Source organism: Pseudoalteromonas sp. SWYJZ19 (genome assembly GCF_015864375.1).
Taxonomy (GTDB): domain Bacteria; phylum Pseudomonadota; class Gammaproteobacteria; order Enterobacterales; family Alteromonadaceae; genus Pseudoalteromonas; species Pseudoalteromonas arctica.
Genome location: NZ_JADYXI010000010.1, coordinates 57,672 through 115,342 on the forward strand (window position 1 = coordinate 57,672; position 57,671 = coordinate 115,342).

General features: G+C 45.2%; 55 protein-coding genes (1 of these 55 only partly in view). 23 read left to right on the forward strand and 32 right to left on the reverse strand.

The annotated features are described in order from the left end of the window. Positions 1-27: 27 nt before the first annotated feature. The gene (locus I6F45_RS11465) at positions 28-1,638 is read left to right on the forward strand and encodes an oleate hydratase (RefSeq protein WP_197160525.1); all 1,611 of its coding nucleotides are present in this window, start codon (positions 28-30) and stop codon (positions 1,636-1,638) included. A 181-nt stretch (positions 1,639-1,819) separates the two neighbouring features. Here the strand turns inward: I6F45_RS11465 and I6F45_RS11470 are convergent, their stop codons facing one another. Continuing rightward, a complete protein-coding gene (locus tag I6F45_RS11470) occupies positions 1,820-2,161 on the reverse strand; it encodes a zinc ribbon domain-containing protein YjdM (RefSeq protein WP_197160527.1) in 342 nt (113 codons plus the stop codon). A gap of 306 nt (positions 2,162-2,467) precedes the next feature. Here I6F45_RS11470 and I6F45_RS11475 point away from each other — a divergent pair, with 306 nt between their 5' ends. Genes I6F45_RS11475 through I6F45_RS11485 form a run of 3 tightly spaced genes read left to right on the forward strand, consistent with a single transcriptional unit; the run spans position 2,468 to position 5,499 of the window. Beyond that, positions 2,468-3,862: a RimK family protein gene (locus I6F45_RS11475; RefSeq protein ID WP_197160529.1), complete on the forward strand. Its 1,395-nt coding sequence runs from the start codon at positions 2,468-2,470 to the stop codon at positions 3,860-3,862. Between the two features lie 4 nt (positions 3,863-3,866). Next, complete coding sequence (locus I6F45_RS11480; protein WP_197160531.1) at positions 3,867-4,979, forward strand: GNAT family N-acetyltransferase/peptidase C39 family protein; 1,113 nt, start codon at positions 3,867-3,869, stop codon at positions 4,977-4,979. 7 nt (positions 4,980-4,986) lie between these two features. Further along, on the forward strand, positions 4,987-5,499 hold the full coding sequence (locus I6F45_RS11485) for an MgtC/SapB family protein (protein ID WP_002960746.1): 513 nt from the start codon (positions 4,987-4,989) through the stop codon (positions 5,497-5,499). 14 nt (positions 5,500-5,513) lie between these two features. Here the strand turns inward: I6F45_RS11485 and I6F45_RS11490 are convergent, their stop codons facing one another. After that, positions 5,514-6,740, reverse strand: coding sequence for a sensor domain-containing phosphodiesterase (locus I6F45_RS11490; protein ID WP_197160533.1), 1,227 nt, complete (start codon positions 6,738-6,740; stop codon positions 5,514-5,516). A gap of 88 nt (positions 6,741-6,828) precedes the next feature. Beyond that, the gene (locus tag I6F45_RS11495; protein ID WP_197160535.1) at positions 6,829-7,839 is read right to left on the reverse strand and encodes a GlxA family transcriptional regulator; all 1,011 of its coding nucleotides are present in this window, start codon (positions 7,837-7,839) and stop codon (positions 6,829-6,831) included. Positions 7,840-7,965: 126 nt separating this feature from the next. Between I6F45_RS11495 and I6F45_RS11500 the strand changes: the two genes are divergently transcribed. The 5 genes from I6F45_RS11500 (at position 7,966) to I6F45_RS11520 (ending at position 13,983) form a co-directional block, all read left to right on the forward strand. Beyond that, entirely contained in the window at positions 7,966-9,873 is a 1,908-nt protein-coding gene (locus tag I6F45_RS11500; protein ID WP_197160537.1) for a beta-ketoacyl synthase, read from the forward strand. A 302-nt stretch (positions 9,874-10,175) separates the two neighbouring features. Then, on the forward strand, positions 10,176-10,610 hold the full coding sequence (locus tag I6F45_RS11505; protein WP_197160539.1) for a thermonuclease family protein: 435 nt from the start codon (positions 10,176-10,178) through the stop codon (positions 10,608-10,610). A gap of 233 nt (positions 10,611-10,843) precedes the next feature. Then, positions 10,844-12,556 carry an AIPR family protein gene (locus I6F45_RS11510; protein ID WP_197160541.1) on the forward strand — a complete coding sequence of 571 codons (1,713 nt, stop codon included), beginning with the start codon at positions 10,844-10,846 and terminating at the stop codon, positions 12,554-12,556. A 192-nt stretch (positions 12,557-12,748) separates the two neighbouring features. Further along, complete coding sequence (locus I6F45_RS11515; protein ID WP_197160543.1) at positions 12,749-13,549, forward strand: hypothetical protein; 801 nt, start codon at positions 12,749-12,751, stop codon at positions 13,547-13,549. A 68-nt stretch (positions 13,550-13,617) separates the two neighbouring features. Beyond that, positions 13,618-13,983 (forward strand): LexA family protein, encoded by a 366-nt coding sequence (locus I6F45_RS11520; protein WP_197160545.1) that lies wholly within the window; start codon positions 13,618-13,620, stop codon positions 13,981-13,983. Between the two features lies 1 nt (position 13,984). Here I6F45_RS11520 and I6F45_RS11525 read toward each other — a convergent pair whose 3' ends face one another. From I6F45_RS11525 to I6F45_RS11665, 29 genes are all read right to left on the reverse strand, one after another. Next, on the reverse strand, positions 13,985-14,752 hold the full coding sequence (locus tag I6F45_RS11525) for a hypothetical protein (protein ID WP_197160547.1): 768 nt from the start codon (positions 14,750-14,752) through the stop codon (positions 13,985-13,987). Next, positions 14,752-15,330 (reverse strand): hypothetical protein, encoded by a 579-nt coding sequence (locus I6F45_RS11530; RefSeq protein ID WP_197160548.1) that lies wholly within the window; start codon positions 15,328-15,330, stop codon positions 14,752-14,754. The genes I6F45_RS11525 and I6F45_RS11530 overlap by 1 nt, the downstream gene beginning before the upstream one ends. A 176-nt stretch (positions 15,331-15,506) precedes the next feature. Continuing rightward, entirely contained in the window at positions 15,507-16,373 is an 867-nt protein-coding gene (locus I6F45_RS11535; protein WP_269435520.1) for an FAD-dependent thymidylate synthase, read from the reverse strand. An 11-nt stretch (positions 16,374-16,384) separates the two neighbouring features. Then, positions 16,385-16,567, reverse strand: a complete 183-nt coding sequence (locus tag I6F45_RS11540) for an excisionase (RefSeq protein WP_165735064.1) — start codon at positions 16,565-16,567, stop codon at positions 16,385-16,387. 6 nt (positions 16,568-16,573) lie between these two features. After that, positions 16,574-16,978, reverse strand: a complete 405-nt coding sequence (locus tag I6F45_RS11545) for a DUF3310 domain-containing protein (RefSeq protein ID WP_197160551.1) — start codon at positions 16,976-16,978, stop codon at positions 16,574-16,576. A 27-nt stretch (positions 16,979-17,005) separates the two neighbouring features. Beyond that, the gene (locus I6F45_RS11550) at positions 17,006-17,698 is read right to left on the reverse strand and encodes an XRE family transcriptional regulator (protein WP_197160553.1); all 693 of its coding nucleotides are present in this window, start codon (positions 17,696-17,698) and stop codon (positions 17,006-17,008) included. A 41-nt stretch (positions 17,699-17,739) separates the two neighbouring features. Next, positions 17,740-18,195, reverse strand: coding sequence for a hypothetical protein (locus I6F45_RS11555; protein ID WP_165735061.1), 456 nt, complete (start codon positions 18,193-18,195; stop codon positions 17,740-17,742). Further along, positions 18,195-18,743 carry a 3'-5' exonuclease gene (locus I6F45_RS11560; RefSeq protein WP_197160554.1) on the reverse strand — a complete coding sequence of 183 codons (549 nt, stop codon included), beginning with the start codon at positions 18,741-18,743 and terminating at the stop codon, positions 18,195-18,197. Before I6F45_RS11560 ends, I6F45_RS11555 begins: the two co-directional genes overlap by 1 nt. 235 nt (positions 18,744-18,978) lie before the next feature. Next, positions 18,979-19,695, reverse strand: coding sequence for a hypothetical protein (locus I6F45_RS11565; RefSeq protein WP_197160555.1), 717 nt, complete (start codon positions 19,693-19,695; stop codon positions 18,979-18,981). A 191-nt stretch (positions 19,696-19,886) separates the two neighbouring features. Next, a complete protein-coding gene (locus tag I6F45_RS11570) occupies positions 19,887-20,312 on the reverse strand; it encodes a hypothetical protein (RefSeq protein ID WP_197160556.1) in 426 nt (141 codons plus the stop codon). Then, entirely contained in the window at positions 20,313-20,684 is a 372-nt protein-coding gene (locus I6F45_RS11575) for a hypothetical protein (protein WP_165735057.1), read from the reverse strand. It abuts the gene before it with no gap. A gap of 26 nt (positions 20,685-20,710) precedes the next feature. Further along, a complete protein-coding gene (locus I6F45_RS11580; RefSeq protein WP_197160557.1) occupies positions 20,711-22,096 on the reverse strand; it encodes an SNF2-related protein in 1,386 nt (461 codons plus the stop codon). Beyond that, positions 22,086-23,048: a PD-(D/E)XK nuclease family protein gene (locus I6F45_RS11585; RefSeq protein WP_197160558.1), complete on the reverse strand. Its 963-nt coding sequence runs from the start codon at positions 23,046-23,048 to the stop codon at positions 22,086-22,088. The genes I6F45_RS11580 and I6F45_RS11585 overlap by 11 nt, the downstream gene beginning before the upstream one ends. Before the next feature lie 277 nt (positions 23,049-23,325). After that, positions 23,326-24,600: a primase-helicase family protein gene (locus I6F45_RS11590; RefSeq protein ID WP_197160559.1), complete on the reverse strand. Its 1,275-nt coding sequence runs from the start codon at positions 24,598-24,600 to the stop codon at positions 23,326-23,328. Between the two features lie 1,662 nt (positions 24,601-26,262). Continuing rightward, positions 26,263-27,156 carry a DUF932 domain-containing protein gene (locus tag I6F45_RS11595; protein ID WP_197160561.1) on the reverse strand — a complete coding sequence of 298 codons (894 nt, stop codon included), beginning with the start codon at positions 27,154-27,156 and terminating at the stop codon, positions 26,263-26,265. Between the two features lie 70 nt (positions 27,157-27,226). Continuing rightward, on the reverse strand, positions 27,227-27,625 hold the full coding sequence (locus tag I6F45_RS11600; RefSeq protein WP_197160563.1) for a hypothetical protein: 399 nt from the start codon (positions 27,623-27,625) through the stop codon (positions 27,227-27,229). A gap of 2 nt (positions 27,626-27,627) precedes the next feature. Continuing rightward, entirely contained in the window at positions 27,628-27,987 is a 360-nt protein-coding gene (locus I6F45_RS11605) for a hypothetical protein (RefSeq protein WP_165735051.1), read from the reverse strand. A gap of 1 nt (position 27,988) precedes the next feature. Beyond that, positions 27,989-28,717, reverse strand: coding sequence for a hypothetical protein (locus I6F45_RS11610; RefSeq protein WP_197160564.1), 729 nt, complete (start codon positions 28,715-28,717; stop codon positions 27,989-27,991). A 71-nt stretch (positions 28,718-28,788) separates the two neighbouring features. Next, positions 28,789-30,867 (reverse strand): hypothetical protein, encoded by a 2,079-nt coding sequence (locus tag I6F45_RS11615; RefSeq protein WP_197160565.1) that lies wholly within the window; start codon positions 30,865-30,867, stop codon positions 28,789-28,791. Further along, positions 30,860-31,369 carry a hypothetical protein gene (locus tag I6F45_RS11620; RefSeq protein WP_197160566.1) on the reverse strand — a complete coding sequence of 170 codons (510 nt, stop codon included), beginning with the start codon at positions 31,367-31,369 and terminating at the stop codon, positions 30,860-30,862. Before I6F45_RS11620 ends, I6F45_RS11615 begins: the two co-directional genes overlap by 8 nt. Before the next feature lie 210 nt (positions 31,370-31,579). After that, entirely contained in the window at positions 31,580-31,870 is a 291-nt protein-coding gene (locus tag I6F45_RS11625) for a hypothetical protein (RefSeq protein ID WP_197160567.1), read from the reverse strand. 64 nt (positions 31,871-31,934) lie between these two features. After that, entirely contained in the window at positions 31,935-32,282 is a 348-nt protein-coding gene (locus I6F45_RS11630; RefSeq protein WP_197160568.1) for a hypothetical protein, read from the reverse strand. Further along, on the reverse strand, positions 32,282-32,803 hold the full coding sequence (locus tag I6F45_RS11635) for a hypothetical protein (RefSeq protein ID WP_197160569.1): 522 nt from the start codon (positions 32,801-32,803) through the stop codon (positions 32,282-32,284). Before I6F45_RS11635 ends, I6F45_RS11630 begins: the two co-directional genes overlap by 1 nt. A 241-nt stretch (positions 32,804-33,044) precedes the next feature. Beyond that, the gene (locus I6F45_RS11640) at positions 33,045-33,446 is read right to left on the reverse strand and encodes a hypothetical protein (protein ID WP_165735044.1); all 402 of its coding nucleotides are present in this window, start codon (positions 33,444-33,446) and stop codon (positions 33,045-33,047) included. Beyond that, a complete protein-coding gene (locus I6F45_RS11645; protein WP_197160570.1) occupies positions 33,443-34,051 on the reverse strand; it encodes a pentapeptide repeat-containing protein in 609 nt (202 codons plus the stop codon). Before I6F45_RS11645 ends, I6F45_RS11640 begins: the two co-directional genes overlap by 4 nt. A 693-nt stretch (positions 34,052-34,744) precedes the next feature. After that, positions 34,745-34,939: a hypothetical protein gene (locus I6F45_RS11650; protein WP_197160572.1), complete on the reverse strand. Its 195-nt coding sequence runs from the start codon at positions 34,937-34,939 to the stop codon at positions 34,745-34,747. Positions 34,940-34,950: 11 nt separating this feature from the next. After that, positions 34,951-35,208, reverse strand: coding sequence for a hypothetical protein (locus I6F45_RS11655; protein ID WP_197160574.1), 258 nt, complete (start codon positions 35,206-35,208; stop codon positions 34,951-34,953). An 876-nt stretch (positions 35,209-36,084) separates the two neighbouring features. Continuing rightward, positions 36,085-36,501 carry a hypothetical protein gene (locus I6F45_RS11660; protein ID WP_197160576.1) on the reverse strand — a complete coding sequence of 139 codons (417 nt, stop codon included), beginning with the start codon at positions 36,499-36,501 and terminating at the stop codon, positions 36,085-36,087. 76 nt (positions 36,502-36,577) lie between these two features. After that, the gene (locus tag I6F45_RS11665) at positions 36,578-38,050 is read right to left on the reverse strand and encodes a hypothetical protein (protein ID WP_197160578.1); all 1,473 of its coding nucleotides are present in this window, start codon (positions 38,048-38,050) and stop codon (positions 36,578-36,580) included. Between the two features lie 287 nt (positions 38,051-38,337). Between I6F45_RS11665 and I6F45_RS11670 the strand changes: the two genes are divergently transcribed. From I6F45_RS11670 to I6F45_RS11735, 14 genes are all read left to right on the forward strand, one after another. Beyond that, positions 38,338-38,661, forward strand: coding sequence for a hypothetical protein (locus I6F45_RS11670; protein WP_165735038.1), 324 nt, complete (start codon positions 38,338-38,340; stop codon positions 38,659-38,661). Then, complete coding sequence (locus I6F45_RS11675; RefSeq protein WP_165735037.1) at positions 38,662-39,168, forward strand: hypothetical protein; 507 nt, start codon at positions 38,662-38,664, stop codon at positions 39,166-39,168. A gap of 115 nt (positions 39,169-39,283) precedes the next feature. After that, positions 39,284-40,882, forward strand: coding sequence for a phage terminase large subunit (gene terL / locus I6F45_RS11680; RefSeq protein WP_197160585.1), 1,599 nt, complete (start codon positions 39,284-39,286; stop codon positions 40,880-40,882). Between the two features lie 288 nt (positions 40,883-41,170). Beyond that, entirely contained in the window at positions 41,171-43,300 is a 2,130-nt protein-coding gene (locus I6F45_RS11685; RefSeq protein ID WP_197160586.1) for a portal protein, read from the forward strand. Between the two features lie 3 nt (positions 43,301-43,303). Further along, positions 43,304-44,311: a hypothetical protein gene (locus tag I6F45_RS11690; protein WP_197160587.1), complete on the forward strand. Its 1,008-nt coding sequence runs from the start codon at positions 43,304-43,306 to the stop codon at positions 44,309-44,311. A gap of 742 nt (positions 44,312-45,053) precedes the next feature. Continuing rightward, a complete protein-coding gene (locus I6F45_RS11695; RefSeq protein WP_165735033.1) occupies positions 45,054-46,193 on the forward strand; it encodes a N4-gp56 family major capsid protein in 1,140 nt (379 codons plus the stop codon). A gap of 49 nt (positions 46,194-46,242) precedes the next feature. After that, a complete protein-coding gene (locus I6F45_RS11700) occupies positions 46,243-46,596 on the forward strand; it encodes a hypothetical protein (RefSeq protein ID WP_197160588.1) in 354 nt (117 codons plus the stop codon). Positions 46,597-46,610: 14 nt separating this feature from the next. Continuing rightward, positions 46,611-47,276: a phage adaptor protein gene (locus tag I6F45_RS11705; RefSeq protein ID WP_165735031.1), complete on the forward strand. Its 666-nt coding sequence runs from the start codon at positions 46,611-46,613 to the stop codon at positions 47,274-47,276. Then, the gene (locus I6F45_RS11710; RefSeq protein ID WP_165735030.1) at positions 47,276-47,890 is read left to right on the forward strand and encodes a hypothetical protein; all 615 of its coding nucleotides are present in this window, start codon (positions 47,276-47,278) and stop codon (positions 47,888-47,890) included. The genes I6F45_RS11705 and I6F45_RS11710 overlap by 1 nt, the downstream gene beginning before the upstream one ends. Positions 47,891-47,991: 101 nt before the next feature. Beyond that, positions 47,992-48,273 carry a hypothetical protein gene (locus I6F45_RS11715; protein WP_197160589.1) on the forward strand — a complete coding sequence of 94 codons (282 nt, stop codon included), beginning with the start codon at positions 47,992-47,994 and terminating at the stop codon, positions 48,271-48,273. A 1-nt stretch (position 48,274) separates the two neighbouring features. After that, on the forward strand, positions 48,275-48,844 hold the full coding sequence (locus I6F45_RS11720) for a hypothetical protein (protein ID WP_197160590.1): 570 nt from the start codon (positions 48,275-48,277) through the stop codon (positions 48,842-48,844). Continuing rightward, positions 48,844-49,542 (forward strand): hypothetical protein, encoded by a 699-nt coding sequence (locus tag I6F45_RS11725; protein WP_165735027.1) that lies wholly within the window; start codon positions 48,844-48,846, stop codon positions 49,540-49,542. Before I6F45_RS11720 ends, I6F45_RS11725 begins: the two co-directional genes overlap by 1 nt. A gap of 12 nt (positions 49,543-49,554) precedes the next feature. Next, complete coding sequence (locus I6F45_RS11730) at positions 49,555-51,444, forward strand: hypothetical protein (protein WP_197160591.1); 1,890 nt, start codon at positions 49,555-49,557, stop codon at positions 51,442-51,444. 73 nt (positions 51,445-51,517) lie between these two features. Beyond that, a protein-coding gene (locus I6F45_RS11735) for a hypothetical protein (RefSeq protein ID WP_197160592.1) crosses the window boundary here: on the forward strand, positions 51,518-57,671 show its 5' portion. 572 nt of this gene lie beyond the right edge of the window; the window shows 6,154 of its 6,726 coding nt (coding positions 1-6,154); the start codon lies at positions 51,518-51,520; its stop codon lies off the right edge, out of view.

Consider the following 57,671-nt stretch of genomic DNA (forward strand, 5'->3'; position numbering starts at 1 on the left):
AAATCATTTTTTAACGAAGTACATACTATGAGCAATTCTAAAGTTTATTTAAACGGATTAGGATTAGGTTCCTTATCAGCTGCGGTTTACTTAGTGCAGAAAGTTGGTTTCACTCCAGAAAATATTCATATTTTTGAAAAAAACACTGAAACTGATTTAGTCGGTGGGTCAATGGATGCATCTTTTAAAATGATTGATGGCAAACCAGTTTACATCATGCGAGGCAGCCGTATGTACGAAGATAAAGTATATTGCTGCACAAAAGAACTTTGGTCTTTAATACCTTATGACGAACTTGGATCTTGCCTAGACGACTATGAAGCTAATGCTAAAGAATGCAATATGGACACTGTGGTTAGGCTGTTACATGCAAACGGAGAGAAAGATACTGGGCACGATCTTGGATTAGGTGCTACTGAAGCTCTTCAAATGGCTCGATTAATAGAAATACCAGAATCTAAGATACCAGCAGATGCTAAAATCACTGATTATTTTAGTGACGATTTTTTCAAGAGTAATTATTGGTATATGTGGCGTGCTCTTTTTGCTTTTCAGCCATGGCACTCTGCGATAGAGATGAAGCGTTACATGAAACTATTTTATCACCGTATGTCTGATATGGAAAAAATGACCTCTTTAGAACGTACACGTTACACAAACTACCACTCGTTCATTCTACCGGCTATTAAACTCTTAACAAAAAAAGGCGTTCAAATACATTATAATACTTGTATTACGGATGTTGATTTTAAAGAAAGTGATGATAAGCGCTGGGTAGAACGCTTACATTTAAAAAATGCAGAAGATAAAACTTTAGATTCAATAGAAGTTAGACCACAAGACAAAGCATTCTTGACAATCGGCTCAATTGTTTCTAATCATTCTTATGGCTCCCACGATGAGGCTGTATCTACAACACCTGCAGAAAAACCAGGCGAAGCTTACCAATTATGGCAAAACATAGTATCAAAACAAGCAGACCTAGGTAGAGCAGAGCGTTATTTACGTGACGTTTCACTTTCTAGAATGATGCACTTTACCGTAACGTTTAGAGGAAATCTTTTTGAAAGAAAATTCCAATGGTTAGTTGAACGACCAATGGGAGTACAAAGCCCATTACCTTTAACACAATCTCCATGGATAATGCATGTACACACCTATCGTCAGCCTTTTTTCCCGGGGCAAGCGGCAGATACTTGTGTAATTTGGGTTTCAGCATTAGGTGAAGATAATATTGGTCAATTTGTAAAAAAACCTATGTATGAATGTACTGGGAAAGAAATTTTAGAAGAACTTTTAGGACATTTATGGGAGGATTTAGATGAAAATGAAAAAACAGAACTTCTTGAAACATCTTACTGTATACCTTGTAGATTACCTTACGGAATTTCTCAATTTTTACCTAGAACCGAAGGTGACAGACCTCCTGTTGTACCTAAAGGCTCGCAAAACTTTGCGCTGTTAGGACAATTTGTTGAAATACCAGATGGGATAGTTTTCACAACCGAATATAGTGTTCGTGGGGCTATATTAGCCATTAACAAATTAATAGACCCATCAATAAAGCCACCTGAAATGTACTTTGGTCAACACCATCTATGGGATAACTTAAAAAATGCAAAAGCAATTTTAAATTAATCCCCACGAACACTCGTTTGTAACGAGTGCCATCAGAGAGTTATAAAAAATTAAATAACAAAAGCTATCTATTTAATGAAATAATTAGGATGACACCCGTCCTAATTACTAACACAATAAACGCGCTTATTAATATTCATGAATTGATTGTTGGATGGCATGGCTTCGCTATTTATCCGACCTACGAGTTAGCCTTTTTTACAAACTTAGCAGTCACCATCATTTCGCCAATGCCTTCTACTTTACAATCTAGCTCGTGATCTTTTTTATCAAGTACTCTTCTAACTACCGCTTTGGTGCCAATTTTAATTACTTGTGAGCTGCCTTTAATTTTTAAATCTTTGGCTACTGTCACTTTGTCGCCATCACTTAGCAAGGTGCCGTTGGCATCTTTTATTAAAATAGCGTCTTCGTCGCTTGTATTATTTGGGTTCCACTCATGAGCGCACTCGGGGCAAGCAAGCAGTTGTTGGTCTTCATAAACATATTCACATTGGCATTTTGGGCAAGCAGGTAGCGACATTTTTAAACTCTTATAAAGTACTGTTTTGCGTATTTTAATCTGCATTAGGTGGAAAATATAGTTAATCAATATTTTTCATCTTCACGCTAAAAATATCTCGTTTGTGCGTTTTAAAAAAAGGGCATATAAAGCACATGTCGCTTAAGCAATTTAAGCGCTAACTCGTACAGTAGGTACCTGTTAAAGCACCCATCGTATTAAGTGATTCGCGCAATGCCCACTTAGTACGATGGGTGTTTCTATTTATAATGCTTAGTAATGTTACTTAAGCATGCTTTTTATATTTTGACTTAACTAGGAAAAGTCGTGTTTAAAACCTTAATTGTGGTTGATAACAACGAGCAAACGCTTGCTCAATCGTTCGAAAATGTAATTACCTTTAATACTTATTTACGTGATTACCCAAAACAAAACGAACCCAAAACACGCATTATTAATCTGTGCGACTCAAGCCAATACTTGAGCAAAGGTTACTATTGCTCGTTACTTGCTGAGGCGCGCAAGCACCAAGTTTTGCCAAGTGTAAAAACCATTAATGCTCTTCGTAGTGGCCAAGCCCCTATGTTAAATGTAGGCCAAATAGATGGCACACTTTACTTTGGTAATGCACTAAACGATTTACAATCAAAAGCGGCAAAGTCGGTATTTAAACAATACCCAGCACCTATTTTATTTGTTGATGAGCAAGGCTTATTACAACAAGGGTCGTTGTCGTCTTTAAATGAGCAGCAGTACAGCGACTTTGTTGCCAAGCTAGATAACTTTACTAAAACACAATGGCGTATTGGCTCAGTGCAACGTCGTTTTAGATGGGATATGGCAATACTTGTTGATCATAACGAAAAAGTACCGCCGAGCGATAAAGACGCCATTGCACGTTTTATTAAAGCCGCCGCTAAACACGGTATTAATGCACAAGCCCTAAGCTTTGACGAAATTGACAATATTGCTCAGTTTGATGCGTTATTTATTCGCCAAACTACAGCGATTGACCACCCAACGTATCGCCTTGCAAGCAAAGCGCAAAGCCTTGGTTTAGTGGTTATTGACGACTCTGAGTCTATTTTACGTTGTTGTAATAAAGTGTATTTACACGATGCATTTAATTATCAAAAAGTGCCAAGTTTAAAAACGGTTGTAGTAGCTGATCAGTCAAGTGAAACACTTGCGCAATTAGAAGATGCGTTTACGTATCCGCTTGTTTTAAAAATGCCTGAAGGGTCTTTCTCAAAAGGTGTGTTTAAAGTTTCAAACCGTGATGAGCTTGCCGCTAAGCTTACAGAGCTGTTTGAATTTAGCGCATTAGTGCTTGCACAAGAGTACATGTATACCGAATACGATTGGCGAGTGGGTGTGTTAAATGGCCGTGCAATTTATGCATGCCGCTATTTAATGGCGCGTAACCATTGGCAAATTTATAACCACGACGCTAAACGGTTTTTCTCTGGTGGCTTTGAAACATTACCAACCTTTGAGTTACCAAAAGCGGTGTTAGATGCAGCATTAAAAGCATGTAAAACAGTGGGTAGGGGTTTATATGGCGTAGATGTTAAAGAGCATCAAGGCAAAGCATACGTGCTTGAAGTAAACGACAACCCAAGTATTGATCACAAAGTAGAAGACGGCTATTTAGGCGATGAGCTATACATGATCATTATGGATGAGTTTAAACAACGCTTAGAAGCACGAGGCCGTGGATAATAACATGAGCAACCTTGTTATTCGAAAGGCGCTTAGCAGTGATTTAACTGCACTGATTGACGTTGAAAACGCTTGCTTTAATAACGATAAATTAAGCCCGCGTAGTTTAAAGCGCTGGCTTAGTGCAAAACATGGTATTTTGCTCGTTGCAGAAAATGGCGAGAAAATATGCGGCTATGGGTTAGTGTGGTGCCATAAAGGCACGCGTTTAGCGCGTTTATATTCGCTTGCTGTAAAACCCACAATGCAAGGTAAGGGGATTGCAAAAGCACTGCTTACTAACCTTGAAAAAGAAACGTGTGAGCGGGCTCGTATTTATCTTCGCTTAGAAGTGGCTGTAAATAACGACAGTGCGATAGGGCTTTATAAAAGCTTAGGCTACAGAGTGTTTGGTCAATACAGCGATTATTACGACGACCACAGTGACGCACTACGAATGCAAAAAAACATTCGACAAACGAGTGAGTTAAATGTGGCGCGTTTAACGCCGTGGTATCAGCAAACTACCGAGTTTACGTGCGGACCTGCTGCGCTATTAATGGCTATGGGTGCACTTGAGCCGACTACTGAGCTTAACCAGTCACATGAGTTAGCACTTTGGCGTGAAGGTACCACTATTTTTATGACATCGGGTCATGGTGGTTGCCATCCGTTTGGTTTGGCACTTGCCGCTAATAAGCGGGGTTTTAAAAGCGAGGTAATGGTTAATACCACAGAGCCTTTGTTTTTAGATGGCGTACGTAACGAGAACAAAAAAGTGGTGTTAGCTACCGTGCACCAGCAATTTGTAGATGGTATAGCGCAAGCAAATATACCGCTTACGTATAAAGATGTAGAGCTTGAACATATTGAGCAGTGGTTAAGTAAAGGCTTTAGTGTGCTGTTATTAATTAGTACATACAGCTTTGATGGTAAAAAATCGCCACATTGGGTGTGTGTTACGCACCTTGATGAGCATTGCGTGTATGTTCATGATCCGTTTTGCGAAACTGATAACGACAAGCAACTCGCAATAGATTGCCAATATGTGCCTATTGCACGAAGTGATTTTAGTAAAATGTCAGCATTTGGTAGCCAACGTTTACGAACGGCGGTGGCTATCGCTAATAAAATATAGGTTAACAGTGACTTTTTTAGATTTAATTGATGTAGCCCCGTATTCGTGGGCGGCAATTGGTACTGCGGCTTTTTGCGGTGCTATTATTGGTATAGAGCGCCAATTACGCGGCAAGCCTGTTGGTATTCGTACCTCAGCGTTAATAACCTTGGGTACGTATTTGTTTTTATCCACTGCGTTTAATTTACAAGGGGATGTAATAGATCATTCTCGTGTAGTTGGGCAAATAATTACAGGTATTGGTTTTTTAGGTGCAGGCGTTATGCTCGCAAAAGATGGTGCGGTAGTTGGTGTTACATCAGCTGCAACCATCTGGGTGCTTGCATCAATAGGTGTTATGATAGCCACTGAAAACCTTGGCGCTGCTATAAAACTCTCGGTGCTGGTGGTGGGTATTTTATATGGTGTAGACGTGCTTGAGGCTAAATTTAAAAGCTTAAGTAAAGGTGTTCACACTAAAGTAAAAAACTATCAAAAACGCTATTATCGAAAAGAATTTAACGAGTCAGAACGCCACTAAAAGTGGCGTTTTTATTAGAGCGTAATTGTTTGATATTGGATGGCATCTTCAATAGGAGCTGGGCGCCCAATAAAATAGCCTTGCACGTTATCAACGCCTAGTTTTCTGAGTGTGCTTAATTCTTCTTGATTTTCTATCCCCTCTGCAACTATTGAGCAATTAATTGCTTTGGCAAATCCGCATAGTGCTTTAGCTAATAAAAACTTTCTACGATCTGTATTTATATTTTGAGTAAGGCTTATGTCTAACTTAATGATATCTGCCTCTAATTCTAAAATATGCTGAAAAGATGAAAATCCAGCACCTACATCGTCTATTGCCAGTTTTAAACCCCGGTTTCTTAATGGTTGAAGTGCGGTTAGCATCGCTTGGTAGTCTAAAATAGGTGAATGTTCAGTCACTTCTAAAATTATTCTATTACAATCGATGCTTTGTAATACTTTGTCTATTGAGCCTGATAAAATATGCTGAGGTGAAGTGTTGATAGTGATATAAGCTTTTTCATCAAATTTGTCCAAGCAATGTAATGTATTTTGTATCGCAAGTATTTCTAATGCTTCTCCTAAACCCAATTTTTCAGCATCTTTAAACCAAATGTCAGGTGTTTTATAAGGTTCAATAAAAAAGCGTGACAGAGACTCATAACCCGAAAGTTGATTGGTTGATAAATTAAATATGGGCTGAAAATAAATCGTAATATCGTTTGTTTTTATAATATTTTCGATAAGCAATTTTGACTCATTATTTAAAATGTTAGATTGCACATTTTTTTCGATTAACTCTGTAGCTATTTCAGAAATTAACCTAAGAAATGACAAATCTCTGTCGTTCAAGGTATTGTCTAATACGGTTTTATAACAGCAAAAAGTTCCATAAATTTTCCCGGTAGATAAGATAATGGGTACACCAATATAAGAGCCAATATTTAGCTTTTCTGTGACTGGCATGTTGCGGGTTATTGGATGCTCAAGAGTATTAGGGATTATTTGTTCTAGCTCGTTATCGGATATTTTTTTACAGTAAGTTTCGCAAATTGGATCTGAATTACCTTCTGATACGCAGGTATTTGTAGTTTGATTATCTACCACTTTAAAAACGCGATCAGTATTGGTGAATTCTGAAATAAACGCGACTTCCATACTCAAATGTTTTCGTACAAGTGAAAGTAACTTTAATAACTTTGATTCAATAGAAGCATCGCGTTGTGGATCAAAAAGATGCTTACTAAGTTTATCTTTCATGCAGTTACCTTGGTATGGGGTAAATTATGTTATTGATAAGAGTATAATTAATGTATAAAAAAATGCCACATTTAGAAAATGTCATTAGTTAGCCAAATAACTTTCGTCTTACTACTTTTCTGTAACCACTGGGCGTTTGGCTTAATACCTTTTTAAACACACGTGTTAAATGTCCTTGGTCGTTATATCCCACTTCTAAAGCTACTTCTTGAATTGACAAATTTGATGATGCTAATAACTCCTTCGCACCTTCTACGCGTAATTGTTGCCAATACTCAATAGGGCTTTGATTGGTTGCAGCTCTAAAGCGACGAGTAAAAGTACGGTAGCTCAAGCTAAATTGGGCAGCGACTTCTTGCAGGTTTAACTCGGTGGCTAAATTAGTTTTTAGCCAAAACTGAATTTGCGCAATTAGCTCGTCGGGGTGGCGGTCAACTGCGCCTTCTAAGTAGCGTTGATCTTCGTAGGGTTTACGTATTTCGTGCGAAAAGTTTCGCTCTACATGTTGAGCGGCGGCTTTTCCATAGTACTGACTAATAATATGTACGATCACATCTGCAAGGGCATTAAGGCTTGCTACGGTATACATGCGTTCTGACTGGGTTATAAAAAAGTCGGGTTTTAGGCGCACTAACGGGTAGTCGTGGCTAAATTGATTGGCGTAGTGCCAATGGGTGGTAGCAGGGCGCCCATCAAGTAAGCCAGCCTCAGCTAGTAAACAGTTGCCAGTGCCTACACCAATTATATGGCTGCCTGCGCTAAAGCTCTCGTTTAGCCAGTCAACTACGTCTTGATTTGTACGCACTACTGGGCGCGGATTGCGCCAAATACCAGGCACTATAATTAAATCACAGTAAGGCGCACTAGTTGTTATGCAATCAGGAATTATTGCAAGGCCTGCGCGAGTAGCTATAGATTCTGCATTTTTAGCCACTAAATTTATAGCAAGCGGTCTAAAACTTTGCTTATCAATATGGCCTTTAGAAAAGGCCTCGCCGGCTCTTAACATCTCAATTGGCAGCGTTAAACTAGTCACTAATAAATGCGGATAAACCGCTATAGCAATGTTTAGTGGTGGATTAGTGTGTTTGTCAGTCATATAAATGCTCCGACCAGTACATTTTGGCCTTTTGTGCTGAATATTTGGCTATTAAAGCACAATGTATAGTGCGTAATCCATTTAAACTGCCTGTTCTTCTTATAACACGTTTTTTAAAGGTAAATTATGACTGCATTACCCGTTATAGTAGGCATGGGTGGTATTAACGCCGCTGGCCGTACTTCTTTTCATCAAGGTTATCGCCGTATCGTGTTAGATAGTTTAAACGCTCAAGATCGCAGTGAAACATTTTTAGGCCTCGCCACACTGATGAATCTAGTAAGCGTTGTAAACGGCCAATTACAAGATACACAAGGTAATAATGTTGAGCAAAGCGACATAGAAGCACGCTTTGGTGAGCAAATTATTGCTGGTACACTTATTCGTAAAATTGAAAAAGAACACTTTGATGCTGATGCCACGCCGTGGCAGCAAAAAATGACACTAAGCGCATCAAGCGAAAACGCTATTGTGTTTGAAACGCGTGCTCGCGACTTACCAACGCCGGTTCCGGCTAGTTGGCAGGTTGAAGAGCTTGAAGGCAAAAAAGTTAAAGTCACTATTGCCGCCGATATTGATGTAAAACACAACTCAACGCGTGATAACCCAATTAAATCTGCAGGGCAATTTCCAACTGGTTTTGATCCTTCTGTTATGTATAACAGCCGCTATCAGCCACGTGGCCTACAAGCTACTATTTTTGCAGCTACCGATGCGATTAAATCAACAGGGCTTGATTGGCAACACATTATGAATAGCGTAGAGCCAGATAAAATTGGTACCTATTCAGCATCGGTAATTGGCCAAATGGACGACAAAGGCCTTGGTGGTTTAGTAAAAGCGCGCCAACAAGGCGACCGTGTTAGTACTAAACAGTTAGCACTGGGTTTAAATACCATGTCGACTGATTTTATTAACGCGTATGTTACTGGCAATGTTGGGACTACATTTTCGACCTCAGGAGCCTGTGCTACGTTTTTATATAACTTACGTGCAGCGGTTAACGATATACAGGCAGGGCGTACGCGTGTTGCAGTTGTAGCAAGTGTTGAGTGTGCTATTACACCAGAAGTGATTGAAGGCTTTGGTAACATGAGCGCACTTGCAAACGTTGAAGGCTTGCGTCGTTTAGATAACTTATCACATGATGAAGAACCTGATTATCGCAAAAGCAGTCGCCCGTTTGGGGATAACTGTGGCTTTACATTAGGTGAAGGTGCACAAGTTGCGATTTTGATGGATGATGCCTTAGCTCTTGAGTTAGGCGCTGACATTATGGGCTGCGTACCAGATGTATTTGTAAATGCAGATGGCATAAAAAAATCAATCACGTCACCTGGTCCTGGTAACTATATTACCATGGCTAAATCGGCTGCTTTAGCAACGAGCCTTTTAGGCAAAGAAGCTTTGCAAGAACGTAGCTTTATTTTAGCGCATGGCTCAAGTACACCACTAAATCGCGTAACAGAGTCGCTGATATATCACAAAGTGGCACAAACGTTCGCTATTGATAATTGGAAAGTGACCGCGCCAAAAGCCTATGTTGGTCATACTATAGCTCCTGCAAGTGGCGACCAATTAGCGATAGCTTTAGGTGTATTTAGCCATAATATTATGCCGGGTATTACCACAATTGATAAAGTGGCTGATGATGTTTACACCGATCATCTTGATATTCGTAATAGCCATTACGAATGCGCCGATATGGATATTGCTTTTATAAATTCAAAAGGCTTTGGCGGTAACAATGCAACAGCTACCGTACTTTCACCAAAAGTAACAATGCAAATGCTCGCTAAGCGCCATGGCGATGAAGTTATGAGTAGTTACGCGCAGAAAAACGTGGCAATTAAAGCCGCGCAACAAACGTATCAAGCTCAAGCCGATTTAGGCCAGTACGAACTTATTTACCGCTTTGGCGACGGACTTATTGACGACAACGATATTGTAATAGACGAGCAAAGTATTCAGTTACCTGGCTTTGAAAAAGCAATTACGTTTAGCACAACAAATTCCTATCAAGATATGTTCTAGGAATAAGGTTTTGTATGCATTAGCATAAGCTAACACCCCCCGTATTTGCTGGGCTGTAGCGTTGACATAGATTATCATCATTTGTAAACGTTCTCACCCCAGCATCACCCCACACCAAAAACTCGCACCGAAATGCCCCCACAGTCACCCCACTTTTCGCCCCATTTACGCGCTCTAACCCTTCCTGAAATTCACTGCCTAAAGCACCGTTTGAACAAGCTTTATTAGTCGCCACATGCCTGATTGAGTTTTCTTCGCTATAGTACGGTGAGTATTAATTACCAACAGTACGGAAAGACACTATGAGATTATTAATTGTATTCTTACTACTGGCATTCAATGTTAATGCCGAAAGTATCAAAAACAAAAACCACGGGACGCTGATAGTTGAAACAGTTACCTCAATCTATGACGGTGACACCTTTCGCGCTAATATCGCGGGTTTGCATTCTCTGATAGGGGAGCGAATTGGTATTCGTGTAGCAGGTGTCGATACACCTGAAATGCGCGGTAAGTGTAAGCAAGAGAAAGACCTCGCTCGCCAAGCTAAGCAAGTAACAGTTGAAGCTTTACGCTCAGCTAAGGTTATTGAGCTTAGGAACACGAAGCGTGGTAAGTATTTTAGGATAGTGGCTGATGTATACGTGGATGGCAAAAACCTGACTGACATTCTAATCAGTTCAGGCTTAGGTGTGGCCTATGACGGTGGCACTAAAGCGAAAGACTGGTGTGGTTAGTGTTGGTTAGTGCGGGGTGGTTAAGGGTGGTAGTGCTAAGCAAGGTCTATAGCCTATCCTGAAAGCGGATAGGCTTAGTTTAAGAGTTGATTGTTCAGGCAATAGATTAAATAGAGAAGCCAACTCTACCCGAGTTGTCCTTTGATATTCAAAGATAATTCATAAAAAAAAGAAAGTGCTATAATTTTTTCCCCTGTGTTAATATTTAAAGAAAACAAGGATTGAGAAATATTATGTCAGCAGTCGCTAGCTTAAATGACTTCAAATTATTGAATATTAAATGCAAAAAGTACTTTGAACTATACTCTAAAGGTGCAAGTTTTATAAAGTCTCCACAAACTGACAAGTTGAAAGAGAGGTTTGGTTTTTATCTTTTTATGCTTGAAAACTTGTGTGATGAAAAAGATCTCGACCGTATCAGTGATATTATTACAGATACTGAATATAACGCGTACCTCACTGACGAACGTTATAATGATCAGGGTATTGATGCTCTTTATATAAATGAAGAAAATAAAGAGATAATGCTATTTAATTTTAAGTTTAGAGAGACTTTCAAGCTTGGTCAGAAGCAAAGTGAGAATGATGCATTTGTATCAACTAAACTAGTTAATTGTATTTTAAATGGAAGTTCTGAGGGGCTGCAAGGAAAGCTCAAGAGTTTAGTTGAGGCCGCAATAGGCAAGCTAAACTCCAACGATGTATGGAAAACATCATTATATATGATAAGTAATGAGCCTGTCTCAATCAATGTTGATGAGACAGCTATAGAACAACTCAAAGATTTTTATGAAATGGAAGTCATATCCGTTTGCCTACCGCATATTAAAACTATGATGTCTCTTAGACCAAACCCAATAGTAGCGGAGCTTATAATCGATAATGATGCTTTGATGTCTTACTCTGAAAATTCTATCTCGACATCTAAATCATATATTATAAGACTTAATGCAGCTGATATTATTCGTATAACCTGCAAAAACCTAGAGTTACGTAACAACTACAATTGTGAAAACGTCGAGCTTTTGGCAAAAGAACGAATTGACTATGGGGTTCTATTTGACAACGTGCGTGGGTTTGTTCAAAAATCTAAGTATAATGAAGCCATAGCCAAGTCACTTAGAGAAGAGCCAAGTAAGTTCTTTATGTACAACAATGGCATGACAATTGTTACGAAAGATATTAAAGCAGAACCTGTTAATGGTAATAAGAAAATTAGGATAACAATTAATGACTTCCAAGTCCTCAATGGTGGTCAAACATTAAGAACATTGCATAATTTTAATGCTCAGAGTGAGACAAACATTACTGATTACTTGTCAAAGAGTGAAGTTTTGGTAAGAATTTTTAATGCATCAAATAGCGATGCGGTCAATAAAATCGCGGAGTATACCAACAGTCAGAATTCTATCTCAAACGTAGACTTAAAGTCCTTAAGCACCCTCCAGATACAATTAGAACAATTACTAGACGAGCACAACATCATATACTCTCGTAAAAATGGTGATACGGGCATGAATGACCAGAAAGAATATCGCTACAAAATTAGTATGGAGCAATTCGGTCAAATTCTATTTGCTATCCAAGGTAATCCAGAAAAATCTTCTAACCAAAAACAACATATCTTTGGCAAGTATTACGATGAAATTTTTTCAGAAAAGAACTTTAATATTTCTGAAGCCCCATCAATCATTGAAAGCTATTTTGAAATAAAGAAGTCCTATGACTCCGCAGTAGAAACACTACAGAAAATAGAACAAAAAGTATTCTATATATTGTATATGTATAAAGTCCTTCCAGATCTTGATTATCAGCAATGTATAGATGAGCTCGAGCGTGTTCTGGCATTGTTTGAACCAAATAACAAAACTCTTACAGATGCTCGAAAGATGATACAAGTCCGCTTTAAAGATTTTTTAAATAGTGAGCTTCAAATAAGTAATTAAATTTTTATGGCTCATTATTTAAAGCTTTTTTCAAACTAATAACAGAAACTGCTGTATCTCTTGTCAGACCGGATGGGTTTACGTTCGGTGCTGATTTATTTTTAGGGGTGGCAGAGTCCTATTTCAAGAGAGATTGGTTTGGACATATGGCATGTTTTACTACCATTATGAATATAAGGAAATATATAAAAAGTGGGTATTAAAAATACAGTTGAAACTTCTTACCAGCTCCTAAAAGTGCATCCTCACCAGCAAAGAGAAAATTGCGACGAGACCTTCTATTGCCTAGCAGAAATTATAGAAACTTCATCAGTTGATGAAGCCTTTTCAGAAAGTTTCAGTGTGTCGATTATTCTAAGTCTTTTTGTGCCCCCAAAAGTGAAATTGTGCCGAGGAAAGGGAGTGATCGAAAATCTTAGTTTTGATGTAAAGTTAAGTCGCTATAATGATGAAAGTTATCGAAAGGAAACACTAGATTTTTATATTGATACAAGTTGGGCTCAAGACAGAGGGTTAGGGAAATATATGATAATCAAAATTTTCAATCTGCTCAAAAGTAAAGTTAACCATGATTTTGTTGATGGGCTATTTTTTACCCTCTCGGAGAACCAAGGAAAGGATAAAAATGAACGGATGTTACGCAATCACTTCTATAAAAGCATTGGTTGTACACTTGAAGGACATGAAGATAATCCTGATGCATGGAATACTGTAGAGGGGGCTAAAGCCCTAATCAACTTTGACTCATTACCTGAATCTTGGAATAAAGAAAAGGTTGAAGAAGTATGCTTGAATGAAGAAGTATCAAAGTTTTTTTCTGAGCGAAACCAATTAGTACATATAATTGAAGAGCTAAAGTCATCGTTAGAAAGTCACAAGAAAAAAATTGCTACTTCACAGAATAAACTAGCACAGAATAAAAGAATGCAATTTTGGGCTGTTATTATAATATTTGGGGCTATTCTAGTACCTGTGTTTTGGTTAACAAAATAAGCTGTACGCATATACAGTGTTGCTCTATAATAATTCCAATACTCTTATTGAATAATTGGAATTATTATATGCTTGTCCAAAACGTCGAGATGGGCCCCAATGTTAGAGGGCTCGAAAACAGTATTGATGAATCCTTAGTCAAAAACTCTACGTTTATGGGCATTGCCAGTGGGCGAAGCATGGAGGGCGTGGGGATATTCGATGGCGACATATTGCTAATTGATAGAGCGCAGGACGTTAAGAACTACGATATAATTGTCGCGTGCCTTAATGGATTGTTTGTTTGTAAAATAGCTGATTTGAAGAACAACCAACTATTGTCATCGTGCCCAGAGTACAAACCCGTGAAGCTTACATCATTCGATGAGTATTGCGTAGAGGGCGTTGTAACGCAGTCTATTAGGATGCATAGGGGGAGTTCTAGATTGGGGTAGTCTACATTATTAAATACCCACTGATTTCTTTTATTCGTTTTTGTCTGAACACCAAAGTACCTCCTTTGACTGTTGGCCACGTGCTCTTAACAATCTCATCCGTGATTATTTGATTTCTCCCCCCAGATAGCTTAGTAGCCCTAAAAACACATTCACCAAAAGCCTTAGGATGTTTCTCACCTTCAAGACCTACAAGTGTTATTAACGCTTTACTCATGGCCAACCCAACCCCGAGGTCAATTTTTGGTAAACTATATCTTTCTTCTAGTATTTCATTAACAATATCTCTGGTTTGACCCACAGCATTTTTGGCCGCTTCGTGGGCTGCGTATATAGCTTTGCTTTTGTCTTCTGGGTCAACTTTAAACAATGCTAGAACGCCATCACCAAGATATTCTGTAACTTTTCCATTATTAAAGTTTATTGTAAGTGCTAATGCTGGCAGTAATGCCGAAGTTTCATAAAACACCCTTTGCAAGCGTGATACTTTTGAGTTTTTAGCACTAATTTCACACATGAGATGCTTACTGGAATCTCTCATATCGGCTACGTAAGCTATAAACTCATCTATAACAGTCACATCGTCATGAACAACCGAGTGCCCCGGTATTTTAGACGGTTCAGAATCCATTGATTTATTATAACTTTCGAAGCTTATGCTTCGACCTTCGAAAAGTTGGTATGCGCCATTTTTCCAATGATTTTCAGCCTTATCAAGTGAATAGTTTACTAAATTTCGTACCTGTATTTTTTGAGCACTAGTCAACATCAAAAACCCACCTTAAGTAAAAATAATATCCATGTTATACCACCCAAAATCACCCAACAAAAACTAAGTAGAGCAGAAAAGGAAGAGCGTTTAATTTTAATGTCGCGAATATAGGCCAATTTCATTTTTTCAAAAGACAGCTCTTTTATAAATGATTCTTCGCTGCATGGTAATTGTTTAACATACTCTTCGATTGAAGCTCTCGATTTAATAGGGAAATTTATAAAATTATCAAGAAAGTTGAACTTATAAAGAGAATTTGTGAAGAATGTACCGTTAGGAGTGGGGCCTTTTATATGTTCTTTAGGATTGGATATAGATACGGAGCAACTAAATAACGATATTGCAGATGAAATCCATAATAACAGAACAGAAATAATACAAAGCCAATACAAGGACGAAACCTGAGTGAGCTCTTTAGATATTTCAAGTATCGTTTTAACCTCGGATAAAGGTATAAATATAATTATAAACAAAAAACCAGTTTTTACATCAATGGCTCTGATTGTTGTCTGTGAATCAAATATAGATTGATATAAGAAATTAATTTTTTGCTGATTAATCGAGATTTCATCCATGAAGCTATCACCTTAAGCAGAGAGTTTTTTACTTTCGTGAAAACTACCCATATTTTTGGCTTGTATTAATAGCAAATAGTTTAAGTTATTACAAACTATAAATATTATTTTTTAAATAGAAAGTTTGTTGAATTTTAGGAAGCTAAGCGCCCACCAATTAGTGGGCGGCTAACATATCACCCTGTTACAACATTCCCTTTAATCAGCTGTCTATGCTGAACCCAACCACGGAAGTTGCCCGACCAACGAATGCCATCTGTATCAAAATGCGTGATGCCTAGGCGCTTGGCCTTGGTCATACTCAGCTTATGGTACGTAGGAATAGGCGAGGCCTGATGCTCAAATGGCGACGCATGAACTCGACTACCTGACGTAAGCGACTCAACGATTTTACGTGCTTTAGCGAGTGAAACATCAAGCGCTCTGTAGCTAACTTGCGCACAACATGAAATAGAGATGATTAACATTTCTTCTAGCGTTAGTGTCGCGCGCATTTCAGCCGTAACGTAGGGTATATGCCACTCCTTATACCCTAGTGTAGTAGGAACACTACTAATTAAGGCCGTAGAAAGTTTACCCGCTAGTTCGCGTATCTCTGGCTGTGCATCGTCATGGTCTCGCAACCACAAGAAATTCGCCCACTCCGTTGATGTGACCAACACCTTTATTGGCTGGAATGGCTCTAAGATACGATTGCAGACTTGCTTGTGAAGCCCAATTTTCTCCATCCCCCAATGTAATACACATGCCACTTTCGATGCACTTTTCCACAAACCTTTGGCTAAGTGTAGTTTTAATCCCGTCAGTTGTTTCGATGCTTGCATGCCACGCTGGTTCGCGCCCCAATGTACTGGATACTGTGGGCTGTTCCATACTTGCGTTCTACCTTTTTTGGCTGGTATCGCACGTGAGCTTGATGCATTACGTGAGAAGTTTCTGTGTGTCATAAGCTCCGAGTGAACGAACCTGTGGTACTCAAGTTCTACAGAGGTTATGCGTACGCCGTTGGCGATTGAGTCTGCTATTACATTTACTGTTATCATAATTAGTAGTGTTACTGCTTAAGCCATTCGTTAAAATTTCCAACATGTATGAGAAGACGGCCATCCTGCGCTCTACGCCAGTGCTTTTCCTCAAACAATTGTCCGCGCTTAATCTTGCTACGAAGTGCGGCAACGGTGTAACCCGTCACCTTAGCCATAGCGTTAAGTGTTACCCACTCAATACTGATCGCCATATCGCTTTACCCTATAATCAGTCGTTCGACAGAAACGGGAAATAGCTGTAACTGTTTTGCGCGGGCGATTAGCATATCGTAATCGCCAGATGCAGCCCAAATAAGGGACACTAATAACTCAAACTCGGGCACTTCTAACTCGTCTGCTACGGTTGATACCAAGCGTGTCAGAAATGCTGCTTCATCTATGCCCATGAGTGCAGGGCGGTGAACAAGGGCATCACGTATGTAATAGTTACGTTTGCCTTTTTCTAAAGTGGTCGCGTCTTTAAGGCCGTGTCTCCACACATACTTAAACGCGTTACCCGTTGCAAAATCCATATGCCTTATGAAGTTGATCGCCTCTACTTTGCGAGTATTGTAGTGTGGCGCTCGTTCTATTGTGTCATCTTCTTGTTTAGTGTTGGGCATCTTAAGTCCTGTGGGGGTTATCCCACATTATCTAAACCTTGACCCCTTTGTAAGAGGAAAGTAGACCGACATAACGCGAAACACGTCATCTTTCGGGTCTACTAGGTAGCGTCTGCCACCTTGCCAAAGTTGTTCTAGAATCTCCCAGCCTTCTTCGGTTTCCGATATCGTACCAAACACTGTATGCACATTGCCTCTGCGAATATAAACGACTCTGTCGCCGTGGCGTATTGTGCCTTTAGGGTTAACTAGTAACATTGAACCTTTCGGCAACATAAAGTCGTTGTAGTCAACTTCAACTAAATATGAGGCTTCGTTTTCCAGTATGGTTTCGACTAATATAGAGTTTACAGTGGGCTTAGCACCCGACAACGTTCGCAAAACTCTTAGAGGGCGGGAAGGAACTGCTGTAACCTCTGCGCCAAAGTCTGACAATTTTGTGCCTGTAAAGGCTGTAAACTTCGATAAGAAGTCGGTGTTCAGTGGTATCGCGCCCCTCAGATATTGACTGAAAGCTGATTGGTTCATGCCCATTGCTTGAGCCGCTTTAGCTTGGCTAAGCGATTCAGTATCTCGATGGGCAGACCACGCTAGTTGTACTTTTTGTAGTACGTCGTCACTGTATTCCATTATGTTACCCGTTGTGGTTGCTTGCTTATGGGGTAATGTAACAGTAACACTGCTATCTGTCAAACGCTTCACTAACGTCTGATAACCCATGAACACCACTGTACAGGCGGCATCCAGCCTGTCTATTGACGTTACAATAGAGCCGTAGCTAGTTCTCCTGTAGCAGCGGTTTCAAAAATAAATGCTGCTAAAGCGTCGTAGTTTAGTGACTTAGCGCGCGTTGCGAACTGCTCGGCGGATATGCCGTTATCCCACTCGTTGGGGTCAGTCAGTACAACGCCGCATACTTGACGCTTATGCTTTATGGACTCGCATCCAATAATTACGACCGCTAGTTCATTCGCGGCTTCGGCCTCTATCAACCATAATCGCTGCTGCTCTGACAATGCAGGCTTGATTATAGTAGTAGGGCGCTTTGGTAAACTTTTAATAAACTTGTATTCAGCCCATAGTGGGCGAACTCCTTCGAGGTGGCGGTAAAATGCATCGGGAACGCCCCCCGCGAAGTTGTCATTGACCTTCCATGATCGCATTTTGTCAGACGGCAGACGCTTCCCTACATTCGCCGTATACTGCGATTCAATCATTAGAGGCCTAGTTTATCTAGTCGCTTGAAGAGTGTAAGGGCTTGAGCTTCTGCGTCATATAATGCGTGGTGTGCAATGGTTGGTTCTACACGTTCTACGCTTGGTGTGAGGTTCTTGAGTGTGCGGTAACAGCGGTCACCTAAATGTGTCCAAGGTCGTGTTACTTCACATCGGTCGAATGCAGCGGCTAGCAGTACGTTATCCATTGCTGCGCCATTGCCCCAAATCTTAATATCAGATATGTCATCTACCTGTGCGGTCTCGCGTATGAAGGCTGACATAGCTTTTAGTGCATCTTTAATATCAGCGTGTGCGTAGTTGCCTTTAAACTCGTCACGTGCCGCTTGGTCTTGCTGTAGCCACCACATTACGGTTTCTGCGTTAATGTTGAAGCCTGCTTTTTGGCAACTTTTAAGACTAATCTTAATATAAAAGCCTTTACTGATTTCTCGTTTTTCAATGTCCATAGGGACAAGGCCGATAGATATAATTGCATCGTTCGCGTTAGTACCCATTGATTCTATATCTGTCATGTAATCCTGAATCATATGTGATCCCTCTAATTTAGAATGATTGCTCAAATTCGCGTCTTCACGGTAAGTTATTGTAAAGACAATTGAAAGTTTAAAATAACTTAAATGTAACTGTTAACTGCACGTTCATGCCGTAACAGGTTGCAGTGATCAAGTTGTATACAATAATTACAAAAGACCCTTTTGTGGGCACAAAAAAACCGACCTAGTATTAGTAGGTCGGCAAAAGCCCTAAAGTGGTGGGGCTTTGTTATGCCGCTTCGCTGCGCGGTGCAAACATGGCGTTAAACATATCAACAGCTTGTTCGTATAACTCATCGGGAGCATGAGCGATAAGTGATACGTCAATGTTGAAAAAGTTACCTGAGCTATTAGACTCAGAAATAACGCCAAGCTGCCATACGCAACCGAAACGTGGGTTGCCTTGTTTTTCTTCGTCTGCGATTAGTGTGTTCCAAATGCGAGACTTTTTGGCTTTAACACCCGGCATATCAAGTAGTGCGATTGACTTCGGGCTACCTTCATCATCTAGTACAAGTACCAAGTGAGTAGGGTTCTCCGAAATATCATGGTCTTTTTCAGCAAGGCCTTGTTCGGCTAAAGCGTCTAGCGCTTCTTGTTGCGATTCATAAGAACCAACCATACCGCCGCCTAACTTACGCTTACGCCATACAACGATTTTACGTGTGAAGCTAAGGTTGATTAGGAATAACGAGGTGTGAAGTTCTTCTGTAACGCTGTTCATAATCATACCAGCTTGAGCGCCATCAACTTGTTTAGGGTTTCCTGGTTCTACTTCTGGATTGATCATTTGTAGTAGCTTTAAACGAGGGATTGCTAAATCTGATGCGGTTACATTCTCTGAGCCACGACCCACGTATGAGCTACGGTCTTCGATTGTCGCTACGCCAGCAAATTTCTCGTCTTTTACTTCTACTTCTGCTACTTCTGTTTTTTTCTTAGCCATGATATGTATTCCTATATTCGTTGTTGGATTATTAGTTATGAGTCTGGTTTGGATCGGTTAGGATCAATAAGCCCCCGACAACTGACTAAGAAGACGGGGGCTAGCAAGCAACCACAACAAGTCACATAGAGAGAACGGGTTGAGGTCGCCATAGTAGTGTTACTGTTAACTCAAGTCAACAGTAGCGCTAATTAATTTTTACGTACTGATAATTTGCGGATTTTGACTTCTGACACGCCCACAAGGTCGTCCCCCATGCTTAATAATTCACGGAATGGTGCGGCATTTAGCTTGCGCTGTAGGAAGTAAAACGCATCATTTTCTTTGATGTATTCGTACAGTGCATCCCAATCATGAACAGATGGTTGTGATTCTTCGGCCATAGATATTGATCCTATGCCAACGTAAGCGATTTTCTCGCCTACCTCTAACGTTGCCTTAAGATAGTTTTCTAAATCGGCCTTACGCTCTTTCAGTGACTTAAGTTGGTTGGCTTCTATTAGTGCAATCTCTTTTCGTACACGGAATAGCTCTGACACCACATGTTTACGGTCGGGTAGGTCGTAGACCTCCATTGCGGTGAAGTCTACTTCTGGTAATTTCTTTGCTGCTGACATTTATGCGGCCTTTTTTTCTGCTGGTAATTCCTCAAGGTTCACGGCGCGACAGCCTGACTCGAAGAATATTGAAAGTTTGTCCATAGCTTCGTCAAACGCCTGAATCTTAGTGACAGGTGTCGTCTCAAGCTTGGCCTTTAATCGTTTGCACTCAGTCGTAATCTTCGTAATTTCATCAAGGTCAAGAACCGCCATCGCGGCTTTAAGCCCTGCTTGTGCTTCTTCTAATCTGACGCGGGTATCTTCAAAGTCGCTGCCGAAGTCAACAACCTGTTTGCGAGTGTTACGTACGTCTTTAACTGCTTCGTTGAAGCTATCAAGGTCGAAGTCTGCTGCTGTAATTGCGAATGCGTTTAAAGGTGCTTTTCTCATAATGTTCTCTCTATAATGATTAGTTGTTAGGCTGCTTGCGACAGGCCTGCAATAGTGTTTAAAAGGTCAATCATATTCATCTGCTTATCGAGCATCTTTTCGTAAACGGTTTCCTCTACGGTATTCTCGGCAGCGATATGAATAATCTCTGTTTTGCGCTGCTGGCCTGTTCTTACGATACGGTGGTTAAACTGCTCGTACAGGTCGGCGCGATAGGTTGGACTCGCCCAAATAACGCGGTTTGCTACCGTTAGAGTTAGGCCGTGTCCCGCTGACTGCGGGTGTGCGAATATCACTTGCAAGTTGCCTTGCTGAAATTGATAAACAATTCTGTTACGTTCAAGGAGCGGTGTACCCCCATCTATAACAGCGAACTTAAGCTTGCGCTTAGTCGCCTCTGCTACTAGGCCATCGCGTTGATGCGTCCAGTTGAATGCAACAAGCGCATGGTCTGTTTCTTCTACTAAGTCGAGTACCAGTTCGTAACGTTCTTTGTGTACGTTAACCACTGATCCATCTTCGTTGTAAACACCACCCGAAAGCGTCTGTAGCAATTTCTGCATTCTTGAGCCCGCGTGAACAGCGTTAAGCATCTGTCCTGTCTCCAAGGCCAGTACCGATTCGCGCTTAAGGAACTCATAGTCGCGGCGTAGTTTAGGGGGTAATTCAACGGGCACTTCGCGGTAGATTGTCTCTGGCAACTCTTGCACATCGTTCAATGCGACACGTGAGGTAATATCAGAAAGCATGAGGGTTACATGGTCGGCTGCACCGTCCTTGTCTTCCCATTTCATTGCCCCTGCTGGCGCACCAAGAATGGCTTTTGGATCACATACCTGTTGCCTAAATCCGAAGAAGTTCTTCCCGAGTCGTTCGCCACGGTCGATAAGAAAAGCTAAGTGCCACATATCCAGTATGGTGTTAGGGGAGGGTGTGCCTGTCATCAGCGCCATTTTGTCTATGTCAGCGGCTATGCGGTTTATAGCCTTAGAACGCATTGATGTTCGGTTACGAAACGCATCACCTTCGTCTACGATTAGTACGTCAAAGTTGCTCGCCAAATTTTCTTGGTCAATCATCTTAACGGTATCGTGATTAGTAACGACCCATTGCGCATCGCCTGTAATGGCTTTGCGCTTCTTGGCCGCTGCTCCTGCCGCAATTGCGTAGGTGGTTTCAGGCCAGCCGAAACGTAAGTCCTTGCCCCAAGCGGGTGTTAATATTGATAGGGGCGCTAACACAAGCACTCTAGCCTCAGGCCAGTATGTCTTAACTGCGTGGATGCAGGCGAGCGTTTTGCCCGTCCCGCAACCATCAAAGTTCAACACGCGTTCTTCACGCCCCCAAAGATTCGCGAACGTCTCTTGGTGGGCGAAGGGTTCAAACACCGGTTTAACTTTACTATGCAGCATTTAAACCTCGATAATGGTCAAAGCCACATGCGCCATTGCCGTATGCTTTACCCTCACGGTTAGTGTTAGTGCCGTACTCACAGAAACGACACGTGTGCGCGTTAGCTGATGGGATGAAATCTTTAGTCGTTGTAAGCTTCTTAGCACGGTTATGGTAGCGAAGGATTAGCATCTGTAGCTGGCGGCGGTTAAACGTTCGTATCATCTTCGAGCCGTCATCTATGTACCAAAACTCAACCATGAACGTGTCTAACTCTGGGAAACGATACATCGCATGTAGCGCGTAGCTTAGGCCTTGGTCAGCGTGTTTCATTTCGTTGCCGAACTTCTGGCCTGTCTTATAATCTATGATGCGACACGAATGTTCGTTCTCGGTAACAAAGGCATCAAGCTTGGCTCGACCCCATAATTCGTCGTCGTCCCATTCACAAGGCGACCAATCTTGGCGTATGCCCCAATTGTCTTCCATCGTTACTTTGCCAGCGCGGAAGTCTTCACGTAATGCTGTGAAGTCACTTGAGAATGCATCGAACTTCGTACGGCCATCGGCAGGGAGTTCAACTATCGTGCCCCGAACCCATTCTTCACAGCCATCATGAATAACCGACCCGCGTTTCGCACCTTCGCCTGACTCGGTACGTATCTTGTCAACTTTGCCTAGCTTTACAGCCCATTGGCAGTTTTCGAATTTCTTGAGCGTTGAGAATGACCATGCTCTGACTGCTGCGGTTGGGAAGTCTGTGACCATTGTTCCGCGTTCGTCTTCTCGGGTTTTCTTTGCTTGTTTAAGTGCATTCGATAAAGCATTTAAGTCTCCTGCTTTTTTGGCATTGCCCTTTGGTGCTGCGGCCACAATGCTTTTTTGTTTTGATTCTTTAGCACGTGCGCCCAGCACATCGGCTAGGCCTTTCTTGCTATCTGTTTTGACAGCTTCGGGCGGTTTCTCGCTCACGCCCTGAATCATTTTCTGGCCTGTTTCCGCCGCTTTGGCTTTTAACTTCGCTGAAAAGTCCATTATCTCTTGGCCTTAAACTCACGTCTGATGAATGCGGTGCAACTGTCTAGCCCAACATGCAATTCGTCTTTGTAGCTGACACAAGGCGTATGGGTTACGTTGTGTGGGTTCTCGTTATCAATGTCCTTGGTCGTTAATTTTACGCCAAGGACTTCTGCATATAATTTAAAATCGCTGCTGGTTGGACACGTTTTTGATGTGTATAGAATGGGGTTCATAGGTCGTAGCCTTTGTTTGTGTATATATCGGGTTCAGCTGAGGACTCAAGTTCGGCCTGTGCTTCGGCCATCGCTCTATCAAAGTCTTCACTGGTTCTTTTGTTGGGGTCAATTGACGCTACATTGCTCGGAACAACGCAGTTCGCTTCTCGTATGGCTTCCAGTATTTCTTTATCATCGTAAGCCCAACACACACCGATGCAGCGTGGTCTTGAGGGTAGCGACTTAGGCGAACCTACAGGCCTAGACTTGCGTTTCCTCTCGTTAACGTCATGTGTTGCTAACATTCGCGATAGGGCGTTTTCTGATATTTCTTTGCCCGCTAAGTAGCTGTAAAGCATCCGTAGGTCTTCGGGTAACAGGTAACAAGTTTTGCCCGTGTTTACATGTTCAAGGTTCGCGGTTAGGAACGTCTTAACGCGTGTTAGCTGGGCAAACTCCCTAGGTTCAAGGTTCGCGGCTGACTTATCTAAAATGCCGATGAATACACTGAAATCGCCGTCGCGTAGTGCTGCAAAGAAGCTGTCCGATGCACTCATGCCTGCTTTCTGTGTCTCAACACGTGCTTGGTTCATAATAATTGAACCCGATTGGTGTGTGTCTACAGTGAATGAACGTAGGTAGGTGGCAAACTTGGCAAGCTCACCCTGAATTAATGTATCTGTACTCTCGCGGTGGCTCTTAACGTAGCCGAGTCTTGCTTCGAGTTCGCGCATCTGTCTTGGCGCAATGTTGTAACGACGTTTGTCCGTTACGGGCATAGCATCAAGGTCGTTCGTTGCGAATATAAAGTTAAGTCGTTGCACAACTTCGCGCTGTTGTTGCTGCATCTTACGAATCATCATTGTGGGTTCGGTGATACGCGTTTTCAGCAAAGAGGCCGCTTTAGTAAGGCTTGAGGTGCCCCGCATATTGAACTCGTCGACCATCAACAACATTACGTCTTCCATCCAACCGTTAAATTGGTCGTCTGCAATACCTTGTAACGTATTCTGCGCTACATATTGTTGGCCTATTAGTGGGCGTAAAACCGCCTTGAATAACAGGCCTTTACCCGTACCCTCTGTCCCGTGAACAAGCCATGCGGTCTGTGTTTTGTCACGCTTTTGCATGATGAACGCCAGCCAGTTAATGAAATGCTCGAAACAATCCATATCATCGCCCAACATATTTAATATGATTTCGCTGATGACAGGGCATTCAAGTGAAAGCATCCACGCATTGCCATACGTTAGTGTTTCAGGGTAAACATGCTCGCTTGTATCCCTCATGTAAATTGAAGGCTTAAATCGGTTTATGTAGTCCTTATCCCCAATGGCGAACTTGGTTTCCATTCGGTTAGGGTCGAGTATGATGTGCGCCGCTGGTACAGGGTCAGGGACTAACTGGCCGTAATGCTTTAGCCATTCTTCCGCTACCTGTGAGTTGCGTCGCTCGTTAACTTCCACGATTTCATCATGATCGCGGTCGTATTCCATCGTTACGTAAGCATCCGTTGTCTGGTCAATGAACATGCTGCGCTGCACTTTACGTACAATGCCGTCCTCGTCTTTGACTTCTTCGTAAGCTTCGCCGTACTTTTCTAAATGCTTTGCATAGGCCTCAGGGTCAGCACTCTTGAATAAGAATGTTGGCTCGTCTGGTACGAAACATCGCACTACCTCTGGGTTCGACCTCGCTATCCAATACGCGTTGTTCTTACTTCCACCCACGTTGTAACGTACAAACTCGTCATCTTCGTACGCAAATTCCATGCGAACGCTAGGCGGGTTAGACATTACATTAACGGGGTGGCCGTCAACGTTGATCCGCGTAAACTTAGGCTTGTGTCGGACAATGCCAGCTTCCTGCTGTAGTTCCTTAATCTTAGCGTCACGTATACTAATGATTGCGTCCATACGGTCATGAATACTCTCCAATAGTGGGTCTAGATTAAGTAACTTTCTGTCCTTCTCAACTATCACGAATCGCTCGTCATCATTGGCGAAAGGGTTCTGACGCTTGGGTCCAAAACTCGGCGGCGCAATGTAAATTAAACGGGCTGGTTCTGCTAGGCAGGGGTCAATGACACTCTTTAAACGTGTCTTGGTTTTCGTCAGCTTTAGTCGGCTATGTATCTCGATTTGTGAATAGTTAAGTGAGGTCAACCATTCCTTCAATGCGCGGTGTGATACAGGGTTTTCAAGTAAGAAGTGAATGTGAACCGATACTTCATCTTGGTTTAACCCAAACGAGCTTGAGGCCATTGCCATGTACGAAACGTCATGTAATGCGTCAGGTAACATTTCAATCACGGACTCGGCTACGTTTCTAACGTCTGCTGGTCGGTAGTGCTTTTTAAGTTCACCCTCAATTCGTAACCCGTCAACGTCTAGCACCAGGAACTCGGTGCGTGCGTCAGGGTCAGTCATATTTCGTCGCGACTCATGCGCTAGGGGGCGAACAAATAGGCCTTTGTAAAGCGCTCGACCGTACTTGGCATTCTCAACTAATAACGCGCGGTATCCTTCAAGGCCTACTTCGGTTACGTCAATCTCTGCTTCATACGAGGTCAGTTTTGCAGCAAGCGGGTATGAGCGTGAGCTGCCATCTGCTAGACCAATGGTTTTACGCATCGGTCCTATTTTGCTGTGCGCTGAAACAAAGTTTAACTTCATGGTCTTTATGCCTCCCTTGGGTATTTTGCGTAATCGTCTGCGCAGTCCTTGTCACAGAACAAACGATGCGGTTCGTGCACCAAAGGTTCGTCACAGTTATGGCAGGCTTCTTTAGGTGTTAGACGCGGGGCTTTCGCCTTTGCGTTGGCTAGTTGAGCCTCAAGCACGAGCGCTTGCTGCTCAACCGATCTGTCTATGAAATCGGGCATATTATTTTTGTTTTAGTAGTGACTGAGTCGCGCAGCTTAACAGTAACACTGTTAAAGTTCATCCCCTTTAGGCAGCAAGTTCTAATGTAGGTGTGCTTAGGAATCTTGAAACACGTGACTCGCGCTCAAGTATTATGGCTGCTGCGTTTGGTGCGCTTGCGGCTTTAATCTCAGCGTGTGTAGACCAGTAGGTTAGCGCATTAAAGAACGCCCACATGGTCTTGCCAAGGTTCTTGCTTTCCTCTAACCAAATATCGAAAAGCTTTGTTCTCATTGCTGCTGAACCACGTGCAAATTCGGATACTAATGCAACTGCTTTTTCGTCCGTACAAGGCTCTTTAGACCACATGCGCCATTTATCGCCCATTCGTACGAAGTTCTCAACAGACGCGGCGACACGTGCTTTCACTTCGTCTACGTTGAATCCTGATGTGTGACGCGCGACATAGTTTGATACGTCTGTGCCCACGACCATTCCGTTAGCACACACAATGCGATAACCGCCCATATTGATGCGTAGGTTCGTTGACCCGTCGTAGCTATTAATCACGTTGAGGCGCAGGTTCGTTACGTCGCGGCGACCACGGCCTATACTTATTTTGTGTTCTGGGAATATGTACGAACGTATTGCTCGGCCACCCTCATAGGCGATTGAATCAACAATTCGCATACCGTTGGTGTCCAGTGCATCTGATTCGCGAATGGCCGCATCTACTCGGTCGTAAACATCCTCGTTCTTAATCAGTGTGTAGCGTTGACCATGTACGGCCAGCACGGTGTTCGTGTCCTTGCGAACCACTGCTTGCAGCTTACGGTCGGGCATACTCGTTAAATCTGATAGCGGGCGGCATTCAACAGGGAAGAACAGGCCAGCATCGGCGTGTGTTCCAGCGGCCGCGAAACGGGCTGCGTTTAAGTTCAATACGGCGGGTTTTGTTGGGAACTTCAATACTGCGCTCATCTTAAATCCTTGTGTACTTGTGTTCTTTAATGAAAAAGGACGCTAATGCGTCCTTCAGGTTATTCGTTGGTTAATCTAGTTTGGTTGTTATCCAGCTCCCGCCATCGGTTACGGCAACGAGTCCATGGGAGTAAATTAACCCTTGCTCTCCCGTTTGAAGATTCTCAATGAGCATCAAAGGGGGCAGTGGTTCGTCTTCGGGGTACTGGTACATCAAGTCACCATTAATGATGGCGGTCGTGCCCCACTCATGCCCAAATTTGTAGTTCATGTCGATGTTCTGGCGGAACGTGTTAGCCCCATCTCCGTCGATCATTAACGTCGGTATTAGCCCACATGCTTCGATTAAAGAGCCCTCGGTCACATCGTCTTTGAAACCGTCATATCCAGTCGGGTCGGGTTGTGCTTGGAATGCCATACCATTAGGGGTTGTGGCTGAAAAATATAAACCTGTGTGTGTGTCGCCCATGGTTATTCCCCTAAGTCACATTTCGGACAATCCAGTTCAGTAACGGCCATTTCTGAGCCATCTGGCATAACAGACTTAGTTTGTCGGTAGCTGGGGCGTAGGAACCCATTGCATCGTAGACAGCGGCGGTTATTCGTTTCTTGGCGGTCGCCTGCGCCTTGCACCGGTTCATCATTTGCGTATTCAATAAAAGGGTAAAACTCACCTTCGATATTGTTCGCTACGTGCTTCTGTGCTTTCTTTAAATTACCAAAGACCATAACGTTGTCGTCATCGTCTTTAAGTACCTTAGGTTCAGTGTCAGGTAGCACAAGTAGCACTACCGTTTGTTTTGCTGATGCGAAGTTGTTTGCCTTAGCCATTTTATGCTGCCTTTTTGATTTCTTTGATGAATTTAGTCGCCACCTTGTTACGCTGGCAATATTCGATAATGTGGTCTTTCGCTATTTGTGAATCGAGTTCAGTCGGTGATGAGTTCTGAGCCATTGCCCAGTTAATATCGCCCGTTGACGTTAGGATGCCTTGGCGTGTGATGCCACGTTCTCGGTGATGGAACTCAAGAACAGGGGTGTGAGCTACGCCGCCAAAACCGTTGTCCTTGTTAACGAACATATTAGGTATTACACGAATGCTGTTGCCCGTTTTAGGGTCTTGGTAGAATGGTGCGAAACCTTCGGCTTTCATTCTACGGCCTAGGTCAGAGGCGTTCTTCATGGCCTCAACCTTTAACTTACGCGCGGCTTCAATGTCAGTTTTAAGCTCTGTAATCTTGGCCTTTTGAGTCTTATTAACCTTCTCAAGACGCTTAGGGTCTAACTGCTGGAGCAACTTAAGCTCAGCGCGTACTTTCTTAATTTCTCCACTATCAATCGACTTATGCTCAATGGCCTTGTCGATAACCGTACTTTGCTTGTTCAGCGTTACGTTCTTGGCGTTAATGACAGCCTGCATATCTGCGACTTGGGCGTGAAGTTCTTCAATCTGGTCGATGGCTTCGTTGAGTTGATCCACTGTCTCGTTGTTCTCGTTAGCGACCGCTACGATGTTCTCAAGGATTGCTGTTGCGCTGTCTGCTATTGCTTGTACTGTCATTGTCATATCTCTTTAATGGTTGGAAAAAGGGCAGAGCTTGGTGGCCGCTACCCTTGGTCATGCATGAGTTGTTACTTAGAATATTCTCTGGCGAAACCACCTTCGTTCGCGAGTGGCAGGCCAGTTGCCCACGCTGGCGCAATAGCCATGTGGTCGGCCATAATCTTGAACCCTTCATCTGCTTCACTGTCACGTAATGCAGCCAATATTTCATCGTGTACGCTGCCCATTACCCAGCCTAATTGCTTAACCTCAAGCTCTGCGTCAACGTTCACTATCTGCTCGGCAAGAATGTCACGCGCTGTTGCTTGCGCTATGTTCTCGATAAGCAGGCCATGCCATAGATATTTAAGGACAGGGTTGCCCCAGCGGTCGTACTTGTCCGAATCGAATACAACTTTAATCGACACACCGCCGCGAGTTTCCTCACCTTTGTAGCGCGCGTTGCTGTATTGCAATACTCGGCCAGAGGGCAGAACAATCTTGTCTTTGTGCGCCACGTATGACTCGTTAGGACCAAACCGAAGCTCGCCACCGTTAACGATTACAGGCATTACCGTATTCGCTATGAAGTGCCACATCGCCTTAACTGCGTAGTGCTTCGTGTCGTACGAGTTCTTAACCCCACGGCAGAATGCATCGTCTTTGAACATAGGTTCCATGCCCATCGGGCCACTCGCAAGGTACTGCTGGAAACCGAACCAACCCATTGCGAAGCCTAGGCCTAAGCCCGCAGCCTTACCCATCTGACGCTCGTTCTTATCTTCTGCTTTCGTTATCTTGCGACCGAATATGCCGCCCGCAAGGTCACAGTAGTAGTCGTATTTTTCAGGGTCTTTTTCGCTTAGTTGGTCAGTAGATGACATCTTTTCTAAAACGTCAGTCTGACCGCAGAACCACATGTTCACTCGTAGCTCAATGTTCGATAAATCGCATACGCCAATGTAGTGACCATCAGGTGCAAGCATTGACAGGCGATGCTTACCGCCACGCGTGTTGTTCTGCTGGTTCAACTTCTGTCCACCCGACCAACGGCCTGTTTGCCCCGCGCCATAGTAGTTCAGGAAGAACGGCATACATGCGTCACCAAATCCACGTAAACGGAAGGTTGAAGACACCCCAATCATGCGGACTGCGCGCGTCTTGCCGATAGTAGACTTCAAGCGCGCACGGGCTTTGTATAGCACCGCGTACTCAGGGTTATCTATCTGCAAACGAATGTACTCAGGGTCGCCTTTGCCAAGGGCAGGGGATAACTCGCCCGTAGTCTTCGATATTTTCTTAGGGACACGTAATTTAAACTGTCTTAACAACGCCTCGTACTGGGGGTTAGAGCTAAACGTTTTCGGCGATATGCCCTCAACATCGTTGTCTATGCAAAACTGTATGGCGGCAACCGCTGCTATCCCATCAAGCTCGTCTTCTTCAACGATTACTTCCTCAAGTAAGTCGTGTCGAATGTCGAACTGTGGCTCAATAGCGGCGCGTAATGTTATGTGCATGGCACGTAGCTCAGTGCTTTCGCCTAAACCAATGCGGGGTATGTAAGCCAAGAATAAACGGCGCATAAGGTTAACGTCTTGACGACAATACTTCGCCAATGACACGTGTTCCGACGTGCTAATGTAGTCGTATTTGATCCCATCAACTTGTGCTAAATCGCTGCCTTTACGTAGCGCAGGGTCATCAGGCCATTCGTCTTTAGCACACGCGCCTAATGATGCAGGCTTATGTGCCGCTAAATATTTACGCATTAGCATAGTATCGAAATAGAAGTCGAACTTAAGGCCATGCACCCAATTACAGATAGCGCCATCGAATACGGTGTTATGTGCGACTAGGCCAACGCGTAAACCCCCAGCACGTGCCTTTTTAATCTTTGCCATTTGTTGTTGGTAGAAGTATTGTCCGTGCCCGTAAACAATTTCATCATTTAGGTCAATCGTTACGCCTAGGCCTGTTTCTTCAAATCGGTCGCCCAGTATGTAATCAGGGTAGGTTAGTGATTTAAGGCTGTATGACTTAGAGCCATTGTTCGCTTTAGACTTGTAGAATGTCTCCCAATCTAGGAAGACAATAATATCTAGGTCGAATGCGCGCTTGATAACTGTAATTGCTAAGTTGTCTTTTGAGTCAAAGAGGCTACTCAACCTCTGTGTCCTCGTCTTGTTCTTCAAGTGCTTCTTCTAATGAAGGTGACTCGTCCTGTTCTTCGGTCTCAGCTTCTGGTTCTGGTTCGCCCATTAGAATGCTGTCGAGTGACTTACCTTCTTTCTGTTCTTCGCAATACTCGTCAGGAATAATGTCAGCCATGCCCGGCGTTTCTTCTATCACAGTGCGAAGCGTCTTATGACCTTCAAGATAGACAGTGATTTTGTGTTCAATGTCATCGGCCTGTTTCTTAACAAGCGCGCACTTGGGGAATAATCCCATTATGCGTTCTTCCATCATCGGTAAGTCTGCGAACAATGTGTCGTTAACATTGCCAATCTGGTAGGCATAGGGGATAGGGCGCTCTGCACCAAATTCAAGGTTCATTATGTCGGCACGGTCAGGACTCGTCACAGTGATGTGCGGTGCTACTGGCAGTGTTCCTTCCATAATGGTCGTTACGTCTTCACCATCAGCACATAAATTGCCTAGGCCATACATATCGAATAGTGATGTATAAACTTCTTTGCCAAGGTCTGACAGTTCACGGTTTAGCTGTTCAATGCGTCCACCAATCTGCGCGCTAACAACGGCAACCGCTATCTTGCGACGGTTGTAAGAGTTTAGGCGTAGACCTAGCTTTAATTTTTTCATGTTAGTTACCTGTGTTGTTGCAAAGAGGGTAGGAATGCTACTAGTGCATTCCGTTGGTTATGCTGCTTGTGCTACGCGGCTCTTGTTCACAAAAAGTGATTGAGGGCGCTTGCTGTTCGCTATATCTCGGTGCATCTGCATGTAGTTCCACATGCGTCCGCCATTCTCAAAGCTGTGTGAGCGCATACCGGTATAATGCTCAATGTTGGCGGTTCTAAGGTTCGCCTGGTCTATCCGATCGTGTGCTTTGATTGAGTCGCGAGTGGCAGCGCGTAACATGGTTTCAAGGTTAATTACTTTCGAGCTAAGTTGTTCAATTTGGGTTTGTTGTTCTTTGTTACCGAACATGGTTGGGTACTCCGTTATCCGTTTGGTGGCGGGACACCCCACTTGGAGTACCCGCATAATTCGTTTAAGCAAGTTCGCGCAGGCGTTCCGCTTCGTTAGTCACTGTTAATGCGAAGTCTGGGTTCAACATTAGCTGTTCTTTGACACTGGTAAGTGCCTCTTCCACAAGGCCATTCACTTCAAGCACAATGTAGTGTGGTTCGCGCTTATCAATGTCATCGTGTGCAACGCTGAGCATGTGAACCAATGTAAGGTAATGCGTTGCAAGGTCACTAAGTGCATCAGCTGGAGTCGGTGCTGCGTTGATGATGATAGGTGTAAGATGGTCGGCTAAGCGCTCTGTACTAGGTATCTGGGCGCTTAAGTTGGCTACTTCGTTTGTTATCTCAAGGTTCTGGTCAGCGTAAGGCATTATGCAGCTCCTTTTTCTTGCTCTTCTTTCAGTGCTGCGCGGCGTTTACAGCCTTCACATTCGCCACAACCATCGGCACTTAGGGCACTGAGTAGCTGGTCTAGGATGCTTGTTCCATTGCTTTTGTCGTTGTCTTCGGTCTCGGCCTGTTCGCCGTTGTCGCTAACGTAGTTAGTTTGGCGGTTACTCTTAATAAGGTCGTGCATATCTTTTGAGCCGGTAACCTTTGCGCGTACTTGGTCAAGGATACTTTGCATCTCAACAAAGATTTGCTCCATGTGCACATCAACTGTTTCAGGGTTAAAGCTCTTAAGTGCGGGTGTTGACTCAGATAGGAACGCTGTTGCGGCTGCCCCGAACATCTGCGCTCGGTCAGTTTGTGAAGGAGCTGTGTCCATTAAACCTGTGATGACAGGCACGTAAAGCGGCAAGCCTATTGCGTACTGTGGTTCAGTCATGTGCGTTTCAATTACTTTTTTGAGTACGGCTGCGTATGCTACATTTGCTGTTAAGTTTTTCATGGATGCTCTCATTTATAATGATAATTAGTGATTTGTAGCGAATGCTACTGCGGTGCTTAGTAGGGTTACTACTACTGCGATGCAAAGGAAAAGGACACGCGTTAGTCTTTGCTCGGCGCGTCTTCGGTAAGAATGTGTGCGTCTTCTAGGTGGTGACATTGGTTTGCTCCCCTGAAAGTTGCGGCATAGTATAAGCGCTACTAACCTATGTCAACAGTGTTACTGTTAAAGTTGAATTGAGTTAAGCTGCTAACAGCTCAGCTTTATACAGCGGGATTGCTTTATCAGGTGCTAAAAAGTTAGGTAACGGTTCAAGCCCCGACTTGGTGAACTCAACAACAACAGTGCGTCCGACTAGTTCTTTAAGGTCGTGCATCTCTTTAATGCCTAGCGCCCCAAGTAACATATCCAGTTTGCGTTCCCACAAAGCTTTTGATTTCGGCGTAGTGGCTGCAGTCAGGTGGAAGTTGCGGAAGTAGTACACGCCAACTCGTCTGCCATCAAATGATTCTGTCACCTGCATGTTAATCGCTGGGTCGCCCGCGCCATTCAGTGTTGCGTCGTGTATGTGGAATTTGTACTGACCCACATCAAAGTACGGTTGTTGATAGCCACGTTGTCGGTGGAATGGGGCAGCTCTCATGCGGCCACCTCAAGGTCTACGCTACGTGGCGCGCGTTCTTTGGCGCGTAATGCGTGGCACATGACTAACAGTGAGCGTACTCGGTTGCGATAGTCTGCGTTAGGATGCTCATCAATCATTGCGTCCCACACATTTAAGTCAGCGGTTTCGTTGTTGATTTGCAGCGTATTGGCCGATAATAGGGCGGTGAGTGGTTCAGCGCGTGACAGGGTGAAGTCCGCTACGATGATGCCCTCTGGTAGTGTTGCGCCTCGCAGGTCAGCCCCTTTAATGTTGGCGGGTGTGAATTTCGTGCGCTCTAGTGAGGCCGCGCATAGTATGGCTTGCGATAGGTCGGCTCCCTCTAGGTCTGTGTCGCGGAACGTGGTGTTCGAGGCATTCACTAGCGTTAGGTCAGTGTCGCGCATGTTACAGTTTATGAACGTTGAGTCCCGCAGATTGGCGCAGACTAATCGCATACCCTCGAAGTTACAGTCTATGAAGACCGCACTTGCGTAGTCGTCGCTCTGTGCTTTGTTCGTCGTAACGTCCGTGAAATCTGTGCCATGCTCAACTCGTCGCATAGTGTCAGATGTTGATTTGATTTGTTGTGTTTGTTGTTCCATAATAATCTCCGAAAGTTATGGTTTTATACTGGTTGCTCGTCAATGAGCGGTTAAAGCGTCTTTTCGTGGAATGTTGATCAAATAGTAAGCCACTAAAATAAATAGCCTATTATTTGTACAATGTGTCCACCTTTATTTTAGACTGTCCACCTAGCGAAAAATATGTGGACACTTTTTTTGTGCTTGTAAGTAAGTGCTTACTAACCCCCCAGACCCCCATATTACAGATGATGAATAATTACAGAGTTTACTTATTAACCGTCTGTCCACCTTGTCCATGTTGTCCACCTTTTTGATACCTAGGACTGAGAGAAAAAGTTTTATATTCTGTGTTGTAGTAACACACTATATATAATGTCTATACTCTGTAGGTGGGTGAAAAACATGGACAACATGGACAGATGGGTCTAGACCATATGTGTCATAGGCTGTAGCTGTCCACCCCCCTTGGTCACCCAATTTGAAAAGGTGGACAGGGTTGAAAAAAGGTGGACACTTTTGGTGTTTACATGCCCTCTACTTCTGACTCACATCCACCGCCAAAAGTCCCGAATTATTTGTCCATCCAATCTGCGTCAAGCGTCCATAAGTACAACTTACTCCCTGTAAGCCATTGTTTTTCATCTTTTATTACTCTGCCGATTATCATTTAGCGTTTAATGAGTGCTGTCGGGGGGTGATGAGTATTAATTGTTACCAGTAAAGGGCATTGCTGCGGGATAGGAGTCGTTTGGCTTCCCCTGCTAGTTGTTTGGCTTGTTCGGCGTGATGTTGGGCGCGCGCAGGGAGTCCTTTGGCGAGTGCATCTTTGGCGGCATCGGCCTGTTGGTATGCGGCGGTCTTTGCGCTGCGGGCGCGGGAAATCATATCTGTTTGGCGTTGGCTCATGGTTAATTGTCCTAGGCTGCTAGTTGCATTTGCTGCGTGTTAGTTGTTGTAAAGTAGCTGTCGAGTTGGCGTTGTTGTGCCATTAGGTTGAATGCACTCTGGAAGTGGGCGGCAGCCTTACATCGGTCGCCGCGCAGTGTGTAATCTTGGCATTGCTCTACGTGCGTTGCGATGGTTGCGAGGGTACTGGTTCGGTGTTGGAGTTCGGTGCCGGTTGCCCAAGGGTAGTTGATAAGTACTCGGCGGTGAAGGGCGTTGATAGGTGTCATAGTGTTGCTCCGATTTGTATTGAATGCCCGTGTTGCGGGGCGATTGATGCCGTTGCTGGCTAGTTTGTGTTGCGAGTTGCTGGGTAGTTGGCGCGCGATGGTCGGCGATGCTGGTTGCTGGTTGTTGCTCGGCTTGTGCTGCGTGGATGGTGGTTCGTGTTAGTCAGTCTAGGGCGCGTGGCTTGTGTTGTGTGGATGGTGGCGCATGGTGTTGGCCGCGTGACCTCTGACGTTCGGAATAACTCTTAAATTCTGTCGTCAAATTCCCCCGTAAGAACAAATTCAACATCGTCCACGCCTAAGGCTTCTGTGCAATGTTTTGGGTGATTGCTTGGACTTTCGTGTCAGTCGTGGAGTCTACCTTGACGCAGGACGCAGGACATGCGGAGAGAGGAACGAACGGAGAAGCGTAGCGAGCTGTACTGAGCGTACTAAGCGTTGAGGTTAAGCGGAATGCCTGTAAACTAAATCTAAGCTCCCGAAATATAATCATAACGCCCATTTTCCAAACAGAACGAACCTCATTCTGTCCACGTTGCTCTACCCGAACTACCCAAACCGTCTTATCCGTAGAATCCACAAGACAAACGACACTTGTTACATGCCATACTGACAACTGCTAAATGACATACGTTACATAACACACACCTCATAACATTTAACCTTTAACAATCCTCGCTTCTCGCCTCGCATCCTCGCTTCTCGACGCATATCTTATTCTCTTTCTTCGCAGGCTAGGGGCTAGTTCGTGACCATAGTTGTGCGCCATTGGGCGGTTGGATGGGAGTTAGAAAGTTGATTTGATCACCGGTATCTACTTGCTTGTTGGTGTTTGGTTGTCAGTCTGTTTGTGTTGCCTGACTGTTGGCCTACGTACTAGTGAACATAATCTGTGTAATGTTTGCTCATGGCTTGCCCACTGTTTTTACGTGCCCAATATTTAGCGGTGCGCGCTTCGTCAATGGCGGTGATAGTGCCACTGCCTGCACATTTGTAGCATGTGGTAGCAGTCCCGTTATTTAGGGCGAATATGCCTGTTGCTTTGCACCGTTTACATGCTGTGCCCTTTGCTGATGCGACTATTTGATCCACAGCGTTGATCTTAGGGCTTTTAGCATGTGTAGGCATGCACTGGCCTATCCACGTGTAGTATTCGCTGCTGTAGGCACGTATGCGAACCTTCTCTGCTGTTGGTGTTTCTATGGCATCTAGTGTTGCCTCGTATGCTGCGGCACTTCCGAATAGGTCGTCCATATCGAATAATGAATCAATTGATAACGTGTTGTTTGACATTAGTATTCCTCTCTCTTATATTGGTGCGAGGGCAGGGTGTTTGTGCACCTTGCCCTCAGTTCTTATCTAAGTTTTCTTAGAAAAGGAATTGATTTGTGATGTCCTCTAGCTCTAACGGGCTAGTTGGCTTTTTATTACGCATTGCTGAACCTTTCTGAACTCTAGCTAACTTGTGGGCACGTGCCTCAAGCTCGGCTTGTCTGTACTGAATTGTTCGTATCTTGCTAACGTCTTTGGCCTTGTCTCTTAGCTCGTCAAACGTACCCTCTGTGAAGTGAATACCCCATAATCTCAGGTTGCCAGCGTCTTCTAACTCAAACGATTCGATAGTCGTTGGGTTGCCAAGCATTGTGAGTGCATCTGCTTCAAGCCTTGCGTTGTCGCGAGCTGTTAGCCTACGTCCTTCAAAGCCTGCTTTCTTCACCATCTGGTTCATGATCATCTCAACTGGATCAAATGCGACGTATGTTGAGTATCGACGTATTGGTGTGTCTAGTTTGACTAGCTCAAGCCAATTGTTGAACTGTGATGTGTACTCGTCCAAGAAGTTAAGCACCTTGACTGCATCACGTATCGAGGTGTCTATCTCGTCCACCTCATCATCGCGTACTGCGTTGGATACTGCTGCTATTGGGGCTTCATCCGCCGTGTTGTCCATCTTGTATATGCGGTCAAGCACATACTGTTTCTGACTCTCAAGGCGTTCGACTCTGTTGGTCATATCCACCTGTTTGCGCATACACTTAGTAGCGAATGCCAGTGGCTTTTCAGGCATACCACCGACTGTTTCAAGTACGAGTGGATAATGCACATGTTGTGTTGCTTTGCTTACTAAGGCCTTGATGCCACCCCATGCGCCATACTGAGCGTTCTCTACCCATTCAGCGGGTGAGCGGTGAACTCTGTCCTCTACCCATTCAGTGCGTGATACGTCCTCAAATACTGCTTTTGGCTCTGAATCCATCGCTTGCGCCACATTGACCTTTGGGGTGCGTAGCTCGCTCTGTTTCATCTGTGTTGCAAGCCCGTGTTCCTCAATCCATGCGGCTGCTTCATCGTCTTCATCATCATCTGCGTAATCGTACTCGAACTGGTCAAACTCTGCGCCATCGTCTATCTCATTGTTGAGCTGGAATGTTGCTTCAATGCGTCGTTGGAATGGGTGGAACTCGACTGCATAGTCACCAAGAGTCGATAAGTCTTGAGCATGTGCTTCATACTGTATGAACATGGCCTCTATCCACAACGACACCTTCTCAACCACATCTGATAGCTTGCTAAGCTTCTCTGCGTCCTTGGTAGTGATGGCGTATGCAACACTGGCTGTCACTGCATTGTCTGCTTGACGACCGCGCTTGTTGAGTTCGCCCTTCATTGCCCATGCAACACCACGTACTATGTAGTTCGTTCGGTGTCCATATACTGTTGATAGCTCGTCAATCGTTTGAACAACGGCTTTAGTGAAGTCTGCTGATGATAAGCGTAATGCTGCTTCGCCATTGATTTTAAAGTCTTTGCTGTCTGCGCTAAGTATTAAGTTCTGTTTCATGATATGTACCTTATGTATTGATTGATTAGGGACTCCTAAGTAGGTTCATTGCCCCGATTGCTGATTGACTCGAACCAAACCCGATCCGAACCGACCGCGCCTCCTATGCAGAGACACATACAATGCATCAACCAACCAATGTTGTGAGAAATGCGGAAAAAGTCGCTTTTCAATTAACCCCCGCACCCCGTCTGTATACCGCTAATTCCCTATATTTTTTTATATTTTTTCGCGAGAAGGTTTAACAGTGTTACTATTGAACCAACATAACAGTGAGGCTAATAAAAATGATAAAAAACGCCCTTGTTGAGTCGCTACGTAATACCGCCAAAGAAACATTGAACATGGCTCGAAGCATCGAATCTGAGGCTACTGTTACCCTGCGAAGCAACCCAAAAGAATACAAACTCATCATTCCTCTCGGCATGTTTGCGGGCATAGCAATTGATGCATTAGGGCTAACCAAAGCCCCCAATGTTGTGTATGTCGGTGAGTGCCGCATGGGTGGGGTGGACTACAACACTGTGCGTATCCATGTTCGCGAACCGTTCATAGTTGACCCGACCCAATGGACTGCTGTTGGTGAGACTACGCTTGTTTGGAGTGAATAAATGATTGCTGATTTGTCACTACAAACACTGAGCGGGAGTTATGCCTCATTGGGCATTGGCCGCTTAACAGCACAAGAAGAAACCTATGTTCAAAGACGCACGCAGGGGATTAATCCCTCTGCGGCAGCGCGGGCGGCTGGCTTTCGATACCCCGCTAGAGCAGTGGCAGAAATGGCACAGCGCGAAGACATTACATTAGCTATTTCATACATGCGGGAAATGCAGCGCCAAGTGGCTGTACAGGCTGGTGCGCTTGAGTTCACTCGGGATGATGCAACGGCACTCTACCTTGAGGCACACGCTAAGTCGGCAACGGCTATGGAAGAAATACGCGCAGTCGATTCGCTTGTGAAACTGCATGGCCTAGCCACACCTGACCGTGTTGAAATCAATGTCACGAACCGTGGGCAAATGGAAAACATGGATGACGAACAGCTACTCAAACTTGCAGGGCAGGACATACAGCTAAGCCCTGACGAATATGTGGAGGTTGGCGATGCAGAATAAGCATTGCCATGAGTGTTTGCGTACCGTTGCTCACTTTGAAATGTATGACGACAAACACTGCTTACCATGCGCTAAGCACCTAGGAACGTTCGTAAGGCCATCTAACAAAGAATCAGTGCAACGTATCGAACATGAGTTCCAACGTGTCAATGAGGAAGAAGTAGAGGCCTTTAACGCAGAACTGGAAGCCAAGAAAGAGCTTGCAGAACGTGAGCTTGTTCGCCGCCGCCTTTTACCCTTTATCAAGCGTCACAATGATACATATGTTCCGGGGTGGGTACATGCCGATATATGTGTTCGCCTTGAAAAGTTTGCTAAAGATATTGAAAACGGGTTGTCGCCACGTTTGATGATTACCATGCCACCACGACACGGTAAAAGTGAGATTGGCTCAAAGACTTTCCCCAGTTGGTACTTAGGCCGTAACCCAACACATGAGGTAATCATCTGTTCGTATGCGGGTGACTTAGCCGAAGATTTCAGTCGTAAGTGTCGTGACTTATTAGACAGTGATAAGTTCAAAGCGGCATTTAAAACGCGGCTATCTGCTGATTCCAAGAGCGTTAAAAAGTGGGCGACAACTGATGGCGGTAGTTTTACTGCGGCGGGTGTTGGTGGCCCTATTACGGGTCGTGGGGCTCACTTGGGCATTATTGATGATCCCGTTAAAAACCGTGAAGAAGCCGAATCGGATAAGACACGCCAGAACGTGAAAGATTGGTACTCGTCTGCATTCTACACGCGTCTTGCACCAGGAGGGGGTGTTCTTATCATCCAGACTCGCTGGCACGATGATGATTTAGCAGGCTGGTTACTCAACATATTTGATGAAGCTAAACAGGAGGCTGCGGAAAAAGGCGAAGCTGTACCTGACGATGTGGACAAGTGGGACTTGGTGGAATACCCAGCCATTGCAACGCAGGACGAGAAGTACCGCAAAAAGGGTGAAGCACTGCATGAGGCGCGTTATCCGTTACCCTCTCTTCGTCGTATCAAACGTGCCATGATCCCCCGAGATTGGGAAGCGCTGTACCAACAGAAACCCGTATCAGACGATGGTGATTTCTTCACGCGAGATATGTTCAGATATTATAAGCCGGGAGAAATGCCACCGCTTAATGAGATGCGGCTTTATGCTGCGGCTGATTTGGCAATATCTACTAAGCAGACCGCCGATTACAGTGTGTTCTCAGTCGTTGGCATCGACAGAAAGCAAAACATTTGGCTTGTAGACCTCGTACGTGGCCGATGGAACTCGTTGGGTATCATTGACCGAATGTTCGAGATTCAGACGAAATATAACCCTGAATTGTTTGGCATTGAAACGGGGCAGATTGAGCTAACGCTTGAACCGTTCATACAAAAAGCCGAGCAGGAGCGGGGCATAAGCTTACGTTACGAGAAGCTTAGAACACGCGGCGCAGATAAGGGCACACGTGCTAGGCCGTTGCAGGGTCGTATGGAGCAGGGAAAATTTTACTTTCCTACCGTTGACTCGACACCTTGGATGTCTTCACTGCAAAACGAAATGCTTAAGTTCCCACTTGGGGCTAACGATGACCAAGTGGATGCGCTGGCATGGATTGGTCAGATGATCATGTTATTTGGTATCCGTAACGAGAAGAAAGTTAAGTCTAAGGAGTCGTTTAAAGACAAGCTTAGGAAGTACGGTGGGGGCACTAAATCCAAAAGTAAAAGCGGTATGGCGGCTTAGTGGTTTGTTGTTAAATAGTAGTGCTACTGTTATTATTAGTAAACAGTAAATAATAATAACAGGTCGCAACTTGGACGCTGAAAACATAAAGATGTTTATTGCACTAGGTGCTGTATTCGCTGCCATCGTGGGACTGTGGCACACCGTCGTAGTCGTCCCTATCAAAGAGCAGCTACGAAATAATAACACTAGCATTCGCACACTTGAGATAGATAGTGCGAAGCTAGACACCACGCTTAACGCGCTTACTTACGCTATAGAGCGTCTCACCGATAGATTGGATCGCTAATGAGCAAGAAGAAGAAAGTAGATTCCCGTACGGTCGCTCGTGATAATCAAACTCGATTTGAGGAGGCGAACAATACTAAGCACAAAGAGTTCATTGCCCGTGCAGTCCGTAATAACCAGTTCTATGCTGGTGAACAGTGGGACAAGGAAGACAAAGCGCGTTTAGATGCGGAAGGTCGTCCAGCGCTCACACTGAATATGATCCTATCTACGGTCAACGCTATTATTGGTGAACAACTCGAACGTAAATTGGAAGTCGTTTACCGACCTAATGACTACGGTGATGAAGACACTGCGTTTGCGTTGAATGCTATTACCCGCAATATTCTCGCCACAAACAACTTTGATGACAGTGAAGAAGATGTGTTTGCCGATGGCCTAATCTCTGGTCGTGGCTATTACGATGTACGCATGAACTTCGAGAAGAACTTGCAGGGTGAGGTACAGATTACTTCGGAAGACCCGATTGATATTATTCCTGATGGTGAAGCCAAGAACGCTGACCCTTCAACGTGGAACGAATGCTTTATATCACGTTGGCTTACGCTTGATGAAATCGGTGCTGAGTATGGCTGGGAAAAGGTAGAAGGCCTAGAACGCTTGGTCGATACCAACAGCTTTAACACGGACGATAATTTCGAATATTTTGAGCATACATTCGGTGGCGCTGACCGTACATCAACTCTTGATGAAAGTGATAGCCGAGAACTGCGCCGTGTCCGTGTAGTTGAGCGCCAGCACTATCGCGTGTCAGAACAGTTCCACTTTGTTGATATGGTAACGGGTAACATGCGTCCTGTTCCTTATGGCACGAGTAAAGAAGAACGCGAAACTTTTGCTGAGCATTATGGCCTAGACCTAGTTAAGCGCAAAGGCCGACGCGTTCGTATGACCACAACGGCTGATGACATTGTGCTGCATGATGATTGGTCTATCTACCGCTCGTTCACAATCGTACCGTTCTTCGCGTACTTTAGACGAGGCCACCCATTCGGTCCTGTTGATAACCTAATCGACCCACAGAACTTGTTGAACAAGACAAGCTCGCAGGAATTGCACATCGTTAACACGACAGCAAATAGTGGTTGGGTTATCCAAGAAGACTCGCTTGTGGATATGGAGGCCGAAGACCTTGAGGAACGCGGTGCTGAGACAGGCCTAGTGCTACAGTACAAACGTGGCTACGAAAAACCAGACAAGATTCAGCCTAACCAAATCCCTACAGGTATTGACCGTATTTCGCAAAAAGCGGCAGCTACTATCCGTGAAATATCGGCAGTGAATGCGTCAATGTTGGGTACGGCTCGCGCTGACCAATCAGGCCGTGCGCAAGAGGCCGCTGTGGGTCGTGGTCAAGTTCAAGTATCTGTTATCGTAAGTAACTTGAAACGTGCCCGCCGCAGAGTGGGTAAGAAAGTGCTTGAGTTGGTACAGGACTTCTATAGCGAGACTCGTTACTTTAAGGTGACGGGTAACAGCATAATGGCTGGTGAAGAACGTACGGACGACGTGGGTATCAATGTTCCTGAGGAAGATGGCAATATTCTCAACGATGTTACCGTTGGCGATTACGAGGTTGATATTAGCTTTAGACCTTCTGGCGGCACAATGGCTGACCAAGAGTTTGAAGAAGCTCTGCGCTTACGTGAAATGGGTGTCGCTATTCCTGACCATGTTATCGTTCAGCACTCTAACCTTACTAAACGCGGCGAACTTGCTGAGTTCCTTAAGCAGAGTCAAGGCTTTGGCGAACCTACCGAAGAACAAGCAGCACTCGAAGAAATGCAAGTCGAACACCAAATCAACATGCTTCGTAAAGAACTTGAGAAGACGGATGCTGACATTGAAGTGGCATTGGCTACAGCTAAAGAGAAGATGGCTAAAGCTGACTCTCTGATGGGCTTTAATCAAGCGCAGATGGAACTTAAACGCTTAGAACAAGAACGTGCAACGAAAGAGCAAGAGCTTTCTCTACGCATCGCACTGGCCGCTAGAGGACACCAGAATCAGAACGCTATGAATGACAAACGTATTTCTAGCCAAATCGCTATGAAATCTATGGATATGGCGTATACTGCCTCGGATAAAGATAGCAGTAACACTACTAAAAGCAATAAGAAGGGTAACTAATAAATGGCTGCAAACCATAACGGCTTAGACGCAACATCTGTAATCGTTGATGATTACATTCCACCAACTCCTGCTGAGCGCGGCGACTTCGTAGATGAAGATGACGCGCCTGCTGATGAACCCGAAGAAGAACTGGACGAGCTAGAAGAAGACGAGCCAGAAGAAGATGCGGCAGAAGAAGACGAGCCAGAAGAAGACGAGCCAGAAGAAGACGCGCCAGAAGAAGACGCGCCAGAAGAAGACGCGCCAGAAGAAGATGCGCCAGAAGAAAAGCCAGCGAAGGGCAAGAACAAGCGCCAAGTGCCACTCGACCGTTTGAACAAAGAAATCTCAAAGCGTCGTGCGTTAGAGACCCAACTGGCCGAACTTCGCAAAGCGCCAGAGGTTGCACCGCCAGAGACTAAAGTGCCTGAACCTGAGGCTACAGGTATTTCGCGTGAAGAATTTGAAGGTATGCAGGAAGCAATGCTTGATGGCGAGACAGACAAGGCATTCGAGATATTTGGCAAGATGATGAGCAGCCAGAACCAAGCGGCTCAAAGCCTTACTGAAAAAGACGTTGCAGACCGTGTTCGCAGTGAGATTAACCAAGACCGTGCGACTGCTGAACTGGTTAAAACGGCTACTGATTTATCGGTTCAATATCCTGAATTAGATAGTGCGGGCGATGATTCGGACGATGGCTTGATTGAAGAAGTTGTTGAAATGCGCGACCTGTACGTTGAACGTGGCTTATCACCATCTGACGCGCTTAAGAAGTCAGTACGTCTAGTTGCGTTAGAGAACGGCTTAAAAGACCGTACAGCTAAGCCTAAGGCCGATATGGCTAAGCCTGCTAAGCGATTAAACAGCAAAGCTAAACTAGATGCTGCTAAAAAAGAACGTGGCAAGTTAGGGGGGTCAGGTGGAAGTAGCCGCCCTAAGGTGGATATTTCGCGATTAGGGGATGAAGAGTTCGGGAAACTGAGCAAAGAAGCGTTAGCCACCGCACGTGGCGACTACATCGCTTAACCTCTGCTAGAGCCAACCTTAAGGTTGGCTTTTCTTTGGTGGTAAGTTTGTCCATTCGGGAACCTGCCCACGCTCTGAAACCCCCATCATTGCTAGGTTTCCACTGTCGTTCAGGAATACGCGCACTGATGTACCATTTGAAAAGTTTACGGCGTAAGGTTTAAAACTCTCGGCGGGGTAGCCCATCCTACCGTTCAGCTCAACTAGGCTGCATGTCGCAGCACGAATAGCCTTGGCTCGCTTGCTCGCTGTGTACCGTATCGTAAGGCGGGCAGCCTCTTCGCACACGGCAGCTTCATCCCATTTTGGCGTTATGTAAACACCGTCTGGTATTGGCAGATTGCGTGCCACATAGTTTATGTAAGTCCTCCATGAAACGAACGCGACTGACAGACTTACGCAGACTAGCATTGTTATTTTTGATGTTTTGTCCATTGTGTATATCCCTAAATTTTCGAACGGCCAGTATATAGAGGCATTTACGCATGTCCACTCTATCCGAAAATAAACCCTTGATTAGTAGTGATACTGTTTACATATCTCAGTAGTGTTGCTACTATTGAAGCGTATTCAAGGTGATACCTTGTAAATCAATCCTGCCCCACAGCTCAGTCATGCCGTGCATACATTTCGATAGACCCACGTTACGGGACGACTCAAAACACTTGGATTTATTAAGTCCTCTGTTTGTCGTTTCGCAACAAGCCAACGGCTCAGGGACTAACGAAGGATATGCACTGTAATGGCAAAAACTAATTTCTCAGCGTTAGATGATGACGCTAAAAAAGTATGGTCACGTGATACGTGGCATCAAGCACGCGACAAGATGTTCGTGTCTAAGTTCATGGGTTCGGGTCAAAACGCAATGATCCAACGTATTACGGAGCTGACTAAATCAGAACGTGGTACAGAAGCAGTTGTAACCCTTGTTCCAGATATGCACGGCGACGGTATTGTTGGTGACAACGAGCTGACCGGTAACGAATCAACATTAACTGCGCATCAAGACAAAGTTGAAGTTGACCAATTACGTAACGCAGTGAAGAACACGGGTAAAATGAACGACCAGAAAACGGTTGTTAACTTCCGTGAACAAGCGCGTGACCAGCTATCTTACTGGTTATCAGACCGTTTAGATCAGATGACATTCCTACAACTAGCTGGCCTAGATTTCGCGCAAACGAATGATGGTCGAGTACGTCCTGGTCAGGGCTCTAATGATGACAACTTGTCTGACTTAGCGTTCAACACTGATGGCGGCCTTGCCTCAACGTCTGAGCGTCACCTTATGTGTATTAAAGGCGGCCAAGTTACTGAAAGTGACACGACTGCTATTACTGCCCAAGACAAACTAGGCTACGACCACATTGTACGTTTACAAGCGATTGCTAAGACTCGTTACATTCGTGGTATTCGTGGCACTGGCGGTTCAGAAGTTTACCACTTGTTCCTACACCCAATGGCACTTGCTGCACTGAAATTAGACCCTGATTTCAAAGAGAATGCGCGTCATGCGGGCGTTCGTGGCGACAGTAACACATTGTTTGCTGGCGGCGAGTCTTACATTGTTGATGGCCTACACATCCATGAGTTCCGTCATGTACCAACTACGCTTGGTGTTGCTTCGGGTTCTAAATGGGGTGCGGCTGGCACTGTTGAGGGTTGCATGGGCTTACTATGTGGCGCTCAAGCACTCGGCTTTATTGACCTTGATAGCCCTTCATGGGATGAACGAGACCATTTCGATTACGGTAACAACTTCGGTATCGCGTACGGCAAAATCTTCGGTATGAAGAAAATGCAGTTCAAAGATGCTAAGAAGACTGCTGACCGTGCTGTTAAACAAGATTACGGCGTTCTACGTATCGACTTCGCGATCTAATTTGCAGGGGGTGGTGACGATTACCCCCGACCTCTAAAGAGACAAAAACATGAAATTGAAAAACTTTACTCGCGACACTATCCGTGTAACTGCCCGCATTGGCGGCCATGTTATCCGTTTTAAATCTGGCGAAGAACGCAGCGTTCCACAACACCTTGAAGAAGATGCAATTCGCGCAGGCCTAGTGCCACTTGATGACATTATAGATATTGCGGAGCGTGAAGCCGAGCTTGCATCTGTGATTCAGTCTCATAAAGACGCTGAGGCTAAAGCAGAAGTGGAAGCCGCAACGGAACAGACGAAAGCGTTAGAAGAAGCCGCAAAAAAAGCTAAAGCAAGTGAAGCAGCTAAGAAATCCGCAGCAACACGTGCCGCGAACGCAGCTACTAAAGCATCTGAGTAATAGGGAAAAACGTCATGTTAACCGTAGGAACAATACTAACAAACCGCGTCCGTGTACTTTTACGTGATATTGACGAGGGCGGTGTTCAATGGCGTGACCCTGAGTTAATCCAATGGTTTAACGAAGCTTGTGCCGAGATTGCCCGTGTACGTCCTGAATCATGCAGCAGCACTGAAACCTTTAACTTAAGCGCGGGCTCTAAACAGAGTGTAGCGGCGCTTGGCGCATCGCGTGTGCTAGAAGTTGTTTGTAATATGGTGGGTGAAGATGAAGGTCGCTCAGTTCGTCGTGTCGAACGCGCTACACTGGATAACGAAGACCCTAACTGGATGGCCGCTACTAAAACGCTAACAGTCTTCCGCTACAGTGTAAGCCTTACTGACCCACGAACTTTCTATGTGTACCCACCTACAATTGGTGAGAATGGTTTAATGATGGTTATTGGCACTACGCCAGCAGAGGTTTTATCACTTGATGAACCGTTCCCATTACCTACGATGTACGCCGCTTGTGTAGCTAACTACATTTTGCATCGTGCGTTCGGTAAGTTCACTGAATCGGAAGGAATGCAGGCTCGCGCGCAAAGTTACTACAATGTGTTTACGGCTCAAATTGGTGACACACAAGCTAGCATGGAAAGCGACAATGGTGTGACACGTGATCCAATAGGGGCTCGTTAATGGCTAACGTCCAAGAATGGGTAGACAGTATCCGCATGGACGTTTCAGAGCCGTTAGACCCTACAGTGGCGCGACAGGTACGTTATGCCCTGCAAGAGTTTTTTAGGACTTCGGAAGTGTGGTTACATACCGAGCGCATTAAACTTGTAGAGGACACTGCGGCACTTCAAATGTTACCTGAGGAGACTTATGTAGCGTCAACGAAGTTCGCTTATTTCGAGCCTGAGGGTCGTAGTGACCGTTTTAAGCTTGTGAGTGAACTAGCTCACCGTATCAGTAAAACAAACCGTGTGGGGTCATTCTCGCACAGTGGTAACACTATCATTTTAGACGCGTTTGAAAAGGGTACGCTTGAGGTATCGGTTGTTGTGCAGCCCACCCGAAACATAGAAAGCGTACCCGACTCGTTAGCTGACAAATGGTTTGATGTTATAAGGCGCGGAGCTATTGCCCGTTTACTGTCGATGCCAGATGCTACTTGGGCTAACAGCCGAGCGGCCGCAACGTACGAAATGCACTTTCGCGAAGGTATCGACAAGGCTAAGCGTGAGGCACGTGATGACCGCAGTCGCCCGAAACGTTCGGTGCAGTTTAATACAGGATTTTCATGGTAAGTGATCCATTCAGTGTTGAAGACATAGCAAGGGTTTTCCCTACAATTAAGCCGTTCATTGAGCGGCTTTATCGTGAGTTCGGGGGCTACCCTGAGCATGAGGTGGAACGTCTGTTACTCGTTGGTGCAGCTACTTTACACTTAGTGGGGGAAGATGCGTTCCTAATTGCCCAATGGTCTGAGAATACGTGTCACGTTTTATGTGCGGCTTCGTTGAAAGGCCACCTTGATTCATGGCCTGATGTTATTAGTGCTACTACTAGCTATGTCAAACAGTTGGGGTGTAGTAAACTGACTTTCACCAGCCCAAGAGAAGGTTGGGGTCGCGTGGCAGCGCAAGTAGGTTTCCACGTTGAATCAAAGACGTATGCTATGGAGTTTTGAAATGTCTAGTCCAGATAAGCCCACCACCCCTGAGGGGGAGAAAATGCAGGTCAAGCTTGCAAGCAAGATGTTCGAGGAAGGAACAACCGTAAAAGAGGGGTCGCGTGATGCGTTCATGGCCTCAAACCGCCGTGACGAGCGTTCTAACCTTATGTCCCGCGTTGGTGCAGAGTCCGCCAGCATTAGTCGTACACGCCTTAATAAATCACGCTCAGGTGGCGAGTTCAAGACTGTTGATGGTGGCGTTGATGTGCAGTCTACTGGCATTTCTGCAACGGGCAAAGGCGGGCGTTCTTATGGCACTGAGGGCGATATTGTTCGTCAAGATACCTCAAGCACAGCGCGCGTGGCACGTAGCATGGCAGCAGTGGGTCAGCAACGTTCGTTAAGTGATTTCACGGACTCTAATAAGAAGACACAAGCATTCCTAGATATCGGCGTGGCGGCGACTTCGGCCTATGCCCGTTCGGATGGTTTCGATGAGAAAAACAAAGAGGAAATCGGTGGTGAGGTGTCAATTTTCAGCCCGCTATCTGCCTCAAACTATGACGAGATGGGGAGAACTACATAATGCCTACTGTAAAGCAGACGACGACTAGTGGGGCTATTACGCCATCTAATTCGCAAACTGTTGCGCTCGCCAAACAAGAGAAAACATATGGTCCGGGCAAAATTGGAATGGTGCAACGAGCCGCCGACGCAAAGCTTGATGAAAAGTCGTATGAAGACTCGCTTGAGGATATGTACCGCCAGCAAGTCCTTGACTATGAGCAGAACACATTGCCCGTTGTTGATGACCTTGTAGACGAGTCGAAAAGTACGTCAATCGTTGATACGTCACGCAAGCTAAGCGATGGCCTAGGCGAGAAGACGGCGAATACTGTTGATCGCCAATTGGGTTACAGCATGAGCGGCCAACTAGCATCGCAAAGTAGCGCAATGGATCGGACACAAACAAGAGGTGTTGCGACAGCTCGAAGCGCTGTTATGACCCAAGCGCATGAAGACCAACGCGTTAAACAACAAGCAGCCCGTACACAGCTAATGAGTATTGGTGAGCAGTTGCAAGCGACGGGCACGGCCTCTATGTCACAAGCATACCAAGCTAAGCAGCAACGTGACGCAGCGTATAAATCTGCTAAAGGTGGATTTATGACACAGGTTGGCGCAGTGGCAGGCGGCGTTATTGGTGGCTTTGTAGGTGGGCCTATGGGTGCAGCTGCGGGTGCTTCTCTTGGTGGTGCGGCAGGCGGCGCTATCAGTAACTAATAAGGAATGATCATGGCAGGATATGGCATGCACGATGGCACAGCCATCATTAATGCAATTGGGCAGTACGCGGATTACACCGAGCGTCAGAAAGATAAGACGTACGCGCGTAACCGACAAGCAAAATTAGATGAAGAACGTTCGTCACGACAAGCTATTGCTGACAACCGTTCGGAAACGTTGTTCAACAGACAGACGGACGAGTACGACAACAAGGTAGCTGAGCGTGACCAATCTAAGCAGGCGCGTCAGTCTTATGTAGACAGTATATCGGGTGATATTGATGCGCAGGAACAGGCCGCAATTCAGCGCAACCAGCGTTTGTCTCGCTCTGTTAGCCGCAGTGGTGACGAAATTACCCCTGTAGACAATGGCGATGGCACGACTTCATTTGGTGTTCTAAAAGATAATGGGGAACAAACGCAGCTAACGTCAAACCCAAACGATGACAAGAGTAAGCCGCTTCGTGCCAAGAACGAAGACTTACCGCGCCTACAGGAACATGCACAGCGCAGTATTGATATTGCTGAAAAGAATGGCGTTGAACCTGAAAACCATTCGGCCTATATCCGTGCAGGCTTTACCTCAGATGAAAATGGCAACATTCGTGAAGCCAGTGAATCGGAGTTTATGTCTAACCTTAAGTCTCATGGACTGTTGAAAGGTAAGCAGACTTCACCTGACAGTGATGTGCCTATCAATGCGGGCGAAGGTGCGCCAACTGTTAAGCCTGAGGGCGATGGTTCTGTAACAGCTAGCGACTTGGCGAACCCGATAGGTTTCGTGCAGCGTAAGATGGCAGAGAGTGTGTTTGTTGGCCTCGAACAGATGTATAACAAAGGCGCAGCGGGTGCTAGAAAAATCATGGAAGCGGGTAACTGGTTGTCTGATGGCGCTAAGGAACGTGGCTTTGGTGATACGGTTAAGAAGACGGCCAACCAATTCGTTATGGGCAAAAATGCTAAAGCTAGTATCGAGAAAAAGGGCGAGGTTAAGATACTCCCTAGCAATAAAGTAGAAACGCCTGAGGGTGTCGATGATCTTGTGGACACCAAAGAAACGGTAGAGAGCATGGGTTCACCACCGCTTAAGGCCAGAGCAGAGCTTAAGCCTGTGTTGCAGTCCGATGATGCTGAAACGCGTATGCAAGCCATTCATGAAAAGTATGCAACTCGCCGTAAACGTGCTGCTGTTGTGGGTGAGCTTTACCTTACTAATAACATTGACGAAGGTCAGATGCGTAACTACATGGAAACGGGCGATATGCGTGTGTCTAAGATGGAATTGGACAAGCATAATGTGGCACTTGATGTGGCAGAGGCCAGAGGTCAAGCGGCCGTAGCAACAGCCGAAGCAAAACGCTTTGATGCCCAGCGCAAGTATGTTGACTTAGCGGGTAAGAATTATAAAAGCGATGTTAAGCGCCGAAATGATGCGTTGAAGTTCCTACAGGATGAAGGTTCTAATATTGCTGATTGGTATAGTGGTCGAATGGGGCTTAAAGGACAACAAGCTGCGGGTGTTCGTGGCCGTGTTAAAGCGTTGGCAACAAGCCTTATGGGTAGCGAAACGTTCAGCATTGACCAGATGAAAGACCCTAAGTTCGGCGCTATGTTCAATGAGGGTGTTCGTTCGTTCTTGGCAAATAAAGGAGAGGACAACAACCTGTCTGCTGAGACTGTTCTACCATTTATCAATACAGCATTGGGTAAGTTCAAGCCAAACGCGGCACAGACGATTTTAGGCGCGTCTAAGAACTCAGGCCGTTCGCTTCGTGAGGTGCGTAATGCGTATGATAAAAAGCTAATGAGATATTCAGATGCCGCAAAGGAAAAGGGCTTAGACTGGAATGAAGAACGTCAAAAACTGTTTGATACAGGTTTTACTTCCGACAACCTTTAGTAGTAATACTGTTAAAGTAACCAAGTAGTAGTGTGATAAAATCCCTAACAGTTAAATGTTAGGGATTTTTTGTATGAACGAAGACGAGTTAATGGCTAGGTTACTTGAACCAAATGATGGTGATAGAGCATTGGCAGAACAACAGGCCAATACAGATAAACGCGATATTGAGCTGCGCGATGGCGACAGTGGCGGCATTGGTGGCGAAAAAGATGCACGTGCTAAAGGCTTTAACAGCGTTGAACGTGAGCATGATTGGCGTAGCGACTCAAATATTAATGCGGGGCTAGAACAAGAATTGTCGCAGAGCATTATTGACGATGGCGGCTACGTAGATGCTGGCGGTGAACGCGGGGCATATGGGCGTAAAATCTCTACGTTTCGTGACAAGAACGGCCTAGACGTTGCGGGTGATTTAGTACGTTCGGGGGCGGCAATGCCAACTCAAGATGCTGATTCTATGCAAGCGTCACTAACAGGTATTACGCGTCGCGCACTCGGTTACGAGTCTACCAGCAACACAGATATGAACGCTGTAGGCCAAGAGCTTCGCGACACAAACGATGAGTTTACATCATGGATGGGCGGTGAGTTCCAACCCAAAATACGTGACCGCCGTGGTACGTTTAGCCGTGCATTTGATCGCGGAACGGATGAAACTAAAGCCGCATTAGGTGGCGCGCTAAACTATATCGGTGAATCACTTGGCAATGACGAGTGGAAAGAAGAAGGTGAGCTTGTTGCATTTGAACATGGCGTAGCATCCTCCGCTAACAAGCGTCAATTCGAGTCAGTCGATAAGGTTCAAGGCTTTGGCGATGCAGTAGATTATGTTGTTGAAACATTGGGCGAGGCTGCTCCTGGTCTTATTGTTGATGCGATAGCAACTGCGGGTACTGTTGCAGTCGGCGCGGCTACAGGCGGTACGGGTGCTGTTGTTGGTGCAGGCCTAATGGGTGCAATGCGCGCTACGGCAACGCGTTCGTTAATGAAGGGTGTTAAGGCTGGATTGTACGCGGGGCCTGCTGTATCTGGTTTTGCTCAGGCAGCGGGGGCGATGGAAAATCGTCTTGATGCTTCGGGTAATGAAGACCACGGCAGCTCTACATTGGCCTCAGGCCTTGTGGGTGCGGCGACTAATGCGCTTCCATTTATTGCTGTTATGAGCAAATCACTTAGAGCCACAGGAATGTCAGAGGCAGCGGCGCAACCTGTCCTTGATGCATTGGCTAAACCATCGGTTGCAAAGCGCTTAAAAGACGTTATGAATACCGCCGCATTGGGTGCAGGCATCGAAGGTGCTACCTCCACAGCGCAAGTAGTGATTGATGAAGTTATTGCAACCGAAATGGGCGGCACTGATTGGAATCTTGAAACACGCGATATTGTTGAAGCGGGCATTCGAGCTGTTATTGGTGGTGGTGCTGTCGGTGGTATCGCATCGAGCTTGGGTAACTCTGTTGGTTACATGCGTGACTACAACGAAGCTAGACGCGGTGCTGATGCTGAGGGCGAAGCTGTTGATGCTCACGGCTGGAAAGATGACACCGTAGAAGAATCTGAAAACGAAGCGCCTGCATACGATGGTTCTGAATCGTTAGAACTGAATGTTGAACGTGTTGCAAAGCGTAAGCCTAAGGCGCGTAAAACTGCTGCGGGTGATGATGCCGATGTTGATGCGGGTGTTGTAGGCCAAGGGCAATTTGACTCTATGACCTCTCGCGATGTGCCGAATCTTAAGACTGAACGCTACGATGAATTACGTAAGATGCTTGAGCCTGAGGGCAAACCGCTTGATGAGAAACAGGTAGGGGCACTCGTTGACTCGGGAACACTTACGGATGAAGAACTGGCGAGCTATTCAGCCGATTCTCATTACGGTTCTAAAACACCGTTGTCGGGTGGTTATGACAAGGCCAAAGGGGATGCAGCCCTTGCTAATGTGTTCCGTAAAGTCGTTAGTATGTCACGCGAAGGTAAGCTTAAACTGACTGACGAACAACGCGAAAAGCTAACAATGGCCGAAGATGTGGGCACAGATGTTGCGCTTAAAGGGGCGTTGGGTGCTATCAATCCTGAGTTCAATAACATTGTCTACCGAAACGCTAACAAGTTCGATGGCCGTGCGATGTTCCGTGACTACTCCAAGGTTAAGTCTGCCCGCATCAAAAATAGCGAGCGCATCAAAAAAGAGTCCAAAGTAGAGAAAAACATTGATAACGCACCAACGGTTAAAGTTCCTAAAGGCAAAGCGCCGACGACTAAAGAGAAGAACGTACCAGATAGCACGCCTACTTGGATTAAAGAAGGTCGCAAGCCAAGCAAAGAAGAACTAGACGAGTCGATGACTATGTTGTCAGATGTTAAGGACAAGCTGGCTATTCGTATTCGTGGTGTGATCCAAAGTAAGGGCAAAGATACACAGGCCGCTAAAGATATATTCGATACACAGTTAGCCACTACCCGTAAGCAGCTTAACGAGGTCGGTCAACACTATGAACTTGAGCGTACTAGCTCACTCGAAGCTGACAAACTTTCATTGTTGACTAAGATTGCGGACAGTAGTGAAAACGGCACAACAGCTAAAACAGAAGTTAAGGCCAAAGCCAAACCAGCCCCTACGACTGTTGTTGGTAAGCTTGATTATCTTAAGCGAGAGTTGGGAACGCGTACGGCCAGTGATGGCGATATGGGTAAACTGTTGGAAGCTGAAAAGCAGTTCAACAAGAATGCTAAAGACAATGACGCGTTAGACCCGAGTAAACTTACACCGGTTGTGCGTAGCTTATTGGGCAAACGTGACAGCTTTAAAGACAAACCAGATGACCTTAAGAAAGTCGATGCATTACAAGCGCGTGTTGACAAGTTCGAGTTCAACGAAGCCTATAAGAAAACCGTCAATAAGATGTACGAGGACACTGCTGCAGATAGGTCGCGCCGTGAACTTGGCGACAGGAACGACCAACAACTAGCGTATGCTGAACGTGGTGAAGATGGCGCGGAACGTAGCATTGGCGATGTTCAAAGCACGATTGACACCACATCAAACGACCTAGAAGTTGCGGCAAACTATACTCGTAGAACCTCTGCGGCGGTTGATGCTTACCAGCTACTTCGCAAAGTGCCTGGTCTAAACGCAAGTGGCTTAGTCAAGTTCATGCGGGAGTCGGTTAAACCTAACGAACGTGAGCTATTGCTAGGAAATCGTTTACCTAAACGCAGAAGCGCAAACTCCAAGGCCATTGATAACCAGAACTCAAACAAGACTAACCAGTTCGCTAAAGGTTCAGAGAAGCCGCCAGCCTTTACATTCGGTGAGCAAGAGAAGCGCCCTGACTCTAAGCATGTGTCAGAGGGTACGATTAAAAAGCTTAAGGAATACTTGGAGAATGACGACCTATCTGCATTCGGTACTCTACTATCAAAAATTGGCATACTTCCGAAAGATAGCGGCATAGGCCAGTTAGCTAAGGCCAGCCCCGAAGAACGATTAATATCTAGTGTTCGTAGCTCATTTGCCAGTAATAAGCGTGTGCGTAATGCCCGTGACGAGGCGGGTCAAAACCGTAGTGACCGTGGCGTGATGGCACGTGATAACGAAAGTGGTAAGGTAATCCGCGTTGATGTTGATGCGGTTACGCGCTGGGCTATGCGTGAAGATGATGTTGATTTTAACGACTCGTCGGGCAAAGACCTTAACTTTATCAATGGGCTTTCAAACTCTGTGCTTAGCGGTATTTCAGCATTGGCCGATTTAAGACTGCCTGATGGCCGACCTGTATTCAGCTTTGATATGAACACAATTCCCGACGATTCCGTTGTTTACCGTATGAATGGCGACAAGCTTGCGTCGGTAACTATGGGTGCAATACGCGCTAACGTTTACCACAAAGGCCGTAAGTACAACAAAAAAGTTGATGTTGTTCGTGCGCCTCATGTTGACCGTGCTGTTAGGCCATTGCTTCGTAAGATTGGGTTAAAACTGTCGGATGCCCCAGAGCTTAAGACCGTTATCGCTACCGCAGAACACGCGGTAAAAGTGGGTGACTTGCTGCCCAAAGAGTTGGTTTCGTTGGTGTCGGGTATTGAGGGCAATATGCGCAAGACTCGCACACTGTCTGACCTTATGCCTGAGGATATTGGCAATGTGTACCGCGATGAAGTCTCTTACGATGATGTGCATACACTGGTTCAGCGCTCAATTGATGAAGGCAAAATCTCAGAAGAACGAGGCGATGACATACTTCGTGATGCGCGTTCGGGCGTGTTCGATAAAGACTACGAGCAAGCGGCTAAAGATGGTGGTGAGCTTACGATCAAATCAGAACGTGTAGACAATGAAATCGCTAACCGTGATGAAATATCGGAAGTCGCTAACACTCGTGGCGCAATCCGCAAAACACGTAAAACTGAAAACCTTAGCGGCAAAAAGGAAACGGCTACCCGTGAGGCACTAACTGAGAATGCAGCCAAAGCTCGCGAAGACTTTGAACTTGCCAAAAAGAGCAAGGGCGATGATATGGTTGCCGAAGTAGAGCGCGCCAGAGTGGAGCATACCGAAGCAAGACGCGCCATGAAGCGATCACTTGTTGACGCAATACGCCGTGATGATGTTAAAGGCCACAGTAAAGCGGCCATTCGTAACGCGCATGGTGATTTAGATAATGCACCAAGCGACCTGTTACATGCAGTAGGTAGTCAAGAACGTAACAACTCACGCAAGCCATTCGTTAATAAAGGCGACTTCGGTGATGCGTCAGATGTGCACCGCGATATGGTACAGGCCAAGCACCGATTAGAGCGCCTTAAGGGTATTAAAGCGGTGGCTGATGCGTCAAAAGAGGGGGTCGATGTTAAGGCCGCTATCCTGTCCGAAGCACAAAGACGTATGGAAATAGCGGAACTGGCACTCAAAAGCCACAAGGACAATGATGTTGGTGTGGGCACTGATATTAGCAAAGGCCGTAAGATACAGCTTAATCGTAAGCTGATGAAAGTTGTTAAACGTAACCGTGGCCTAGCGAAGAAATCCATGTTTCGCTTGTTAGAAATGACACGTACGCGCCTTGAACGCATCCATCCTGACGCAGCACTACGCGCAGATAAGTTTACGGCCATTCAGCGAAACGCTACAGAGTATTACGCCTCAAGAATAGGCAAAGATGTTGGCAACAACAAAGCCATTCAGAAAGGCTATGAGGACACCATACGCAAGGTTAATAGCCCTGAACGTACTAAGTACGAGGCATTCCTTAAAGACCTGAATGAATACACCCGTAAAAGCGACAAATCGTTTGAGTCAGTAAGTTCTAAGGTGCATTTAGACACACACGTTATTGAGCGTAATAGAGAGGGCTTTTTGTCTATCCTCCGCGAAGGTAATGTAAAGAATCCTGAATCGCTCTTAGAGTCTATTTTAGAGGGTCGCGGCTACCCTGAGTTTGCTATTCGCCCAGAGCTGTCGAACCCGCCAAGAGCAGGCCGTAAGGTACTCGACCCACTTTACGATAAGCTGAAAGAGGGTAAGTTCGTTGACACCGATGCGCCGCGCCACTTGTTACGTCTAGTTAATTCGGCTACAAGCTGGGCAGCATGGAACAAAACGCATGGCTCAATGGTAGATGGGAAATGGGATTCTAATGGCGAGTTTAACCGTATTCAGAGTGAAGTACATACGGGCAACCGCCACGAGTTCTCTAAACTTTACCAAGGTGTTACAGGCCGATTAGGTATGAGTATGTCACCTAAGTTACGCGCCCTTAACTCTGCGGCACTTGGTTTCCAAGCGGCTACAGTTCTGTGGTTCACTGGCCTAGCGAGTATCCCTGAGGTTGCGGCAACTTACGCACGTATGCGTGGTGATACCGATGGAATGCTCAAGGATGCTAAAAGCGTACTGACAAGCGTAGGCCGTGAGCAAATGTACAAGGTGGCACGTGATTACGACATTATAACCAATGACGCTATCGAGCATTCGCTACAAGAAATGTACAACATGAATGACCTATCGACAGGCCGTGTGTCGCAGAAGATACAAGGCACTGTGTTCAGGCTGAATGGTCAGAATTATGTAACTAAGATGACACGCGCCATTGCAACGAAAGCGGCTGAACGCTACATGATACGTGCCGTTGAAGAAGGGTCGAGCGGTGTTGCCCGTTTGAAAGAGCTAGGCGTTACTGCTAAAGATGTTACGGAGTTCAAGGATAAAGCCGACCTGAATACGC

Coding starts and splice junctions, on each gene's coding strand:
- I6F45_RS11465 (WP_197160525.1), top strand. CDS start 28: ATGAGCAATTCTAAAGTTTATTTAAACGGATTAGGATTAGGTTCCTTA.
- I6F45_RS11470 (WP_197160527.1), bottom strand. CDS start 2,161: ATGTCGCTACCTGCTTGCCCAAAATGCCAATGTGAATATGTTTATGAA.
- I6F45_RS11480 (WP_197160531.1), top strand. CDS start 3,867: ATGAGCAACCTTGTTATTCGAAAGGCGCTTAGCAGTGATTTAACTGCA.
- I6F45_RS11490 (WP_197160533.1), bottom strand. CDS start 6,740: ATGAAAGATAAACTTAGTAAGCATCTTTTTGATCCACAACGCGATGCT.
- I6F45_RS11495 (WP_197160535.1), bottom strand. CDS start 7,839: ATGACTGACAAACACACTAATCCACCACTAAACATTGCTATAGCGGTT.
- I6F45_RS11500 (WP_197160537.1), top strand. CDS start 7,966: ATGACTGCATTACCCGTTATAGTAGGCATGGGTGGTATTAACGCCGCT.
- I6F45_RS11505 (WP_197160539.1), top strand. CDS start 10,176: ATGAGATTATTAATTGTATTCTTACTACTGGCATTCAATGTTAATGCC.
- I6F45_RS11510 (WP_197160541.1), top strand. CDS start 10,844: ATGTCAGCAGTCGCTAGCTTAAATGACTTCAAATTATTGAATATTAAA.
- I6F45_RS11520 (WP_197160545.1), top strand. CDS start 13,618: ATGCTTGTCCAAAACGTCGAGATGGGCCCCAATGTTAGAGGGCTCGAA.
- I6F45_RS11525 (WP_197160547.1), bottom strand. CDS start 14,752: ATGTTGACTAGTGCTCAAAAAATACAGGTACGAAATTTAGTAAACTAT.
- I6F45_RS11530 (WP_197160548.1), bottom strand. CDS start 15,330: ATGGATGAAATCTCGATTAATCAGCAAAAAATTAATTTCTTATATCAA.
- I6F45_RS11535 (WP_269435520.1), bottom strand. CDS start 16,373: ATGATAACAGTAAATGTAATAGCAGACTCAATCGCCAACGGCGTACGC.
- I6F45_RS11540 (WP_165735064.1), bottom strand. CDS start 16,567: ATGGCGATCAGTATTGAGTGGGTAACACTTAACGCTATGGCTAAGGTG.
- I6F45_RS11545 (WP_197160551.1), bottom strand. CDS start 16,978: ATGCCCAACACTAAACAAGAAGATGACACAATAGAACGAGCGCCACAC.
- I6F45_RS11550 (WP_197160553.1), bottom strand. CDS start 17,698: ATGGGTTATCAGACGTTAGTGAAGCGTTTGACAGATAGCAGTGTTACT.
- I6F45_RS11555 (WP_165735061.1), bottom strand. CDS start 18,195: ATGATTGAATCGCAGTATACGGCGAATGTAGGGAAGCGTCTGCCGTCT.
- I6F45_RS11560 (WP_197160554.1), bottom strand. CDS start 18,743: ATGATTCAGGATTACATGACAGATATAGAATCAATGGGTACTAACGCG.
- I6F45_RS11565 (WP_197160555.1), bottom strand. CDS start 19,695: ATGGCTAAGAAAAAAACAGAAGTAGCAGAAGTAGAAGTAAAAGACGAG.
- I6F45_RS11570 (WP_197160556.1), bottom strand. CDS start 20,312: ATGTCAGCAGCAAAGAAATTACCAGAAGTAGACTTCACCGCAATGGAG.
- I6F45_RS11575 (WP_165735057.1), bottom strand. CDS start 20,684: ATGAGAAAAGCACCTTTAAACGCATTCGCAATTACAGCAGCAGACTTC.
- I6F45_RS11580 (WP_197160557.1), bottom strand. CDS start 22,096: ATGCTGCATAGTAAAGTTAAACCGGTGTTTGAACCCTTCGCCCACCAA.
- I6F45_RS11590 (WP_197160559.1), bottom strand. CDS start 24,600: ATGAGGGATACAAGCGAGCATGTTTACCCTGAAACACTAACGTATGGC.
- I6F45_RS11595 (WP_197160561.1), bottom strand. CDS start 27,156: ATGAGCGCAGTATTGAAGTTCCCAACAAAACCCGCCGTATTGAACTTA.
- I6F45_RS11600 (WP_197160563.1), bottom strand. CDS start 27,625: ATGGGCGACACACACACAGGTTTATATTTTTCAGCCACAACCCCTAAT.
- I6F45_RS11605 (WP_165735051.1), bottom strand. CDS start 27,987: ATGGCTAAGGCAAACAACTTCGCATCAGCAAAACAAACGGTAGTGCTA.
- I6F45_RS11610 (WP_197160564.1), bottom strand. CDS start 28,717: ATGACAGTACAAGCAATAGCAGACAGCGCAACAGCAATCCTTGAGAAC.
- I6F45_RS11620 (WP_197160566.1), bottom strand. CDS start 31,369: ATGTATGGCCTAGGCAATTTATGTGCTGATGGTGAAGACGTAACGACC.
- I6F45_RS11625 (WP_197160567.1), bottom strand. CDS start 31,870: ATGTTCGGTAACAAAGAACAACAAACCCAAATTGAACAACTTAGCTCG.
- I6F45_RS11630 (WP_197160568.1), bottom strand. CDS start 32,282: ATGCCTTACGCTGACCAGAACCTTGAGATAACAAACGAAGTAGCCAAC.
- I6F45_RS11635 (WP_197160569.1), bottom strand. CDS start 32,803: ATGAAAAACTTAACAGCAAATGTAGCATACGCAGCCGTACTCAAAAAA.
- I6F45_RS11640 (WP_165735044.1), bottom strand. CDS start 33,446: ATGAGAGCTGCCCCATTCCACCGACAACGTGGCTATCAACAACCGTAC.
- I6F45_RS11645 (WP_197160570.1), bottom strand. CDS start 34,051: ATGGAACAACAAACACAACAAATCAAATCAACATCTGACACTATGCGA.
- I6F45_RS11650 (WP_197160572.1), bottom strand. CDS start 34,939: ATGAGCCAACGCCAAACAGATATGATTTCCCGCGCCCGCAGCGCAAAG.
- I6F45_RS11655 (WP_197160574.1), bottom strand. CDS start 35,208: ATGACACCTATCAACGCCCTTCACCGCCGAGTACTTATCAACTACCCT.
- I6F45_RS11660 (WP_197160576.1), bottom strand. CDS start 36,501: ATGTCAAACAACACGTTATCAATTGATTCATTATTCGATATGGACGAC.
- I6F45_RS11665 (WP_197160578.1), bottom strand. CDS start 38,050: ATGAAACAGAACTTAATACTTAGCGCAGACAGCAAAGACTTTAAAATC.
- I6F45_RS11670 (WP_165735038.1), top strand. CDS start 38,338: ATGATAAAAAACGCCCTTGTTGAGTCGCTACGTAATACCGCCAAAGAA.
- I6F45_RS11675 (WP_165735037.1), top strand. CDS start 38,662: ATGATTGCTGATTTGTCACTACAAACACTGAGCGGGAGTTATGCCTCA.
- I6F45_RS11685 (WP_197160586.1), top strand. CDS start 41,171: ATGAGCAAGAAGAAGAAAGTAGATTCCCGTACGGTCGCTCGTGATAAT.
- I6F45_RS11690 (WP_197160587.1), top strand. CDS start 43,304: ATGGCTGCAAACCATAACGGCTTAGACGCAACATCTGTAATCGTTGAT.
- I6F45_RS11695 (WP_165735033.1), top strand. CDS start 45,054: ATGGCAAAAACTAATTTCTCAGCGTTAGATGATGACGCTAAAAAAGTA.
- I6F45_RS11700 (WP_197160588.1), top strand. CDS start 46,243: ATGAAATTGAAAAACTTTACTCGCGACACTATCCGTGTAACTGCCCGC.
- I6F45_RS11705 (WP_165735031.1), top strand. CDS start 46,611: ATGTTAACCGTAGGAACAATACTAACAAACCGCGTCCGTGTACTTTTA.
- I6F45_RS11710 (WP_165735030.1), top strand. CDS start 47,276: ATGGCTAACGTCCAAGAATGGGTAGACAGTATCCGCATGGACGTTTCA.
- I6F45_RS11720 (WP_197160590.1), top strand. CDS start 48,275: ATGTCTAGTCCAGATAAGCCCACCACCCCTGAGGGGGAGAAAATGCAG.
- I6F45_RS11725 (WP_165735027.1), top strand. CDS start 48,844: ATGCCTACTGTAAAGCAGACGACGACTAGTGGGGCTATTACGCCATCT.
- I6F45_RS11730 (WP_197160591.1), top strand. CDS start 49,555: ATGGCAGGATATGGCATGCACGATGGCACAGCCATCATTAATGCAATT.